This window comes from Pseudomonas sp. PLB05 (genome assembly GCF_021106615.1).
Lineage (GTDB): Bacteria > Pseudomonadota > Gammaproteobacteria > Pseudomonadales > Pseudomonadaceae > Chryseomonas > Chryseomonas benzopyrenica.
In genome coordinates this window covers 1,354,510-1,412,180 of record NZ_JAJOHO010000001.1, presented here as the reverse complement: position 1 = coordinate 1,412,180, position 57,671 = coordinate 1,354,510, and the positions used below count along the sequence as shown (strand labels likewise).

The following is a 57,671-nucleotide window of genomic DNA, read 5'->3' as shown; positions in this document are numbered from 1 at the left end:
CCGGCGTAGTGCCCATAAGCGTGATCTTCCCTATACCCCTTTCTAATTAATTCAAGGGGTTAGGACGTTTTATAAAGGTTTTTTCTGACGTCCGTTCCTGAGTATTGCCCGCCTTTCAGCCTGCGGCCCGGTATTTCCCAGCGAATACCGGGACACAGGCTTATTCTTTTATAAATCACTTTATATTCCTGTCATAAGCAGATGATATTTAGGGATTTTATCCATTTTTCAGAAGCTATCGGTCATTGCCGTTTGGCTGAACTTTTGCGCGCCCTCGGTGCTCAGACTCTTTCAGACACACCCGCGTGAGTGCTTCCGGTTGCAGTAGGGCCGCGGCTGTCTGGAGTGGTGTCCTCCTGGGCGTCGCTACGGGTTACCGATCCCTCTGCGAGGGGTTGGCCAGCCGGGCCTCTTTGGCGGCAAGCCAAGCAGTAGTGGGTTCATGACCTAGGTCGCAACGCTTGGGCGCTGCGACCTTTCACGCGTCTCTAGATGGAGTCAGGCTCGATGTCGAACACCGATCTCCCCGGTTCTTTTTCCACGCTTTCCCTCGATCCCGCCACTGCTGCCCAGACCCCGCGCATCGCCATCGAATCGGTAACGCCGGCCGTGGACAATGGCCAGTTTGCCGCCAAAGGTATCGCCGGTCGGGTCGTCGAGGTGACTGCCAAGATCTTCGCCGATGGCCACGACAAGCTGGCTGCCAGCGTGCTCTGGCGTCAGGAGGGCGAGGAGAACTGGCAACAGGCTCCGCTGACCCTGGAAACCAACGATCTCTGGCGCGGCCGCTTCACACCGCCGGCCGTGGGTCGTTACGAATTCGTGGTCCAGGCCTGGTGGGACGTCTGGGGCACCTATCGCTACGAGATCGAGAAGAAGTACGCTGCGGGTGTCGGCCTGAACCTGGAGTTGCAGGAAGGCCGCATCCATGTGGAACAAGCGCTGTCTCGCGCTGAAGGCGAGCAGCGCGGTCCGCTGGAGGCGCTACTGCAGCGCCTCGATCAGGCGGGCAGTGAGGGTGACAAGGTCGCCGTGCTGCTGGCGGGTGATGCCAGCCAGGCCATGGCGCCTGTGGACGCCTATGTGCATCTGACCCACAGCATCGAATACCCGCTGGACATCGAGCGCCTGCGCGCCGAATTCGCCAGCTGGTACGAACTCTTCCCACGCTCGATCACCGATGACCCCCAGCGCCACGGCACCTTCCGTAACGTGATCGGCGAATTGCCGCGTGTCCGCGACATGGGTTTCGATGTCCTGTACTTCCCGCCGATCCACCCGATCGGCCTGGCCCACCGCAAGGGCAAGAACAATACCCTGGGGGCGGGCGCGGATCAGCCGGGCAGTCCCTATGCCATCGGCAGCCCCGACGGCGGCCACGATGCCGTGCATCCCGAGCTGGGTACCCTGGAGGACTTCCGCGCCCTGGTGGCCGCGGCCGCCGACCACGGCCTGGAGATCGCCCTGGACTTCGCCATCCAGTGTTCGCCCGACCATCCATGGCTCAAGGAACATCCGGGCTGGTTCTCCTGGCGGCCGGATGGGTCCATGCGTTATGCGGAGAACCCGCCGAAGAAGTACCAGGACATCGTCAACGTCGACTTCTATGCCAAGGATGCCGTGCCGGATCTGTGGCTGGCGCTGCGTGACGTGGTCTGGCACTGGGTGGAGCAGGGCGTGAAGATCTTCCGCGTCGACAACCCCCACACCAAGCCGCTGCCGTTCTGGGAATGGCTGATCGCGGACATCCGTGGGCGCGACGCCGATGTCATGTTCCTCGCCGAGGCCTTCACCAAGCCAGCGATGATGGCGCGCCTGGGCAAGGTGGGTTACAGCCAGAGCTACACCTACTTCACCTGGCGCAACACCAAGGCCGAGCTGACCGAGTATTTCACCCAGCTCAACGAAGCGCCGTTGCGCAATTGCTACCGGCCGAATTTCTTCGTCAACACGCCGGACATCAATCCGGGCTTCCTGCAGACCAGTGGCCGTCCCGGCTTCCTGATCCGCGCGGCCCTGGCCACCATGGGTTCCGGTCTGTGGGGCATGTACGCCGGCTTCGAACTCTGCGAGGGCGCGCCCCTCACGCCCGGCAAGGAGGAATACCTGGATTCGGAGAAGTACGAGCTGCGCCCGCGCGACTTCTATGCGCCGGGCAACATCATGGGCGAGATCGCCCAGCTCAACCGTATCCGCCGGCAGAACCCGGCCTTGCAAACCCATCTCGGGCTCAAGGTCTACACCTGCTGGAACGACCAGATCCTCTATTTCGGCAAACGCACCGACGACCTGGGCAACTTCATCCTGGTGGCGATCAACCTGGATCCCTTCAACGGCCAGGAAGGCCATTTCGAACTGCCGTTGTGGGAGCTGGGCCTCGACGATCACGCCACCACCTATGGCGAAGACCTGATGACCGGGCACCGCTGGGCCTGGCACGGCAAGACCCAATGGACACGGCTGGAGCCGTCGATGCCCTTCGGCATCTGGCGCATCCAGGCGGGCCACTAGCGACCTCTCAGACGGGTCGACCAGGCAGCGGGAGACATCCCGGCGTGCCTGGTCCGATCCGTCCCCATCGCCGGGCGGCATGGACGACCGGCGCACGCATCTGATTCAGACGCCCTGTTAAGGACCTGACGACATGGCAAAACCCAATAAAGCTCGTTCCCGCAAACCTGCCGCCTTCATCGACGATCCGCTGTGGTACAAGGACGCGATCATTTACCAGGTGCACGTGAAGTCGTTCTTCGACTCCAACAACGATGGCATTGGCGACTTCCCCGGCCTGATCGACAAGTTGGACTACATCGCCAGCCTGGGCGTCAATACCATCTGGCTGCTACCGTTCTATCCCTCGCCGCGCCGCGACGACGGCTACGACATCGCCGAGTACCGTGGCATCCACCCCGACTACGGCACCATGGCCGATGCCAAGCGATTCATCGCCGAAGCCCATGCCCGTGGCCTGCGGGTGATTACCGAGCTGGTCATCAACCACACGTCCGACCAGCACCCCTGGTTCCAGCGCGCCCGCCGCGCCAAGAAGGGCTCGGCGGCGCGCAATTTCTACGTCTGGTCCGACGATGACCAGAAGTACGATGGCACCCGCATCATCTTCCTCGACACCGAGAAGTCCAACTGGACCTGGGACCCGGTCGCCGGCCAGTACTTCTGGCACCGCTTCTATTCCCACCAGCCGGACCTCAACTTCGACAATCCCCAGGTCATGAAGGCCGTCATCTCCATCATGAGATACTGGCTGGATCTAGGTGTCGACGGTCTGCGTCTGGACGCCATTCCCTACTTGGTGGAGCGCGACGGCACCAATAACGAGAACCTGCCCGAGACCCACGTGGTGCTCAAGGAGATTCGCGCCGAGATCGACGCCAACTATCCGGACCGTATGCTGCTGGCCGAGGCCAACCAGTGGCCGGAAGACACCCAGCTGTATTTCGGCGATGGCGACGAATGCCACATGGCCTTTCACTTCCCGCTGATGCCGCGCATGTACATGGCCATCGCCCAGGAAGACCGCTTCCCCATCACCGATATCCTGCGCCAGACCCCGGAGATCCCGGCCAATTGCCAGTGGTCGATCTTCCTGCGCAACCACGATGAACTGACCCTGGAGATGGTGACCGACCGCGAGCGGGACTATCTCTGGAACTACTACGCCTCGGATCGCCGCGCGCGCATCAACCTCGGCATCCGTCGTCGTCTGGCGCCGCTGCTGGAGCGAGACCGTCGCCGTATCGAGCTGCTCAACAGCCTGTTGCTGTCGATGCCCGGTACCCCAACGATGTACTACGGCGACGAAATCGGCATGGGTGACAACATTCACCTGGGCGACCGCGATGGCGTACGGACCCCGATGCAGTGGTCGGTCGACCGCAACGGCGGCTTCTCCCGCGCCGACCCAGCCAGCCTGGTGCTGCCGTCGATCATGGACCCGCTCTACGGCTACCAGGCGATCAACGTCGAGGCCCAGTCCCGCGATCCCCATTCGCTGCTCAACTGGACGCGGCGCATGCTGGCCGTGCGCAAGCAGCAGAAGGCGTTCGGCCGCGGCACCCTGAAGATGCTGTCGCCCACCAACAGACGCATCCTGGCCTACCTGCGCGATTTTACCAACGCCCAGGGTGAGCACGAGACCATCCTCTGCGTGGCTAACGTTTCCCGTGCCGCCCAGGCGGTGGAGCTGGACCTGTCCAGCTTCGCCGGTCAAGTGCCGGTGGAAATGATCGGCGGCAGCGCCTTCCCGCCCATCGGCCAGCTGCCCTACATGCTGACCCTGCCGCCCTATGGCTTCTACTGGTTCTACCTGGCTGGCAACGAGCAAATGCCCGCCTGGCACACCGAGCCGCCGGCGCCGATGCCCGACTACCAGACGGTGGTCATCAAGCGCAATCTGCAGGAGCTGCTCGACGGTGAACCGCGCCGCATCTTCGAAGAGGTGCTGCCGGTCTATCTGCCCAAGCGCCGCTGGTTCGGTTCCAAGGACGAGGCCATCACCGGCGTGCGTCTGGACTATGCCGCCCAGATCAATACCCCCAAGCTGCCGGTGATGTTCAGCGAAGTGGTGGTGACCAACGCCAAGGGCGAGGAGCGTTATGCGCTGCCCCTGGGTTTCCTTGCCGAGGAAGACCAGCACTGCAGCCCGCTGGCGACCCAACTGGCCATTTCCCGCATCCGTCACGTGCGCCGCGTGGGCCTGGTGACCGACGCCTTCGCCCTGACCAGCTTCGTGCATGGCGTGTTCGACGCCTTCCACAAGGGCGCCAAGCTTGCCGTGCCCGCGGGTGAACTGCGCTTCGAGGTCTACGATCAGGCCGAGGACTTCGCCCTGGATCCGGACATCGAGATCAAGCACCTGGGCGTGGAGCAATCCAACAGTTCGCTGATCGTCGGCGATCACCTGATGCTCAAGCTGATCCGCAAGGTGGCGCCGGGTATCCATCCGGAAGTGGAGATGGGCCGCTATCTGGCCCAGGCCGGATTCGCCAACATCGCGGCGACCCACGCCGTGGCCCAGCGCGTCGCCGCGGATGGCACGCCGCACGTACTGATGCTGGTCCAGCAGCACATCCACAACCAGGGTGATGCCTGGACCTGGAGCCTGGACGGGCTGGATCGCGTCACCCGCGATCTGCTCAGTGGCGGCATCTCCGATGTGGAGAACGAATTCACCGCCATGGGCGATCTGACGGCCTTCGCTGGCGTACTGGGCAAGCGCCTGGGTGAGATGCATCTGGTGCTGGCGCAGCCCACCGAGGATGCGGCCTTCGCCCCCGAGACCGTGGACGCCCAGGCGGCCAAGGAGCTTGCGCATCGCGTGCGCGTCCAGGTCGATGGCGCTCTGGATACCCTGCAGGGCATGGGCGACCAGCTCGATGCTACCGGCAAGGAGCTGTTGCAGCGTCTGGTCGGCAAGCGCGAAGCCCTGGCCAAGCGGATCGAGGCCCTGGCCGCCGACGTCGAGGGTGGTCTGCGTATCCGTGTCCACGGCGATCTGCACCTGGGTCAGGTGCTGGTGGCCCAGGACGATGCCATCCTCATCGACTTCGAAGGCGAGCCGGCGCGGTCGCTGGAAGAACGCCGCGGCAAGTACGGTCCGCACAAGGACGTCGCCGGGGTGCTGCGCTCCTTCGACTACGCGGCGGCCATGGTCACCCAGTCGAGCAACGCCGGCGCGGATACCTCGGAAGAGCACCTGCAACTGCGTGCCAAGGCGGCAGAGACCTACCGCAATGCGTCCTACGCAGCCTTCCTGGAAGGCTATCGCACTGCGGCGGCCGACATCGGCCACCAGTGGAGCGAGCGGGGCGAGCAGGCGGCGCTGGATCTCTACAGCCTGGAGAAGGCGGTCTATGAGATAGGCTACGAGGCTGCCAATCGACCCACCTGGATCAACATCCCGCTACGTGGCGTCGCCGCCATCGTCGAGACCCTCTTGTCCGGAGCCCGCGCATGACCGATCACAACACCGCTTCCGTCGCTCCCCTGGACGACGCCCGGCTCTCGGCTGCCGAAGCCGAGTCGCTGGCCCGCGGCGAGCACGGCAATCCCTTCGCCGTGCTCGGTCCTCATCCCGATGGCGAGGGCGTGATCGTCCGCGCCTTCCTGCCCAGTGCCCTGGGTGTCGAGCTGGTCGATCGCGTCAGCGGTCGGCCCCTGGCCCAGATGCAGCCCGGGCGGGTGCCTGGCCTGTTCGTCGCGCGGCTGGAGTACGCCGCGCCCTACAAGCTGATCATCCGCTGGCCCAGCGGCGTGCAGGAAACCGAGGATCCCTATTCCTTCGATCTGCTGTTGGGGGAAACTGATCTCTACCTGTTCAACGAAGGCCGCCACCGCAATCTCGGCGAGACCTTTGGCGCCCAACGCTGCCAGGTCGACGGCATCGAGGGCGTGCGCTTCGCGGTCTGGGCACCCAATGCCCGGCGCGTCTCGGTGGTGGGCGACTTCAACAGCTGGGATGGTCGCCGCCTGCCCATGCGCCTGCGTGCCAACAGTGGTGTCTGGGAGCTGTTCGTGCCGCGCCTGCCGGTCGGCACGGCCTACAAGTACGAGATCCTCGGCCAGCACGGCGTGTTGCCGCTCAAGGCCGACCCCATTGCCCTGGCGGCGGAGTTGCCACCGCGCACAGCTTCGGTGGTGGCCGACAACAAGCCTTTCACCTGGCACGATCAGGACTGGATGGCTCGCCGTCGCGAGTTGCAAGGCGTGGAAGCGCCTATCTCGGTCTACGAATTGCACGCCGGTTCCTGGCGCCGCGAAGGGGGTGACGAGGGGCGACAGTACAACTGGCGCGAGCTGGCGGAGCGCTTGATTCCCTACGTCCGCGAGATGGGCTTCACCCATATCGAGCTGCTGCCGATCATGGAGCATCCCTTCAGCGGTTCCTGGGGCTACCAACCGCTGGGCCAGTTTGCGCCCACCTCGCGCTTCGGCACCCCGGCAGACTTCGCTGCCTTCGTCGATGCCTGTCACCAGGCGGACATCGGTGTCATCCTCGATTGGGTCCCGGCGCATTTCCCCACCGACGAACACGGTCTGGCCCGTTTCGACGGTACCGCCCTGTACGAGTACGAGCACCCCTTCGAAGGCTTCCACCAGGACTGGAACACCTACATCTACAACCTGGGGCGCCACGAGGTGCATGGCTTTATGCTGGCCTCGGCCATGCATTGGCTCAAGCACTTCCACATCGACGGCCTGCGGGTGGATGCCGTGGCCTCCATGCTCTACCGCGATTATTCGCGCAAGCACGGTGAGTGGATCCCCAACATCCACGGCGGTCGCGAGAACCTGGAAACCATTGCCTTCCTGCGTCACCTCAACGAGGTGGTCCACGAAGAGGCGCCAGGCGCGCTGGTGATCGCCGAGGAATCCACATCCTGGCCGGGCGTCAGCGCACCGGTGAGCGAAGGGGGGTTGGGTTTCGACTTCAAGTGGAACATGGGCTGGATGAACGACACCCTCCACTATGTGGAAGAGGATCCGGTTTATCGCCAGTACCATCACCACCAGATGACCTTTGGCCTGGTGTACGCCTGGTCCGAACGCTTCATGCTGCCCATTTCCCACGATGAGGTGGTGCACGGCAAGGGCTCGATGATCGAGAAGATGCCGGGCGACGTCTGGCAGAAGTTCGCCAACCTGCGTACCTACCTCAGCTTCATGTGGACCCATCCGGGTAAGAAGCTGCTGTTCATGGGCTGCGAATTCGGTCAGTGGCGCGAGTGGAGTCATGACCGCGAGCTGGACTGGTTCCTGCTGGAGCACGGCACCCACCGGGGCGTGCAGCAGCTGCTGGCCGATCTCAACCACCTCTATCGTCATGAGCCGGCTCTGCACGAGCGCGATCACCTGCCCGAAGGTTTCGACTGGGTGGTAGGGGACGACAATGGCAACAGCGTCTTCGCCTGGCTGCGCAAGGACGCCCAGCAGCGACCGCTGTTGGTCATCGCCAACTTCACCCCAGTGCCGCGTCACGACTATCGAGTGGGCGTGCCTGCATTGGGCCACTGGCAGGAGATCTTCAATAGCGATGCCGAGCGCTATGGTGGTTCTAATCTGGGCAATGGTGGCGGCGTGACGGCCGAGGAAATCGGCGCCCACGGCCAGCCGGCCTCGCTGAATCTGCAAGTGCCACCGCTGGGTCTGCTGGTGTTCAAGCCGCAGGGCTGATCCGGGAGCGCCCCATACGGGGCGCGTTCCGCTGACAGGCATCCCCGTTCTGGGCGATGCTTGTCAGGCATCTGGCCACCGAGAACCCCATGATCGATCTCGCCGAATGGAATCTAACGGTTCCCGTACCCATGCCCGTGGCCCAGGTACAGACCGCCGAACTCAACAGCAGCGCCTTTCGCAGCCCCTACCTCACGCGCGGCGAGGGGGGATCGCTGGTGTTCTGGGTCCCGGTGACCGGCACCCCGCAGCCCTTCAACAGCTATCCCGCCACCGAGCTCCGCGAGACGCGTCCGGACGGCAGTGCCTATGCCTGGAAGTACCGCGAGGCGGACGCCCTGCTACAGGCCGAGGCGGCGGTGCAGCAGGTGCCGTCACGCCCTGAGGTCATCATCAGCCAGATTGAGGATCAAACCCCGATACCGGCTGCGCCTCAGGCGCTGTTGCAACTGGTCTATCGGGTGGAGAGTCCGGCCACGGGCAATGGGCAGGTCGCCCAGGGTCAACTGATCGCCCGGTTGCGAGAGAGCCCCAGCGACAGCCCCAAGGACGTCATCCTGCTGGAGCACCTGCCGCTCAACAGTCGCTTCAGCTACGACATCAAGCTGACGCGCAGTGGCGTGCTCACCATACGTGCCCATGGTGCCGGTTCACGAAACGGGGATCTGGGTCTGCAACTGGACAACGCCTGGAGCAACCATCACCTGTATTTCAAGGCGGGCGCCCACTTACGTGACGGGGAAGGACCCGCCACCGAGGGCGGACGGGTACTCTTCTACCGGCTGATTTCCATGCACCAGCCCAATAATCGGTAGGCCCGTCTCAGGTGGCGTGCTTTTCCTGCTGCTTGCGCTCTTCGCGCCGATCATTGCTCACCTTGAGCTTCTTGGCACGACCTTCCAAGGCGAAATAGAGCACCGCAGCGATCAGCAGCGGGATGATGAAATACAGTGTCCGGTAACCAAGCAGGGCGGCGATGATCTTGCCCTGGCTGAGGCCGTCATTGGCCAGCAGGGCGATGAAGACCGTCTCCAGTACGCCGACACCAGCCGGGATATGCACGATGACCATGGCGATGCTTGAGAGCAGCAGTACGCCGAGCACATGCAGATAGTCCACCTGGCGGCCCAGGAAGAGATAGACGATGGCGGCCATGGCCATCCAGTTGACCGAAGACACCAGCAGTTGCAGGCAAGCCATGCGTAGCGAGGGCAGGGCGAGCCGCTGCTTGCGCACCGTCCATTCGCGCTGTTTGGCGAAGGCGCAGACACCCAGGTAGAAGACGATGAAGGCCAGCAAGCCAAAGCCGATCAGCCGCAGCGTGGTGTCCCCGACGAACCAGTTAGGTGGCATGTCCACCACACCGCTGACGAAGATGCCACCGGCGAGCAGCACGTAGCCCAGCCAGTTGGTGGCGATGCTCAGGGAGAAGATGCGGGTGATGGTGCCGCTGGAAAGACCCAGCCGCGAGTACAGGCGATACCTCATGCCGATGCCGCCGACCCAGGTGCTCAGGGTGAGGGTAAAGGCGTAGCAGATGAAGGACACCAGGAACACCTGGCGCTTGACCAGCTTGTGCCCGCAATAGGCCCGACCGATGAGGTCGTAGCAGCCGTACATGATGTAGGACAGCACCACCAAGCCACCGGCCATGGCCAGCGTCGTCCACTTGTAGCCGGTAAAGACCTTCCAGACCTCGCCCCAGTCGACCTTGCGGGCGTAGATCACCAGCAGCACCACGACCGCGATCAAAAACACCCAGGTCAGGATCTTCTTGGCCAGGACCCAGCGGCCGTTCTGCGGCTTGGCGGCAGTCTGCCCGTCTTCCTGGTCGTCGGCGTGATCCAGGGTGTCGCTGTGGCTGCTCATCGTTGGGGATACCTTGAAATCGGGGAATCGACCCGGTCCTGGGTTTCCAGCTCGGGCTGCACCGGTGGACTCACCAGTTCGATCTTGGGGGTATGACCGGGCAGCCAGCCGACCCAGGCGGGGAAGTGGCGCAAAAAGTGGAAGACCAACATCGTCTTGGCCAGGTGCCAATAGGTGCGCTTGGGCACTTTGCTGCTGTCGACGTGCTCGCAGTGATGCTGGATCAGGGTCTCCAGGCGACCGCGCAATTCACGGTTGAAGGCGTGGTCATGGAAGATCAGGTTGCATTCAAGATTGAGCGAAAGACTCAAGGGGTCCAGGTTGCTCGAACCCACAGTGGACCAGTGCTCGTCCATGGTCGCCACCTTGCCGTGCAAGGGGCGCAGACAGTATTCGTAGATCTCCACCCCGGCCTTAACCAGGTAGTTGTAGAGCATCTGGGCGCCGACCTTGACGATGGCCATGTCCGGCTCGCCCTGCACGATCAGCACCACCCGGACGCCGCGCTGCGCCGCGTTGCGCATCTCCCGCAGCAGGCGATAGCCCGGGAAGAAGTAGGCGTTGGCGATCACCACCTCGCGTTTGGCGTTGCGCAACATCTCCAGGTAGTGCTTTTCGATGTCGGCGCGATGTTCGTCGTTGTCGCGGTACACCAGCAGGGCCTGGGCATTGCCCGGGTTGCGGTTGTTGGCCGGTTTCTGCGAACGCTTACCCCACCAGCGGTGGGTTTCCTCAGGCGAGTTGATGGCGTCGCGCGCGAAGCGATGGATATCGTCGACGATAGGGCCTTCCACCTCGACGGCGTAGTCCTGCTTGGCTTCCGGCCCGAAGTCACCCAGGTGCTCGGCGGAGTAATTGATGCCACCGATGAAGCCCAGGCGGCCATCCACCACCACGATCTTGCGATGCAGGCGGCGGAAGAGGTTGGTCCTCATGCCCATGACCAGCGGGCGCGGATCGTAGTAGCGGAAGCGCACGCCGGCATGGACCATCTCATCGATGAAATCACGCGGCAGATCGGGCGAGCCATAGGCATCCACGGTGATGTCCACCTGGACACCACGCTTGGCCGCCGCCACCAATTCTTGCTGCAGGCCCTGACCGACCTTGTCGTAGAACAGGATGAAGGTCTCGATGATGACTTCGCGCTCCGCCTCGCGGATCGCCTCGAAGACCCGGGGAAAGAAGTCCTCGCCGTTTTCCAGCAAGGCGATGCGGTTTCCGTCCCGCCACTCGAAGTTCATAGGTGAAAGTCCGCAGCCAGAGGTGCGTGGTCGGAGAGGTGCGACCACGGCTGATTGCCCAGCACCTGTGGGCGACCGACGCTGACGTTACGGGTATAGATGCGATCCAGGCAGAGCAGGGGACGCTTCGCCGGGAAGGTCTTGGGCAGCCGCCCTGCGGTCTTCATGAACACCTCTTCGAGTCCCGCGCCCTGGCCAAGGATGTCGTTGGCCTTCTGGCGCCAGTCGTTGAAGTCCCCCGCCACCACGACGGGCGCGTCGCTGGGCAGGGAATTGATGTGTTCGCAGATCAGCTTCATCTGCATCTGGCGATGCTTTTCCCGCAACCCCAGATGGACGCAGATGACATGCAGATCCACCCCTTGATCCGGTACGCGCAGGACGCAATGCAGCATCCCGCGCTTTTCCGGACCGGCGATGGAAATGTCGAAGTTGTCGTAACTGACGATGGGAAACTTCGACAGCACCGCATTACCGTGATGGCCGTCCGGGTAGACCGCATTGCGCCCGTAGGCGAAGTCGGTCCACATCGAATCGGCCAGGAACTCGTACTGCGGCGCCGCCGGCCAGTTCTCGAAGCGCAACGGGTGCTTTTCGTGGGTGCCCAATACCTCCTGCAAGAAGACAATGTCCGCTGACACCGTCCGCACCGCCTCGCGCAATTCCGGCAAGATGAACTTGCGGTTAAAGGACGTGAAGCCCTTGTGCGTGTTGATGGTCAGGACCTTGAACGAAAAACCCTGTTGCGCGTTCGTCATGCCTGGCGCTTCCTCCGCTTGGTCTGGGTAAGCTCGAACAGCAATACCGAGCGTCCGGTGACCTGATAGGTGTCTCCGAAATTGAAGACGTCGCCGGCATCCAGGTCAGGCTGATTGGTATCCAGTTGCAGGGACCAATGCTCGCCCATGGGGACTTCCGGCAGGGTGAAATCCACCACGTCATAATGAGCATTGACCAGAATCAGCAGCGAGGTATCCGCACCCTTGCGGCGAATACCGGTCGGCTGGGCCCGGCCGTCGAGCAGGATGCCCATGCACTTGTTGCTGCCGTCCTGCCACTGCTCGTCGCCCATCTCGGTGCCGCCGGGCTGCAGCCAGGTGACATCCTTGACGCCCAGCTCCTCGTTGTAGGCGCCGGTGAAGAAGCGGCTGCGACGCAGCAGCGGATAGCGACGGCGCAGGTCGATCAGGTTGCGCACGTATTCCTGGAGCTCGGCGCTCTTTTCGCTGATCTCCCAGTTGACCCAGCCGATCTCGCTGTCCTGGCAGTAACCGTTGTTGTTACCGCCCTGGGTACGGGCGAATTCGTCACCGGCCAGCAGCATCGGCGTGCCCTGGGACAGGAAGAGGGTGGCCAGCAGGTTGCGCATCTGGCGATAGCGCAGTTCGATGATTTCCGGATCGTCGGTCTCGCCTTCGACGCCACAGTTCCACGACAGGTTGTGGGAATGGCCGTCGTTGTTGCCTTCGCCGTTGGCCTCGTTGTGCTTGTCGTTGTACGACACGGTGTCGGCCAGGGTGAAGCCATCGTGGGCGGTCACGAAGTTCACGGACGAGTAGGGCTTGCGACCGCGACGGTTGAACTTGTCGCCGGAGCCCAGGAGGATCTTCGCGAAATCGCCGATCTTGTCTTCGTCACCCTTCCAGAAGGCCCGCGCGGTATCACGGAAGGTATCGTTCCACTCCATCCAGCCGGGTGGGAAGTTGCCAACCTGGTAGCCGCCGGGACCGCAGTCCCAGGGCTCGGCGATGAGCTTGGTCTCGGCCAGGATCGGATCCTGACGGCAGGCGTGCAGGAAACCGCCGCCTTCGTCGAAGCCGTCCGGCTCACGGCCCAGGATGGTGGCCAGGTCGAAGCGGAAGCCGTCCACGCCCATCTCGGTCGCCCAGTAGCGCAGCGAGTCGGTGACCATTTGCAGCACGCAGGGGTGGCTCATGTTCAGGGTGTTGCCGGTACCGGTGTCGTTGATGTAGTAACGCGCATCATCGGGCATCAGGCGGTAGTAGTTGGCGTTGTCGATGCCCTTCAGCGAGAGGGTCGGGCCCATCTCGTTGCCTTCGGCGGTGTGGTTGTAGACCACGTCGAGGATGACCTCGAGGCCGGCATTGTGCATGCGCGCGACCATCACCTTGAATTCGCCGATGGACTGGCTGGCCATGTAGCGCGAGTGCGGGGCGAAGAAGGCCAGGGTGTTGTAGCCCCAGAAGTTTCTCAGGCCCTTTTCCAGCAGGTGGTTGTCATCGAGGAAGTAGTGGATCGGCATCAGCTCGACGGAGGTCACGCCGAGCGACTTGATGTAGTCGATGACTTCGCTTTCCTGCAGGCCGGAGAAGGTACCGCGGGCACTTTCCGGGACCGCCGGGTGCTGCATGGTGTAACCCCGGACGTGGGTCTCGTAGAACACGGTGCGATCACGCGGGACCCGCGGGTGGGTGGTGTTGCCCCAGGTGAAGGCGGGATCGATGACCCGGCAGCGCGGCATGAAGGGCGCGCTGTCACGCTCGTCAAAGGACAGGTCGCCATCGGCGTGGCCGATGGTGTAGCCGAACAGGGCGTCGTTCCACTCCAGCTCGCCGACGATCTGCTTGGCATAGGGATCGATCAGCAGCTTGTTGTGATTGAAGCGGTGGCCGTTCTGCGGCTCGTACGGGCCGTGCACCCGGTAGCCGTAGAGGGTGCCGGGACGGGCATCGGGCAGGTAGCCGTGCCAGATCTCATTGGTGAATTCCGGCAGTTCGATGCGCTCGATTTCTTCCTTGCCTTCATCGTCGAAGAGGCAGAGTTCGACCTTGGTGGCGTTGGCGGAAAAGATGGCGAAGTTCACGCCGGAGCCGTCCCAGGTGGCGCCCAGGGGATAGGGCAGGCCTTCACGAACACGAGACTTGGACTTACTGATGAAAGTGGTTGCTTCGGTTAACGGCTTGTTGGACTCAGTTGAAGTCATTTCGACGCTCTCGGGATAGCTAGGAAGGAAGTAGCTCTGACTCGGCTCTCAATACCTGCCGGTGGCTGAATCGATACAGATCCGGCTACCTGCATATGAAAGGCCCGGCGCAGCGCAGTTCCGAGCTCCCATGGCGAGCCGACAAAGCGTTGTTTTTGCAGGAAAAATAAGAAAACAAGGGATAACGCAGACGCCGCAGCGAGGCGGCAGAGAGAAGGCCTGGCCGAGTGGCCAGGCCGGAATATCACATCACTCGCTGGCGGCGGGCTTGGCCGTCGTCGCCTTGCCCCGGGAAGCACGCGGCTTCTTCGGCGTAGCCGGTGCCACACCTACGCCGGTAGCCTCGACGTTGGCATCGGCCTTGGCTTTGTTGGCCGTGGTCTTGCTAGCGGTGGTTTTGCTGGCACTGGGCTTGACCGCCTGCTTGACCTTGGAGGCGACCTTCTTGGCAGCCGACTCGACCTTCTCGGTCACGGACTCACCGGTAGCTTCCGCCTCGGTGGCCGCCTTTTCGCTGCCACTCTTGGTCTTGCCGGCGGTGCGGGCCTTGCTCGCCACGGGCGTGTCCGCGCCCGCAGTGGTCTTGGTTGCACGAGGCTTCTTGGTCGCGGTCTTCTTGGCCACGCCTTCCTGTTCGGCTTCGTACAGGCGGGTCGCCATTTCCCAATGGCGATCGTGTTCGTGGGCCGGCCGTCCTTCGGACTCCCAGATCTGATAGGCGAGCTGCTGAATGCGTTCGTCTTTTTGGGTCATTGCGGTACGGCTCCTTGAGTGATGTCTTGTGTGCTGAGCAATCCAAGCGGAAAACGTGCCAGAACCTCGCCGACAGAAAGCTCTTTCTTCTGGTCATGGACAGACGAAGGGGCGAAAGTTTCCCCAAAACGGTACATGGACAAGGTTTCCGGGAGTTTTATCCGGGTATCACCCCAGGCTGCTGCAGAAAAGCGCAATGTTTCGCTGTTCTCCAGCAGGTCGGAGGCATGCACCGGCACGATGACGATCACCGCCTGCTGCTCCCAGGTACGGGCGAAGGCCAGTACCTGATCGGCGTGGGTGCCCGCAACGGACAGCGGCAGGTAGCTACCTTCGGTGAACAGCTGTGGCTGCAGCTTGCGCAGTTGCAGCACGCTGGCCAGCACCTGTTGTTTGATCTCGCCGTTCTGCCAGGTATCCAGAGCCGTGTCGGCAGCGGTGTGCTTGGCCAGGGCCTGCTGCCGCGGGGCGTAATCCACGGCGCGGCGATTGTCGGGCTCCACCAGGCTGAAATCCCAGAATTCACCACCCTGGTAAAGGTCGGGCACGCCGGGCGCGGTATTGCGCAGCAACATCTGCACCAGGCCGTTCAGGGCACCGGCTGGAGCCAGTTCACGGACGGCGGCAACGATCTCGCGGCGTAGGGCAAGATACTTGTCGTCGGTGAGGAGGCCTTCCAAGAAGGCCTTGCAGGCCGCTTCGTAGTCGCCATTCGGCGCCCACCAGTCGGACTCCAGCTTCTCTTCGCGCAGGGCCTTTTCCTGCCACTGCAGCAGGCGCTCCAGATAGGCCTGCAGGCCCTGCGGGTCATCGGCCTGCAGCTGTAGCGGCCAGCTGGCGAGCAGGGTCTGGTAGAGCATCAGCTCATCACCTGGGGTCGGTGCGGGTGCATCGTTCCACTGGCCGCGCAGAGGAGCAGCCTGTTCCATCCAGCCACTGACCTGGGCGATATAGGCTTCCGGACGTTCCGAGACCACCGCCAGGCGGGCGCGGGTGTCTTCGCCACGCTTGTGGTCGTGGGTTGCGGTGGTCAGCATGTTGCGCGGGAAGTGCTCGGCACGCCAGCCGCTGGCCTGGTGGAAGGCGCTGACCGGCTGGGCGAAATGCTGCGGATCGAAGCCCACGTCGTTACGCGACAGCAGCGGTGCGGAGCGATAGCAGGCGGTGTCTTCCACGGCCTTGGCGGCGATGGGCGAGGTGAGTTGCTGGAATTTGGTGATGGCGCGGCGCTGTTCGCGTCGGGCCACGCTGCCCACCGGCTTGTGGCGCGGCGCATCGCCACCCAGCCAGGCGCGTAGTTGCTCCAGCAGCGGCTGCTCCGCTTCGCTGACATGGGGGCGGGCGGCCTCCAGCGCGGTATCGAACCACTGGGCATCGGCGCCGACGAAACCCGCCGCGCCAGCATAGGTGCGATAGACCTTGAACTGCACGATCAGCTCCAGCAGCACCCGGCGGATGGCGCCTTGGCTGGTGTCGCGGGTACGCCAGTCCTGTTGTGCCAGCAGGTGCAGGGTGTGCACGGCCGATTCGAATTCGCTGGACAGTGCGCCGGTGAGCACCAGGCGCCGTGCTTCCCGTACCTCTTCGAGGAAGTCCTCGGTACGACCGGTCTGCTCGGCCCAGAACCGGCGCAGCGGCGCTTCACCGCTGGCCGCATGCTGCACCGCCGAGACCTCGTTCATGAACTCGTAGCCGGTGGTGCCATCGATGCCCCAGCCTTCGCGCAGTTGCTCGCCTTTGGCCAGGATCTTCTCGATATAGATGGGGAAGCCATCATCCGGCGCACCGCCGGTACGACTGGCACAGAGGTCGTCCACCCGGCGGCGCAACTTGCGGCAATAGGCGCGCGGATTGGCCAGGCCGTCGATGTGATCCAGGCGCAGGCCATCGAGCAGGCCTTCGCTGATCAGGCGGAAGATCAGCGAATGGGTTTCCTCGAACACCTCGTGGCGTTCCATGCGCAGGCCGCCCAGTTCGGTAATGTCGAAGAAGCGCCGCCAGTTGATGTCGTCCGAGGCAGTGCGCCAGCTGGCCAGGCGATAGTGCTGGCTCTCCAGCAGGGCGTGCAAGCGTTCCTGATTGGCCGGCTGGCTACCGTCGAAGGCGGCGACCGCCTTGTCGATGGCGGCTGCCACGGTCGGGTCCTTGGCGGCGTCCGCCAGCTGGCGCTGGGCGCCGCGGGCTTCTTCAAGGTCCTTGGCACGCGCCGAGAAGGCATCGGCGAACAGGCTCAGCTGGGGCAGGTCGCTCTCGCGCAGGATCTGGCCGTAGGTACCCGGGTTGATGGGGAAGTGGTGGGCGTAGTATTCCACGCGGAAGGCGCCTTGCTCGGCGTCGAACACCAGCTTTAGCTCACCGGCCTGCAACACGTTGCCGTAGGCGTCACCCAGGAAGGGCAGCAGCACCTGGCCCTGTAGATCCGGGTCCGGTCCGTACCAGTTGATGTCGTAGAAGCCGGCATAGCGGCTCTGCCGGCCCCATTCGAGGATGTCCAGCCACCAGGCGTTCTCCGAGCCGCCCACGTTGGTGTGGTTGGGCACGAAGTCGGCGATCAGGCCCATGCCGTGCTCGCGCAGGCGGGCCACCAGGCGACGCAACGCCTCTTCGCCGCCCAGCTCCGGGTTGACCCGGGTGGGGTCGACCACGTCGTAACCGTGCACGGACCCGGCGCGCGCGGTGGTGATGGGGGATGCATAAACATGGCTGATGCCCAGCTTGGCGTAATAATCGACCAGGGGCAGGGCATCGTCGAAGGTGAAATCCTTGTGGAACTGCAGGCGTACGGTAGCGCGCAAGCGACTCATCGAGTGTTCTCCGGATTGTTACGGGCAGTGCTCAGCACGCTTAGGCGTCGTTCAGGGGTGGCGGCGTCCAGCAGGCGCTCTGCGGGAGCGTCCCAGCGGCGCAGCCAGTTGGGATGTTCGTTGGTGGTGCCGGGCAGGTTGGCCTGTTCCAGCTGACCCAGAGCGTCTTCCACCGGCAGGATGATCAGGGGCGCCGGCGTGCGACCGATGAAATCGATGGCGGCATCGACGGCTTGTTCGACATTGCTTTCACGGGTGTCGTCCAGTTCCAGTACCTTGGCCAGGTATTGGCGATCCTCGGCGCGTTCGTCGAGCCGGTCCTGGCGCGAGGTGCCGTCGGGCAGCAGGCCGAGCTCTTCCTGCCAGTCGGCGTCGCGACCCTGCCACCAGCCGGTGAGCGTCGGCAGGTCGTGGGTGGTGGGCATGCCCATGGCCGTGTCCGACCACTGCGCGGCCTGCTTGAACGCCTTGTCGTCGCGCTCGAACAGCAGTACCTGCATGCCCATGATGGCGCGTTCGGCCAGGCGTTCACGGAAGCCCTCGGGCACCGTACCCAGGTCTTCGCCCATGACCACGCAGCGATGCCGCCAGGACTCCAGGGCGACCAGGCGCAGCAGGTCGTCGATGGGGTAGGAGAGATAGGCGCCGTCGGCCGGGGAGGCACCCTCGGGCACCAGCCAGAGCCGTTGCAGACCCATCACATGGTCGATGCGCACACCGCCGGCGTGCGCGAAGTTCGCCTTGAGCATCTCGATGAAGGCGCGGAAGCCATGCTGGATCATGCCGGTGGGCGAGAAGGCGGATATGCCCCAGCCCTGGCCTTTCTGATTGAGCAGGTCCGGCGGACAACCGACGGTGACCGAGGCCAGCAGCTCTTCCTGACGACTCCAGGCCTGGCTGCCACCCCCATCCGCGCCCACGGCGATGTCGGCGATCAGGCCGATTTTCATGCCGGCTTCGCGGCACTGCGTCTGGGCGGCGGACAGCCCTTCGCTGGCCAGCCATTGGGTAAAGGCATAGAACTCCACGTCCTGGGCGTGGCGTTCGGCGAATTCGGCCACGGCAGGATTCTTGGGATCGCGATACTGCTGCGGCCAATGCTGCCAGCTGGGCGAGGCATCGCCCTGGGTGAAGGAGGCATGCAGCGCCTCGAAGCGGCAGTGGTTCTCCAGCGCTTCGCCACCGTCGCGGCGGAAGGCCTCGAAGCGCTCGCGCAGATCGCCACTGGCGGTACGGAAGTCCAGGTGCAGGGTACGTAATAGGCGCAGGCGCAGCTTGGCCAGGGCCGGCCAGTCGATCAGCTCTAGCTGTTCGAGGCGCTCGGCTTCCGCCTGCAGGCCGGCGCGCTGCATGGCCTGACGCACGGGCTCGGCGCCCAGCACCAGCTCTGGCGCGGCATAGAGCACATTGAAGAACACCCGACTCGACGGCGAATAGGGGCTATAGCGACTGCCATCGGCGCTGAACATGGCGTGCAGCGGGCTGATGGCCAGAGCATCGGCGCCCTTGCCGGCAGCTGCCTTGGCGAGCTGCACCAGACCCTGCAAATCGCCCGCACCGCTGCCACCGTCGCGTCTGAGGCTGTAGAGCTGCACAGCCAGGCCCCAGAGGCGGGCCTGTTCGTCGCCTGTGGCGTCGGCGATGGTAAAGCAGCGCTCCGGCGCAACGGCCAGGGTCAGGGCTTCACCACCGATTTCCGCCTGGTGATAACCGACGGCACTGATGGGTGCGAGCTGGCCCTGGTCATCTACCTGACCCTCCAGACGCCCGCCGTCTTCCAACTGCACCTCATAGCGGACGCCACGCTTGAACTGGTCAGGTGTCCCGACGGGTTTGCCGACCACGGCCGTGAGGAGGGGGGGCAGATGATCCTTGTCGCCGACCTCGGCCAGCTTGCGCAGGCTGGCGTCGATGTCAGCATCACTGTCCGCGGGCAGCTCGATGGCCTTGAGCAGATTGCGCAGCGCCTCGGGAGTCACCCGTTGGCGCTTACCGTCGTAGGCGGTCCATTCGATGGCGATACCGGCGGCCTTGGCCAGCTGTTCCAAACGATCTCCACTCATGCCTGTTCCTCCAGCCAGACCAGGGCGGAATGGGCGGCCAACTGCCCGTCCTGGCGGACCGGTGTGGCGGCGGCGTCACTGCTGTGCAACAACCGGCCTTGGGGTACTTCAGCCACCGACACGGCCTTCTCGCTCAGGTTGAGTTCGATGGTCAGGCGGCTGCCATCGGCCAGGCGCCAACGTGCCCGCACGGCGCGCTCGGCCAGAGCTTCGGCGCCCTCGGCACGGGCGCCTTCCAGACGCGGAAAGAGTTCCCGGTGCCGGATCTCCAACAGTTCGCGATACAGGCCGACCCAGGCCGCATGATCGGGCTGATCGGCCTCGCCGAAGTTTGGCTTGGAGTCTTCGAAGGTCTTGGGCGCGTTCGGATCGGGGATCTGCTGGCGATGCTCTTCGCTGGTGAAGAAATCGAAGTCCTTGAATTCGTTACGGCGACCGTCGCGGACCAGTTCGGCCAGCTCGTCGTTGTGGCTGGTGAAGAACAGGAAGGGTTGGCGGCTGCCCCATTCCTCGCCGATGAACAGCAGCGGAATCATCGGGCTGAGCAGCAGCAGGGCAGTAGCGGCCTTCAGCGCGGGCTCCGGCGCCAATCGGGTCAGGCGTTCACCGAAGGCACGGTTGCCGACCTGGTCATGGTTCTGCAGGAAGATGACGAAGGCCGAGGCCGGCAGGTCCTTGCTGGGTTCACCCCGGGTCTTGCCATGGCGGGTCTGCTCGCCCTGGTAGATGAAACCCTCGCCCAGGCAGCGCACCAGCTTGGCCGTGGCGTCCTCGGTGAAGTCCTGGTAGTAGCCTTCGTTCTCGTCGGTGAGCATGGGGTGGATGACGTTGTGCCAGTCGTCCGCCCACTGCGCGTTGTAGTGCTTGCCGCCGAGCAGGGTCGCGGTGTTGTCTTCGTTTTCCAGCATCAGGTGGATGTGGCGACCCGGTTCGACGGTGCTGCGGATCTCCTCGGCCATCTCTTCGAGGAAACCCTTGTCGTTGATGGCATGGACCGCGTCGAAGCGCAGGCCGTCGAAGCGATACTCCATCAGCCACAGCAGGGCGTTGTCGATGAAGTAGCGGCGCACGGCGTCCTGGCGGAAATCGATGGCGGCGCCCCAGGGGGTATGGATGTCCTCGCGGAAGAAGCGCTCGGCGTAGGCGTGCAGGTAATTGCCGTCAGGGCCGAAGTGGTTGTAGACCACGTCCAGATAGACCATGACGCCATGGGTGTGGGCGGTATCGATCAGCGACTTGAGATCGTCCGGGGTGCCGTAGGAGGCCTCCACCGCATAGGGCAGCACGCCGTCATAGCCCCAGTTGCGGCCACCAGGAAATTCCGACAGCGGCATCAGCTCGATGGCGGTGACGCCCAGCGCGGCCAGACGCGGCACCAGCTTCTCGACGCCGGAGAACCCACCCAGGGTGCCGACGTGCAATTCATAGATGACGCTTTCGTGCCAAGGACGGCCTTGCCACTCGACGCTGCGCCAGTGGTAGGTGGTCGGGTCGATGACGATGCTCGGCTCGTGCACGTCGCCAGCCTGGGCCCGGGAGGCCGGATCCGGGACCAGCAGGTCCTCGATCTGGTAGCGATAGCGGGTACCGGCGCCGCATTGGGCTTCTACCGCGAACCAGCCGTCTTGCTCGGCTTCCATGGGAAGGGTCATGCCACCTTCCAGGACCACCGACACGGCGTCGGCGCTGGGCGCCCAGAAGTGAAAGAGGGTGCGGTCCTTGCTCACCAGGGTGGCACCGGCACGGGTCTGCCAGGCATAGCCCCCGGTCACCGCGGCTGCATCGCGCGAAATATCAGTCATGGATAGAGAACTCCCGAAACCGGACGGCAGAAAAGACACTGCGGCCCAGTTGGCCGCAGTTGCTGTTATGACCGGTGAGAGCTGCTCAAAGTTGGGCGGGGGAAGCGCTTTTCGTCGGCCTTTTGCCGAAGGAAAAGCGCTTGGTAGCCATATCGAGCCTCAGGCGCCGACGTGACGCTCCTGGTGAGCGGTGGTGTGGAGCAGATCGAGGTACAGCGAGGCATAGGGCTTGGCGCATTCGGACCAGAAAAATGGTCCCTGCATCGCCCGGTGACGCATGGCCAGCAGCAGGCCCTGACGTTCGAACACACCCAGGGCGCGGTCGATGGCGCCAAGGTAGTTTTCCAGCGACAGCGGGGCGAACAGGAAGCCGGTGGTACCGTCCTCGATGCTGTCGGCCAGGCCGCCAGTGCGGGTGGCGATCGGTAGGGAAGCGAAGCGCTGGGCGTACATCTGGCTCAGGCCGCAAGGCTCGAAACGCGAAGGCATCAACAGGAAGTCGCTGCCGGCGTACATCCGCCGGGCTTCGGTTTCGCAGAAGCCGATGTGGGCACTGACGCGACCCGGATAGCGCAGGGCCAGGGCACGCACCTGGCGCTCGATATGCGGCTCGCCGCACCCGATGATCATCAACTGGCCACCGCGGGCGACGATGTGATCGGCGGCCTGGATGGTCAGATCGATGCCTTTCTGCTGGACCAGACGCGAGACCACGGCGAACAGTGGGCCATTGGACGGCTCGAGGCCGAATTCTTCGCGGATGCGGGCGGCGTTGACCGCCTTGCCGTCCCAGTCGGATTCGTGGAACTGCTGGCAGAGGTGCGGATCGCTGCAAGCGCTCCAGCCATCGTCGATGCCGTTGAGCAGGCCGGTCAGCTTGCCGTCCCGCGCCTTGACCTGCAGCAGGCCTTCCAGGCCACAGCCGAATTCCGGCGTGGTGATTTCCTGGGCGTAGGTGTGACTGACCGTGGTGATATGGTCGGCATAGACCAGACCGGCCTTGAGAAAGGAGACCTTGCCCCAGAACTCCAGACCTTCCATCTGGAAGGCGTGGGCCGGAATGTCCAGGTCGGCCATGACCGAGGCCGGGAACAGGCCCTGATAGGCAAGGTTATGGATGGTGGTCAGACAGGGAGTGCTGGCACCCTTCCAGCGCAGGTAGCCGGCGGCGAAGCCGGTCTGCCAGTCGTTGAGGTGCAGCAGATCCGGTATCCAGCGAATCGAGGCGTCGCCCAGGGCGAAGTCAGCGGCAGCGCTGGCCAGACGACCGAAACGGATGTGGTTGTCAGCCCAGTCGGCGCCGTTCAGGTCGCCGTACGGGTTGCCCGAGCGCTCGTACAGCTCGGGACAGATCAATACATAGACGACCAGCCCGTCGTCCAGATTGACGCGACCAATGTCACAGGCGGGCATGGCGGCACGGGCAGCGATGCGGCCGACCATCTGCACACGGTCCTTGATCGCAGCCATCACCTGACGGTAACCGGGGATCAACACCCGGACGTCATGGGAGGCCGCGAGGGCGCGCGGCAGGGCGCCCGAAACCTCGCCCAGGCCACCGGCCTTGACGAAATCGGAAATCTCCGGGGTCACGAAAAGAATGCGCTTGCGGCTTTCGACAACGGAGCTCAGCGTCAGCTGAGGCTCTTCGACACGCTTGCGAGGAGAGCTGGATGTGGTGGTGCGAGTGGCAGTTTCTACGGGCTCCAGAGCCCCAAATTTCCCCACGACGGCATTTGCCATGGTGCGCTCCCAATGCAGCAAGTTCGAGACTGAGGTTTACCTGATTGCTTCTTCCTGAAGCTCGATGCTCCTGGTTCAAAAACGCCTACAGCCGAGCTGCTACAGCCTTTTTGCCGGTCACCTCTTCTGAGATGTCTGGATTTGGGCGAGAACTGCTTCGCGGATTTCCAGATTGCTCTCGCACTGACTCACGGACGACGTCACAAGTTTCCCGCGGGAATGTTGCGGTCTTGCTTCGCGTTGCCAAATACATGCCCAAAAGGTGACGCTCATTCTTGGTGCGCTAAGAAATAAGGGCCAGGTGAACCGCTTTATGGGCGCCTGATCGCTGCAATTTGCCGAAAAATCAGACTTCTGGCTGGCGTACGACTGGCTCCTGCCTTTCGTCGGATCGCGGCGTGGGAAGGGCATCGCGGCGTCCCAGTTCGGTCCGTAGCTTGGGCAGACAGAGGGGGAATTCGCGATTGATGTAGGTGATCAGCCGTTCCCGCACAAAGCAGCGCAGGTCCCAGTTCTTCGAGGAATCGCCCGAGCTCACCAGCACCCGGATCTGGATGGAATCATGGGACGCATCGGTCACCTGCAGCACGCAGACACGCTCGTCCCATAAATGGGGCACCTCGGCACAGGCGCGTTCCAATTCGGTGCGGATCGGCGCCAACGGCAGGGAATAGTCAACCCATATGAAGACTGAGCCAATGAGACTGGACGACGAGCGTGTCCAGTTCTGGAAGGGGGTTTCGATGAAATATTGCAGGGGTACCACCAGGCGGCGGTCGTCCCAGATGCGTACCACCACATAGGTACCGGTGATCTCTTCCACGCGCCCCCATTCACCCTCGACGATGACCACGTCATCCAGCCGGATCGGTTGGGTCACGGCGATCTGCAGGCCGGCGATGAGATTGCCCAGGACCGGGCGCGCGGCGATGCCCGCCACCAGGCCGGCGACACCGGCGGAGGCGAGCAGGCTCGCACCTACTTGGCGCACCGCCGGAAAGGTCATCAGCATCAAGGCGATACCCACCAGCAGCACGATAAAACTGAGGCTGCGTACCAGCACCCGGTTCTGCGTCTGAATCCGGCGGGCCCGCAGGTTGTCCACCACATCCACCGGATTGCGCAGGGCGATGGTGGCCCCGACGGCCTTGACCGCCCGGAGGCCCAGCCAGGTAAAGGCAGCGATGCTCAGTAGACCAGTGACGTGCTGTACGGCGCGCAACAGTGGCAGGGCATCGGGTGCGGAATTCCAGACACCTTGGAGCACCACCAAGGGTACGGCGAGGCGTGCGGGTTTTTCTGCGTACTTGACCAGGTTGCGAGCGAGCAGGAAGGGACTGGCCAGGCGGCGGACGGCGGCGAATGCCAGCGTCAGGGCGATGATACTGATCAGCAGGGCGACCGCCGCCGCAATCAGCGTGGTGATCCAGGGGGCGTTGAGCCAACCCGTCCAATCGATGGCCGTCATGCGCATTTTCCTCCGGCAGACGGCTCCCCGTGATCCTGAAAAGCTGACACGCCGGAATCGCGAGGGAGCCTTTCGAGATACCTGTTTTCCGACTTAGGGGCTCCGGTACGGTTCCCTGGAGGAACCAGGCTTTATAGTAATACCACCCCTCAAATAAAAGGCTTTGGTTACCGGACAATTTTTTTGTAATCAGTGAGGCAGGATGTCGCACCACACGGCTAAGCTCAGGGGAGACTGCGCAGCTGACGCGAGATAGGAGTAGAATTCGCGCCCCAACGAGATACGTCCAGTCAGATGGCGGACCTGCGGAGATCGAGCGGATTTATGAAACCAGTGGTAGTGGTCGTCGAAGACGAGAACATGTTGCTCGGGCTGATGGAAGAGGTGCTCGAAGGTGAAGGCTTTCAGGTGCGCACCTTCGGTACCGCGGATCAAGCCTGGGAGTACCTGTCGAGTGCGCGTCCGACGCCGGATCTGCTGATCACCGATGTCCGCATGCCAGGTGCCATCGATGGTCTGGAGCTGGCGCGCCGCGTCAAGCAGCAGCTGCCGGGTCTGCCCATAATCGTCTCTTCGGGTTATTTCGAAGAACTCCAGCCCGAACGCGCCCCCGATATCTACTATCTGCCCAAGCCCTGGCGCTTCGACGATCTGCTGGCTGGCTGCTTCCGCTTCCTCAATCAGCGCAAAGGCTGATCCCTGTCTCTTGCGGCCTGGTTCCAGGCCGCGGCTCGCTGTTCGGGACGGTTACCTTGCCAGCCTGTAGATGACCTTCCGGCTCTCTGCCTAAGCTGATTCCATATAGTTATTTATCAAGCGATCTTTAGATCGTTTAGCTTGGCCTCCAACAGGCATCGCGTTGATGCCGAGGACGCGCTTTGGCGCGTCTGCCGACAAGGAGGCCTTTGTGAATTCGCTGATCAAATCCCTGGTTCTGGCTGTAGGCATGGCAGCGCTCGCGGGGCAGGCGTCCGCGGTCGATCTGGTGGTGGGCTATCAGACCGGTGTCGATCCATCCAAGGTCGCCCAGGCCGATGGCCTCTACGACAAGGCGGTCGGTCACAAGATCGACTGGCGTCGTTTCAACAATGGTCCCGAGGTCGTCGCCGCGCTGGCTTCGGGGGATGTGCAGATCGGCAATCTAGGTTCCAGCCCCCTGGCAGCGGCCACCTCGCGCAAGCTGCCGCTGGTGACCTTCCTTGTGGCCGCACAAATCGATTCCGCCGAAGCCCTGGTGGTGCGCAATGGCAGCGGTATCGACCAACCGGAGCAACTGGTTGGCAAGACCATCGCCACCCCCTTCGTCTCCACCTCGCACTACAGCCTGCTCGGCGCGCTCAAGCACTGGGGCGTGGACCCGACCAAGGTCAAGATCGTCAATCTCAATCCCACCGAGATCGCCGCCGCCTGGCGCCGGGGCGATATCGATGGCGCCTTTGTCTGGTCACCGGCATTGGGCGAGATCAAGAAGAACGGCAAGGTCCTCGCCGATGCGGCCCAGGTAGGCAGCTGGGGGGCACCGACCTTCGAGGTCTGGGTGGCGCGCAAGGACTTCGCTGAAAAGCATCCCGAAATCCTCGCCCAGTACGCCAAGGTCACCTTGCAGGCCTTCGCCGACTATCAGGCCCACGGCAAGGACTGGAACGCCGGGTCCGAGCAGGCCAAGAAGATCGCTCGCCTGACCGGCGCGGACGCCGCTGATGTGCCTGAGCTCCTCGCCGGGTCCCGTTATCCGGACGCCGAGGCCCAACTGAGCCCTGAGCTGCTCGGTGGTGGCACGGCCAAGGCCATCGCTCGTACCGCCGAATTCCTCAAGGAACAGAAGCGCATTCCCACGGTGCTCGACGACTACTCGCCCTATGTCAGCGCCGAATACGTCCGCGCGGCCCAGTAACGACCCTTCTTCAAGCCACGACTCGCCCCTCTTTGGAGGGGCTTTTTTTCCCTGCCGTCAGGAGCCAGTCATGAGTCGACTCACCCTGGAACAGGCCAGTCTCGGATTCGTCCGCGGTGGTCGCCGTCAACCGATCTTGCAGCAGCTCGACCTCGCGGTGGAGAAGGGCGCTTCCCTGGTGGTACTGGGGCCGTCCGGCTGCGGCAAATCCAGCCTGCTCAACGTCCTCGCCGGGTTCCAATCGCTGGACGCGGGGCGTGTGCAGCTCGATGGTCGTACCTTGGCGGGACCGGGCGGCGAGCGCGGCGTGGTGTTCCAGGACGATGCCCTGATGCCTTGGCTCAATGCCCTCGACAATGTCGCGCTCGGCTTGCGCCTGCGGGGGTTGAGCCGGCGTGAACGCGAGGACAAGGCCCGCGGGATGCTCGACCTGGTCGGGCTGGCGCACCATGCCGGCCATGGCATCGGCGAATTGTCCGGGGGGCAGCGCCAGCGCCTGGGGCTCGCCCGCGCCCTGGCGGTGGATCCGGATTTCCTGCTGCTGGACGAACCCTTCGGCGCCCTCGACGCCCTGACCCGGGAACGGATGCAGGTGCTGCTGCTGGAGGTATGGAAGCGCACCGGCAAGGGCCTGTTCCTCATCACCCACAGCGTCGATGAGGCGCTGTTTCTGGCCACCGAACTGCTGGTGCTGGACGGGCCGCCGGCGCGCATCGTGCGGCGCCTGGACGTGCCTTTCGCCCGCCGTTATCTGGCAGGGGAGCCCGTTCGCCAGATCAAGGCCGATCCCCGTTTCGCCGAGCTGCGCCAGGAGTTGCTCGACCTCTTTCTGCAGGAGTCGCCCGATCATGTCCTCTGACACCCTCGTTTCCACTCTGCAAGACTCCCGAGAGCGCCGTCGATTGCGCCTGGATCGCCGTCGCGTGGCGGCGCTAGGCACCTTGGCCGGCGTGGCGGCGCTCTGGTGGAGCGCGACCCATCTGGGCTGGGTGGACACCCTGTTCCTGCCGTCGCCCGAGCAACTGCTGGTCGCCCTGCAGGGGCTGCTCGCCGAGGGCTACCTGGATGCCAGCCTCTGGCAACACCTGGGCACAAGCCTCCTGCGAGTCCTGGCTGCGCTACTGGCAGCCGTGTTGACCGCGGTGCCCCTGGGTATCGCCATGGGCCTCAATCCCACGCTGAATGCCGCACTGGATCCGCTGGTGGAGTTCTATCGACCGATCCCGCCGCTGGCCTATCTGCCGCTGATGGTGATCTGGTTCGGTATCGGCGAGTTGTCCAAGGTGCTGCTGATCTATCTGGCGCTGTTCGCACCGTTGCTGATCGCCACCGTGGGCGGGGTGCGGCGGGTCGATCGAGCGCGTCTCCAGGCAGTGCGCTGCCTGGGCGCGTCGCGAGGGCAGGTGGTGCGTCACGTCATCCTCCCCAGCGCCTTGTCGGACATTCTCACCGGTCTGCGTATCGCCCTGGGCGTGGGCTGGTCAACCCTGGTGGCGGCCGAGCTGATCGCCGCCAATCGCGGCCTGGGCTTCATGGTGCAATCGGCGGCGCAATTCATGGCCACCGATGTGGTGGTGGGCATCCTGCTGATCGCCAGCATCGCGCTGTCCATCGAGCTCGGCTTGCGCGCCTTGCAGCGACGCTATGCCGGTTGGCGCTGAGGAGCTCATGATGGCCATCACCTTCGAACGTCTCGGCTCTGCCTTGGGTGCGCGCGTCCATGGCCTGGATCTGCGCGAGGCCCTGGATCCTGCCAGCCATGTCGCACTGCATCGGGGATTGCTGGAGCACCAGGTGCTGATCCTCCGTGACCAGTTGCTCACGCCTCGCCAGCAACGGGACGTAGCCGCCCACTTCGGCGATCTGCACATCCATCCGATCTATCCCAAGCATCCCGAGCAGCAGGAAATCCTGGTGCTGGATACCGAGTTGAACGATCTGCGGGACAATGCGCTCTGGCATACCGACGTCACCTTCATCCAGACGCCGCCCCTGGGATCGCTGCTGAGCGCACGCCAGGTGCCGGCGTACGGCGGCGACACCCTCTGGGCGAGCAATTCGGCGGCCTATGCGGCCTTGTCCGCGCCGCTGCACGAATGGCTCGACGGCCTGAGCGCCTGGCACGACCTGAGCAAGTCCTTTCCACTGGAACGCTTCGGCCATACCGTGGAAGGCCTGCAAAGCTTCAACGCGGCACGCGCCGCCAATCCGCCGGTACGCCATCCGGTGGTACGGGTACATCCGGAAACCGGGGTCAAGGGATTGTTCGTCAGCGCCGGCTTCACCACTCGGATCCACGAGCTGGAAGAGGCCGAAAGCGATGCGCTGCTGCAGCTGCTGTTCGCCCACGCCGCCCGACCGGAGTTCCAGGTGCGCTGGCAATGGCGGGCGGGCGACCTGGCCTTCTGGGACAATCGCATCACCCAGCACTATGCCTGTGACGACTATCGTCCTCAGCGCCGCGTGATGCACCGGGCGACCATTCTGGGTGACCGTCCGCGTGGCCCTGGCGAGGCGCGGTGATGGCGCGTGCCGCGACCGGGAGCGGCGGGATCAGTTGCCCAGGACGTCGACCAGCCCCAGGACGAAGAACAGCACGATGCACACCGCCGCCACGACGACAGGGATGAAGCGCGGATCCTTGATAGCCTTCCACATGGCCTGACGATTGCTGCGCGACCTTTCCGTGACACCGCTCCTGGGAGAAAGCCGGCGAGCTTAAAGCATCGCCGGGGGCGGCGAACAGCGGGGCAGGGCCGCTCTCGTCGGCGTTTCCGGCTGCTTCGGCAGCCTAGGCGACGCCGATCTTCCATTGCGGCGGTGGCGGAGTGCCGTTGACCGCGAAGTCACCGACGATACGATCCTTGTAGATGCGCGGATTGTGGGAGGCGAGGGTGCGGGCATTGCGCCAGAAGCGATCCAGTCCCAAGGGTCGCAGCGTGGCCGAGGCGCCCAAGGCATCGAACAGGCGGCCGGAGGCGTCGATGATCAGGTCCGTGACCACATTGAGCGATTGGCAGACCTCCAGTTCGGCCAGTGCCACGGCGCTGTCCTCAGCAGCCTGGTCGTCCGCTTGCCGGAGGTCATGCACGCGCTGCAATGCCTCGGCATTCTTCAGCGCGATCACCCCGGCGCAATAGGCGGCGCTGCGTACCTGGCCCACCACGGCCAGCACCTGCGGATCCTGGCTGACACGGTCGGCGTTGCCGATGGTGAAGGTGCGGGTACGGGCCGCGACCGCGGCGGCCACCTCGCTGCTCATGGCCCGGCCCAGGCCCGCCAGATTGGCGAGATGAAAGACCTGGAAGAAGCCGGGCGAATAGCGGAAGCGCTCGCCCACGGTGACCACATCGGTGGGTTCCACCCGCACATTGGTGAAGGTCGCCGTGCCACTGGCGGTCAGGGTCTGGCCGAAACCGTTCCAGTCGTCCACCACCTCGACGCCGGGCGTCTCGCGGCGGACAGTGGCCATTACGCGGTCGCCAGCGTCGTCGGTGGCACCCACGTCGATCCAGTCGGCATAGAGCGAACCGGTGGTGTAGAACTTGGTGCCGGAGAGCAGCAGGGCGTCTCCCTCCTGGCGCAAGCGGGTGCTGAATTCGGCCCGCCGGGCATCGCCGACTTCGCTGGACGCCGGACCCAGGGTTTCACCGGCGGCAATACGGGCGAACCAGCGTGTGCGGCGTGCCTGGTCATCGCTGTTGAGCAACCCTTCGACAAAGCCCATGTGACCGCGCAGCGCCTGGACCAGATTGGAATCCGCCTCGCCGAGCTCGATGAGCAGGGCGAACAACTCTGGCAGCGTGACACCGGCGCCACCGTGCTCGATCGGTACCCGCAACGCGGTGAAGCCGGCCGCCTTCAGCCAGTCCAGTTCTTCGACCGGCAGCCGCCGCTGCACCTCGCGCTCGATGGCGCCTGCGCGAATGCGCTGGAACAGCGGCTGGAAGCGCGCTGAGAGTTCGGCATGGCGCTCGGAAGGGCCGGCGCCCCAGCCTGCGGAGAGGGTGCTCATGGGATAGGAGATCCTTGTGGTCGTGTCGGGCGGGATTCAGGGCAGGCGAGGCCAAGACGGGCCATTTCGGTGTGGGCGGCGTTGGTGCGACCGATCAGCAGGATCGTCGCGACCAGGCGATGAACCAGGTCGTTCAGCGCCGGTAGCCTCGTTACCGGGCGACAGCCAGGGGATATGGCCCGTTCGTGAGCGGCTGCCCGCCGCACCTTGACCCGGCGCGGGTGGAAGGCCCGCTGGCTCGCAGGGCCTTTCGCCGCGAAAAAGCGCGCGGTCTTAGTGCTAGGGAAAATATCGATAAAGAAGCGCATGGCCACTTCTGGCAGAACGAAAGTCCAACGAGTCTAGAAGACTCGGTAAGAGCGCTGCCAATCTTCAAAGCTGCTAAGGATATGCCCTTAGTTTTCTCGCCAGATAACTGTCTTTCCGGCAACACCTGAACTCAGTTAATGGGTTTTTTCTAAGCTTAGGCTTTTAAAGCCAGGGGTATAAAACAGTGAGTGGATGGAAAGTTGGTGTCGGAACCCGTTTGGGATAGCGCTGGAGTTGTCTAGACCGAATGCCCGAGAGCAACTTCTTCATGAGGTAATGCTTTAACGATATTTGGCTTCTCGACTGATTGTCCCTAGGGTCACCACTGTTATCCGCCATCAGGACCCCGTGGTGACTGTCTATCTGGATGCGCGGCATCGCCGCCTGGTCAAATTACTCCTCAATACCTTTGCCGCCCGCAGCGAGTGGCCTACCTGGGGGCTGGTGGTTGGCGTTTACGCCAGCTGGCTGACGCTCATCTGGGCCTGGCCATTGCTCGGCTACTGGACACTGCCGCCGCTGATACTGGTCGTGGTGCTGCACCAGTCCCTGCAACACGAGCTGATCCATGGTCACCCCACGCGCTGGTCACGCGTGAATGCGCTGTTGGCCTATCCGCCGCTCGGCCTCTGGTTTCCCTTTCCGCTCTACCGCGACAGCCACCTGGCCCACCATCGCCGCGAGACCCTTACCGACCCCGCGCTGGATCCCGAGAGCCGCTATGTCGATGGGGAGCTATGGGAGCGGCGAGGACAGACCGGGCATGCCTTGCTCTGGCTGGACAAGACCCTGATCGGGCGAATCCTGGTGGGACCGGTCCTGTCGCTGCACGGCATGCTGGATCACGAACGCGGTCGCTGGCGGCGTGGCGAGCAGGGCGTACTGCGCGTCTGGCTGGAGCATCTGGCGCTGTGCGCGGGACTGCTTCTGACGATCCAAGGGCTGTCTGGAATGCCCATCGCCGTCTATGTGCTAGGGGTCGCCTGGCCGGCGCTGGCGTTGGCACTGGTCAGATCCTTCTACGAGCATCGCCCGGCCGTGGATCCTGCCCAGCGCTGCGTGCTCAACGAAAGCGGCGGGGCCATGCGCTGGCTGTTTCTCAACAATACCCTGCACCTGGTTCACCACGATCTTCCGGGCTTGCCCTGGTATCTCATCCCGCGGGTCTACCGCGCCCGGCGCGGTGCCTACCGGATGCGCAGCGGTGATTTCGTGTTCTCCGGTTATCGCGAACTGGGTCGGCGTTTTGGCTGGCGCGCCGTGGATGCACCGTTACACCCTACGGCGCCCCTTTCAGCGCGCCCGCTAGGGACCGAGGATCGCCCTTGCGTTTCCAGTCTTCCCTGGTAATACCACCCCTTTGTAAAAGATCCCTGCGTGTCTCGTACCGTGCCAAATGGAAAACAGGGTGGTGCAGTGCCCCTTGCGACCTTGGCAGCTCTGCTAGAGTGCCCACTCTGCCAGGATGCCCAGGAGATAGGCGTGCAAGACTCGACCTTTGACGTGATCGTGCTGGGGCTGGGCGCCATGGGTTCGGCCACGCTCTACCACTTGGCCAAGCGTGGCGTGAAGGTCGCGGGTATCGATCGCCATTCGCCACCCCACGACCTGGGTTCCAGTCACGGCGCAACGCGCATTACCCGCCAGGCGGTGGGCGAGGGCGCAGCCTACGTGCCCCTGGCGCTCCGCTCGCAGCAGCTCTGGCGCGAGCTGGAAGCGGAGCGGGGCGTCAGCCTCTTCGAGCAATGTGGCGTGCTGATCATGACCGCCACGGCGACAGCCACCTCCCATCACGGTCGCCCGGATTTCACCCGGGCGACGCTGGAACTGGCTCGCCAATACGGCATCCCCCACGAAGCCTGGGAGGGCACCGCCATTCGCCAGCGTTTCCCGCAATTTCGCGTGGCAGACGATGCCCTCGGCTATTTCGAGCCGGGAGGCGGCTATCTGTATCCGGAAGCCTGTATCCAGGCGCAGCTGGACGGGGCTCTGGAGCGGGGTGCGCGGATCCAAACCGATACGGTCATCGAACGCCTGGAAGCGGACGGGCAGCGCGTGCGACTGCATTCTGCCCAAGGCAGCTGGCGAGCGAAGCGGGTCATCGTCGCCGCCGGCATGTGGAGCGCTGAACTGCTGGGAGCGCCTTTCGATCGGTTGCTGCGCGTTTGCCGCCAGAGCCTGCATTGGTTCGAGGTAGCCGACCCCACGCTGTTTCCCAGCGATTCGCCCAGCTTCATCCTGGCCCACGGCAGTGGCGACAGCGATCTCTTCTACGGCTTTCCACCGCTGCCCGGCGAGAACGCCGTAAAGGTCGCCACCGAACAGTATACGGATAATACCACCCCTATAAGCATTGATCGAAATCTACACCCGGAAGAATCGCACCAGCTGTTCAGTGATCAAGTGGGGAGGTGGGTCGGCGGTCTTTCAGAGCGCACGGTGCGCAGCGCCGTCTGCGCCTACACCGTCACGCCCGATTTCGGTTTCATCGTCGACGAGCATCCCGCGCTGCCGGGCGTGACCGTGGTCAGCGCCTGTTCGGGACATGGCTTCAAGCATTCGGCCGCGCTGGGCGAGGCGCTTGCCCAGCGCGTGACCACCGGGAACAGCGACATCGATCTGGACAGCTTCAGCCTGGCGAGATTTGGCTAGCGGTTGCGCACCGTCAGGGTGACCAACCGGGTCACTACCAGGGCGATGTACATGACTCCGGAGAACTGACCGAGCATGACCAGCGAGCGCGCCATCGGCTTGATCGGGTAGATGTCGCTCAGGCCGACACCCGACAGGATGGCGAAGCTGACGTAGAGCAGCTCCGTCCAGGTGCGGGCGGCGAGAGGATCGTTGGCGGCGGTGAAACTGTTGGGCTGCAGGATCTGACAGGCCGAATAGGCGTGAGCGAAGGCCCAGGCCAGCAGGGTGAAGGTCGCGCCCACCGCGAAGAGTTCGTCGGTGGTGGCCCGCTGATCCTCCATCATGTAGGCGATGAGGCTGCCGGCGGCATAGAAATAGAAGATCGCATCGAGGATGGCCAGGGACACCACCAGGTGCGGATCGCCATGCCATTCCACCAGTACCGTGAGCACCAGGATGCAGCCGGCGAGGATGAAGCCCAGCCACTGGATGGTCGGGCTGCGTCGGACCATGCGCAGGGCGGTGGCTAGGACGATGATGCCAAAGGCACCGATGATGGCGCGACCATGCTCTTCCTGTTCCACGAAGGGATAGAGCAGCAGGCCGAGCAACTGGATGAACAGCAGGTTGGCGGAAGGATAACGGACTAGGTAGTGCAGCGGACTCTTCATCGCGACTCGGCGAAAGCTCAGGGGGCGGCCAGCGTAGCGGGTGGCGCAGCGCTTCGCCACGGGAGTCTCGCGCTCCCGTGGCTCGGGCCTCAGACCGCCTTGCGGCGGTTGGAGGGCAGCAGGATGGTGAGGATGCCCAGCAGCGGCATGTAGGAGCACAGCTGGTAGACGTATTCGATGCCGCGATGGTCTGCCAGATTGCCCAGGCCGGCGGCGGCGATGGCGCTGAAGCCGAACATCAGGCCAAAGAAGATTCCGGCGATCATGCCGACGTTGCCCGGCACCAGTTCCTGGGCGTAGACCACGATGGCCGAAAAGGCCGAAGCCAGGATGAAGCCAATGATGACGCTGAGCACACTGGTCCAGAACAGATCGACGTAGGGCAGGGCGAGGGTGAAGGGCGACGCACCCAGGATCGAGAACCAGATGACGGCCTTGCGACCGATGCGATCGCCGATGGGGCCACCTAAGAAGGTCCCCGCCGCGACTGCACCCAGGAAGAGAAAGAGGTGCAGCTGGGAGCTGGCCACCGAGAGACCGAATCTTTCGATCAGGTAGAAGGTGAAGTAGCTGGTGATGCTGGCCATGTAGATGTACTTGGAGAACACCAGCAAGGCCAGCACGATCAAGGCGAAGGTCACTCGCCCGCGCGACAGGCCGTGGCTGACCGCGGCCGCTTTACGACCCTTGACGCTGCGCAGGTGATTGCGATACCAGTGCGATAGCCCGTATTGCACGCCGATGGCGAACAGCGCGAAGAGCGCGAACCAGGCGACGTGGGTCTGGCCGTAGGGGATGACGATGGCTGCGGCCAGCAGCGGGCCGATGGCCGTGCCGGCGTTGCCGCCGACCTGGAAGGTGGATTGCGCCAGACCGAAGCGACCGCCCGACGCCAGGCGAGCCACTCGCGAAGTTTCGGGATGGAAGGTCGAGGAGCCGACACCGATCAGCGCCGACGCAGCCAGGATTGCCGGAAAGCTGCCGACAAAGGCGAGCAGCAGTACGCCAATCAGAGTGCAGACCATGCCAGCCGGCAGCAGATAGGGTTTAGGATGGCGGTCGGTGTGGAAACCGATCCAGGGTTGCAGGAGGGAGGCAGTGATCTGGAAGGCCAGGGTGATCAGACCGATCTGGGTAAACGTCAGACCATAGCTGTCCTTGAGCATCGGATAGATCGATGGCAGTACGGACTGGATCAGGTCGTTGATCAGATGGGCAAGGGCACAGGAGGCCAAGATTCCTGCTACCAGCGGCGAAGCGCCTGCGGCAACGGCGGTTGGAGTTTCGCCAGCGGTGGCTGGCGTGGCAGGGGAAACGGCCATGCAGGTATTACCCTTATTATTTATGTCCAGCCGCTCACTGTGGCATCCTGTGGCATCGGAATCCAGTGCCAGTTACCGGATGTTTCCGGCAACCGACCCCTTATCATCTGGGCTATTGACCTAGATTGGGATCGATCGCACCTTCCACTCTTTCACGCTTTTTGTAATGGCAAATCCCATGACAGCCAAAGATCCACTGCTCCTCGATCAGCAATTGTGCTTCTCCCTGTATTCGGCTTCACTGGCGATGACGCAGCTCTACAAGCCCCTGCTGGAGAGCATGGGCCTGACCTTTCCACAATATCTGATCATGCTGGTGCTCTGGGAGCACGACGGCCTCACCCTCAAGGAGCTGTCCAACCGTCTGCGACAGGATTTCGGCGCCCTGACCCCGGTGGTCAAGCGTCTCGAGGCGGGCGGACTGGTCACGCGCCGACGCAGTGCGGAAGACGAGCGCAATCTGTCGATCGAACTGACGCCGGCAGGTCGCACGCTGCGGGAGCAGGCCAATGGCGTAAACGGCCGGGTTCGGGAAGTGTGCGCTCTGGGCGACGCCGGATTGGATGACTTGCGCGAGACGCTGGTAATGCTGCGCAATCGTCTGGACGAGGAAGGCAATCCGACTTCCTGAACCAACCGGGGACGCACGGTTCCCATGGCTACAGCCGCCGGGGAATTCGCATGACCTTCACCTACCAGCCCGATCAAGATTACCTGCTCGTGGACCTCACCAGCGGTCGCACTGCGGGCAAGTTGCTGCAGGGTGAGCTGCACATCGCCAAGAGCTGCCAGGAAGAGGATCCCCGGACCTATGCGCAGCTGCTCGACGAAACGCTGCGCAGCACCCTGGGTGACGAGGTCGGCCAACGCGAGGGGGATATCCTTACCCTGCGTCGTACCGGTATCAAACTGCGCCTGGTCCCTCTGGAAATCGCCTGTGACTAGGCGGCGCTACGGCCAAGGAGCGTCCTGAACAACCAGGCGACCAGCGCCACGTTGATCAGCGCGAGCAGGCAGAGCAATCCCAGCACTGCCTGCGGACCCTGGTGCTCCAGCACATAACCGCAAAGCAGGGGCGTGGCCGCCTGGCCCAAGAGCGCCGGGCGCGCCATGCGTCCCAGGACCGTGGCGTATTCGGCTGGACTCCACAGCGCCAGGGGCAGGGCGCCACGAATGATCGCCCTGAGGCCATTGCCCGCGCCAAAGATCACCAGACCCACCACCGTCACCCAGACGAGGCTCGGCCCCAGGGTCACCAGCAGCAGACCGACTGCCGTGCAGATCACCGAGGCGAGGGCCGTCCACAGGGGGTGGCCATTGCGATTGAGCAGGTCGATGATCCGCGAGGCCACCTGGCTCGGCCCCAGGCAGGCGCTCAGGGCCACCGCGCTCGCCAGGCTGTAGCCAAGGCCTTGCAGCAGGGTGATCAGCTGGATGGAAATGGCCGTCATCAGCACGGCGCCCAGGGTGAAGAGCGCCGTGAGCACGGTATAGAGCAGACGGTTTACCGGTACCTCCGGTGCCACCTGGCTTGGCCGTGGTGCCTGGGCGGCGAGGGCTGGCGCGGGCAGGGCGCGCCGGTACAGCGGCCAGATCGTCAGCAAGAGAACGGCCGCATAGGCCAGGCAGGCACCGCGCCAGCCAAGGTGACTGACCATGAAGGCCGCGATGGGCCAGGTGATGGCGGTACAGAAGCCGGATACCAGGGTGATGCCGCTGATCGCCGAGCGAGCCTGGGCGCCGTAGCAGGTACCCAGGGTGGCGAACAGTGCATCGTAGAGACCGGCGGCCATGCCGATGCCCATCACCACCCAGGCCAGCAGGAACACCGGCAGATGTTGGGCGCAGGCCATCAGCGTCAGCCCGGCGGCGACGCCCAGTCCGCTCAGCGACAGCAGCGTGCGGCCACCCTGGCGGGCGATCAGGCGTCCGCAAGCGGGTGCCAGCAACCCGGACACCAGGACCCCGAGCGAGAGACCCCCATAGACCCATTGGCGAGACCAGCCGGTCTCCTGAACCACTGGATCGGCGAGCACGGCCAGAATGAAGAAGGAACCACCCCAGACGAGGATCTGAGCGACGCCGAGCAGCAGGATGTGGGACGTGGAGGCCTTGGCGGAAACGACGGACATGGCGGACTGCACCGACCGGAAAGGAGGATGCGGACCTTAGCGGCGACCCTTCTTCACCGCAATCGTCTGATTTGTTTTTTGGCGCCAGTATTTTGCAATCAATCCGACATCTCCCTTGCCTAGACTGCTGACTCGAACGTCTTTTTGCAGTGACCTTCCATGCGCCGTATCCTCGCTCCATTTCGTCGTCTGTCGCGTCGTTCCTGGCTGAGAGCCTTAAAGACCGGTCCGCGGATGCTGTGTTCCTTTACCTTCGCCGCCGTCCTGCTCGCCGGGCTGGGCAGCTTTTCGCTATGGGAAATGCAGCAGCTGCGTCGTCAGGCCCTGAGCATGGAACAGGACTGGTTGCCAAGCATCGCCATCGCCGACTCCCTGGCGATCAACCTCGGCAAGTTGCGCAACCAGGCCTCGGTGGTCCTGCTCAACGCCGAAGACCCGGGCGCCGTGGCCATGAGCCGAGTGACCCTGGAGCAGCTGGTCAACGAGACCGACCAACTGTTCCGCGACTATGAGCCGGTCATCACCGATGCGACCGAGCGGGATTCGGTCAAAGCCCTGCACGAGGCCTACCTGCCTTTCGTGGAAGGACTGCGCGAGGAGGTGCGTTTGATCGAGCAGCAGCAGCTTCCGGCCGCGCGGATGCAGCTGGATACCGTGGTTGGCCTCAAGGGCGATCTGATGGACATGCAGGTGCAGCTCCTGCGCGAATTGAACAAGCAGGGCGCCGCCCAGGCCAAGGAGGTGGCCAATGCCCAGTTCCTCCAGGCCCGCGCCATCGTCTGGTCGGTCATTGGCGGCGCCATTCTCCTCTTGCTGCTGCTGGCCTGGCGGCTGACCCGGAGCGTGGTGCAACCGCTGCGGCAGGCACTGGATATCTCCGCCGGCATCGCCGCGGGTGACCTGCGGCAGCAGATCCAGCCACAAGGACGCGACGAGGCGGCCATGCTGCTGCTGGCACTGGAGCGCATGCAAGGCAATCTGCGCGAGGTGCTGGCCCATACCGGCAATGCCTCCGAGCAGTTGGCCTCGGCCTCGACCCAGATGAGCGCGGTAATGGATGAGAGCAGCCGCAACCTGGAGCAGCAGACGACCGATATCCAGCACGCGGCGGATGCGGTCAATCTGCTCAACCAGGCGGTGCAGTCGGTGTGTGAGCACGCCACATCCACCTCCGCCGAATCGCGGCGCTGCGTCGATCAGGCCAAGCAGGGGCAGACGCAGGTGCAGCAGACCCTGGTCGCCATCACTCAATTGGTGGGTAACGTGGATGAAGCCGCTACCCACGCCGATCACCTGGCCGAGCAGTCCAAGGGTATAAGCAAGATGCTCGACGTCATCCGCAACGTCGCGGAGCAGACCAACCTGCTGGCGCTCAATGCCGCCATCGAGGCCGCCCGTGCGGGTGATGCCGGGCGGGGCTTCGCCGTGGTGGCCGACGAGGTGCGTGGCTTGGCGCGGCGTACCGGCGAGTCCACCCGGGAGATCGAGGGCCTGATCGACGGTGTGCAGCAGGTCAGCGAGAAGACCGTGGTCGCCCTCGACCAGAGCCGGATCCAGGCCAGCCACACCCGCGAGCAGGCGCAGGCGACCTGGCAGGTGCTGGAGGGCATCACCCAGGCCATCACCGCCATTGGCCAGCGCAACGACGCCATCGCCGCGGCCACCGAAGAGCAGACCGCCACCACCGCGGCGGTCGATCGCAATCTGACGCTGATCCGCGACGCGGCGACCCAGACGTCCGCCGGCGCTCAGCAGACCAGCGCCAGCAGCCAGCAACTTTCCGCCCTGGCTGCCGATCTGCACACTGCCTTGCAGCGTTTCGTGGTCTAGGTTCTGTACGAAACGTCGCCGAGCGCAGGTACTTCTCGTACTGAGCCTAGGGCGAGCCTGAATTCAGGCCGCCAGCATCACCCGGTCGCGGCCTTCCTGCTTGCCACGGTAGAGCGCCTGGTCGGCACGCTCCAGGGCGCTGGCGAAGGCTTCGCAGTCGCGGATCTCGCACACGGCCAGGGTCGCCGTAACGCGCGCGGGACCGCGCTCCAGGGACTGGGTCACCTCGCTCAGTCGCTGGCGGATCCGCTCCGCCACGCCCCAGGCCACCTCGCTCTGGGCCTTGGGCAGCAGTACCAGGAATTCCTCGCCACCCCAGCGCGCGGCCAGATCCGACTGGCGAGCCTCACGGCGGATGACGTCGGCGATGCGTTGCAGCACCAGGTCGCCACAGTCGTGGCCGAAGCGATCGTTGATGTGCTTGAAGTGATCGACGTCGAAGAGGATGAGGCTGCCACTCACGCCGCTGCGCTTCTCGGCCTGGTCGAGAATGCGCCGCCGGTTGTAGAGGTTGGTGAGGCTGTCGTGGCTGGCGGAATGCAGCAGGTCCAATTGCATCTTGGTGCTGTGATGAAAGGAGGCACCGGTGCCGTAGAGCAGCAACAACAGGGCACTGATGATGTTGAGGGTGCCGAACAGCTTCATCGTCAGCGGGGCGAGGGTCGCCGGTGTGTGCAGCAGATAGCCACCCGCCAGGGTCACCAGAATGCCGATGACCAGCAGCAGATGCCGCAGAGGGGCGGTGCGGTAGTTGTAGATGACGATGGGCAGGATGCACAGCACGTAGTAATGAAAATTGCTGTCCCAGCCGAGTTGCCAGGTGGCGATCCAGGCGTGGGCGACGATCTCGCAGCTCATCGTCAGGCTGGCGATGCGATAGCGACGCTGTCGCAGGGCGATCAGGCAGCCCACATAGGCCGCTACGCTGATCACGTTGGTCCAGGCCATCAGCATCTGGTCGAGCAGGACGAAAATGACCAGTAACGCTACATGAATCACCATGGCCGCCTGGACCACGGGTTTGGCGACTTGCCAGAATTTGTCCAGGGAGTCGTTGAGAGCCTGGTTGCGATCGCGGTAGGAAAGAGCACTCATGAAGGGGTCACCATAAAGCAGTGCGCCAATAATAAACGCGCTAACAGTAAGCTTAATGGCAAACGGCCATTCTGGGTCATCCTTTAGCCGAATGGAGTATAGAAAGGATCAGGCGGAGGGTCGCGCCCGCTGGCGGCGCTCAAGGCAGGGTCCGGTTGGTTGAGATTGTCTGTCTTATCCGCCCAGACGCCTGCTGATGGCCTGGGCAGCGGCGTGGAGGCGGAGCGCGGCAGGACCTTCCGCCTCGGCCTTGAAGCCTGGTGCGGCCCCGACCACGGTCAGCACCCCAGCCAGCCGGCCACCGGCACCCAGCAAGGGCGCGGAGAGCGCGTTGACGCCGGCCATCAGCAGGCCGTGTACCGGTTGGATTAGGGTTTCCCGCAGCTGGCGTGCGGTTTCTTCCAGCGTCGCTGCAGCGGGCGCATCCGGTTGGCGCAGCTCCTCTTCACGCAACGCCGCGGTCTCGGCATCTGGCAGAAAGGTGTTGAACACCAGGCCGGTGGAGGAGCCCAGCAACGGCAGCACCGAACCGACCTGGGTCACCAGGGTGACGGCGCGCACCGCCTGCTCCACCAGCACCACGGTCGGCCCCTTGTTACCCCAGACCGCCAGAAAGCAGGTTTCGCCCACCTCATCGCGCAGCTCGGCCAGTACCGGCGCCGCCAGCTTCACCACATCCAGGCGACCCAAGGCCGCCAGACCGACGAAAAGCGCCGCCTGGCCAAGGCCGTAATGGTTGGTACGCGGATCCTGTTCGGCGAAACCACTGGCGATCAGGGCCTGCAGATAGCGGTGCACCTTGCTGGCGGGCATGTCCAGATGGCTGGCCAAGCGCGACAAGGAGGTAGCGGGTGCCAGCTCGGCGAGGGCCTTGAGGATGTCGGTACCGACCTCGGCTGCCTGCACCTTCTGCCGCCGTGGGGGGGCTTCTTCTGGGATGTTCGTCATCTGCTCGATCGCATGGGGAAAGGCAGCGTTATAGCTTGACGCTCCCCTAGGTTCAATTTACTTTTTGCGTAAACCGATTACGCATAATGGGTACTCAGTTGAACAGACAAGAACAAGCAGCAACGCCCGTGACCTATCAGTCCGGCTTCGGCAATCACTTCAGTACCGAAGCGCTGCCCGGTGCGCTGCCAATCGGGCAGAATTCGCCGCAAAGGGCTCCCTTCGGGCTCTATGCCGAGCAACTGTCCGGGACGGCCTTCACCGTGCCGCGCCACGAGGCGCGGCGCTCCTGGCTGTATCGACTCAGGCCGTCGGCCGCCCACGGCCGTTTTCAGCGCAGCGTCGCCCAGTTGACCGGCGCCGAGCTGGGTGGCCCAACGCCCAATCGCCTGCGCTGGAATCCCTTGCCGCTCCCGGAAGCCCCCACCGATTTCCTCGCCGGGCTGGAGCGGATCGTCGCCACTGCCGAGGGCGACCAGGCCGAGGGCGTCAGCCTCTATCGCTATGCCGCCAACGCCGGCATGACCGGGGTGTTCTACGACGCCGATGGCGAATTGCTGATCGTGCCCGAGTGGGGCCGTCTCGATCTGCTCACCGAGCTGGGGTTGCTGCGTATCGAACCCTTGGAGATCGCGGTGATCCCGCGCGGAATGAAATTCCGGGTGGAGCTGGTGGAGGGCGAAGCGGTCCGCGGTTATGTCTGCGAGAACCACGGTCGCTCCCTGCGCCTGCCGGAGTTGGGTCCCATCGGCAGCAACGGCCTGGCCAATCCGCGGGACTTCCAGGCGCCCGTGGCCCGCTTCGAGGAGCTCACGGCGCCGACCCGGTTGGTGCAGAAATTCCTCGGCGAGCTCTGGGAAACCGAGTTGGATCACTCGCCTTTGGACGTGGTCGCCTGGCATGGCAACCATGTGCCCTACAAATACGACCTACGCCGCTTCAATACCCTGGGCACGGTCAGTTTCGATCATCCGGATCCGTCCATCTTTACCGTGCTGACCGCGCCCGGCGCCATCGAGGGCATGGCCAACATCGATTTCGTGATCTTTCCGCCACGCTGGATGGTGGCGGAAAACACCTTCCGTCCGCCCTGGTTCCACCGCAACCTGATGAACGAATTCATGGGGCTGATCCAAGGCGCCTACGACGCCAAGGCCGATGGCTTCGCGCCGGGTGGCGCCTCCCTGCATGGCTGCATGAGCGCCCATGGGCCGGACCACGTCTCTACCCAGAACGCCATAGCCGCCGACCTGCAGCCGCACAAGATCGAGAACACCATGGCCTTCATGTTCGAGACCGGTCGCGTCCTGCGGCCGACCCGTCACGCGTTGGCGTCGCCGCTGCTGCAGCCTGACTACGACGCCTGCTGGGCAGGCCTCGCCAAGACCTTTGTCGCGCCCAACGCGGGAGAACCGGCATGACCCACGAATTGTACAGCTGGGTGGCCTCGGCCAACGGCCATCTGGATTTTTCCCTGCACAACCTGCCCCTGGGCGTATTCAGTCGTGGCGAGGAGACGCCCCGCGGGGGCGTGGCCGTGGGTGATTTCATCCTCGATCTCGGTTTCGCCCTCGAAGCCGGCCTGTTCCAGGGCGAGGCCCAGCGCGCCGCCGAGCTGGCCGGCCAGACGACACTGAATGCCTTCTTCGCCGCCGGCACGCAAGCGCGGGTCGCCCTACGCCAGGCCGTGCAGGCGCTGCTGCGCGCCGATCATCCGCAACGCGAGCACCTGCAGGAATTGGGCGAACACCTGCTGGTGCCCCAGGGTGCCTGCCGGATGTACCTGCCCGCGCGGGTCGGCGACTACACCGATTTCTATGTGGGTATTCACCACGCCACCCAGATCGGCCGACTGTTCCGCCCGGACAATCCGCTGCTGCCCAACTACAAGCACGTGCCCATCGCCTATCACGGTCGCGCCTCGACGCTCGGGGTTTCCGGCGAGGCCTTCAAGCGGCCCAAGGGCCAGACGCTGCCACCCGGGCAGGACGCACCGGTCTTCGGACCCTGCCGCCGGCTGGACTACGAACTGGAGCTGGGCATCTGGATCGGGCCGGGCAATGCCCAGGGCGAGCCCATCGCCATTGGCGACGCGGCAGCGCATATCGCTGGCTTCTGCCTGCTCAACGACTGGTCGGCGCGGGATATCCAGGCCTGGGAATACCAGCCGCTGGGGCCCTTTCTGTCGAAGAGTTTCGCCAGCACCCTGTCGCCCTGGGTGGTCACGGCGGAAGCCCTGGCACCCTATCGCCGGGCGCAACCGGCGCGGCCCGAGGGCGATCCCCAGCCGTTGCCCTATCTGTTCGACGAGCACGACCAAGCCGAGGGCGCCCTGGATATCGAGCTGGAGGTGCTGCTGCGTACGCCGCGCATGGAGGCGCAGGGGCTGCCCGCCCAGCGAATCGCCCTGAGCAACACCCTGAACATGTACTGGACGGTGGCGCAGATGGTGACCCATCACACGGTCAACGGCTGCGCCCTCAAGCCGGGCGACTTCTTTGGGTCGGGCACCCTGTCCGGTCCGGATGCCGACAGCTGCGGTAGCCTGCTGGAAATCACCCAGGGCGGCAAGCAGCCGCTACAGCTGCCCGGTGGTGAGACCCGTACCTTTCTCGAGGACGGCGACGAGGTCATCTTCAGGGCCCGCTGCGAGGCGCCTGGATTGCCCGGCATCGGCTTCGGCGAGTGCCGCGGACGGGTGCTGCCGGCAGGCTAGGGAAGGGCGGGCTTCGACGCGGTCAGCAGGATGGCTCCCGACCTGAGCGCCGTTGACAAGCCCGCCGGACACGCGCAGATTCCTTTCAACGTAACTGACTTACGCATAATAAGAAGCCGACCGGCGACAGCAGGACAGCCCTGATGGACCTCTATACCTACTACCGCTCGACTTCGTCCTACCGGGTGCGTCTTGCCCTGGCGCTGAAGGGGCTGGACTGGCGCGCCGTACCGGTCAATCTGCTGGACGGCGAGCAGCGCCAGCCGGCCTACCGGGCGCTCAACCCCCAGGGCCGGGTGCCCAGCCTGCGCCTCGACAGCGGTGAGGTACTGATCCAGTCACCCGCCATCCTCGAATACCTGGAAGAGCGCTATCCGGCGGTGCCGCTGTTGCCAGCCGAGCCACTGCTGCGTGCTCGTCATCGCGGCATCGCCGCGCTGATCGGCTGCGATATCCATCCGCTGCACAATGCCGCGGTGCTCAACCGCCTGCGCGGTCTGGGCCTGGACGAGCCGGCCATCCTCGACTGGATTTCGCACTGGATGGGTGAAGGTCTGGCCGCGGTGGAGGCGCAGGTCGGTGATAGCGGATTCTGTTTCGGCGAACGGGGGCTGGCGGACGTCTATCTGCTGCCTCAGCTCTATGCCGCGCGGCGTTTCCAGGTGGACCTGTCGGTCTACCCGCGCCTGCTGCGCGTGGAGGGCCTGGCCGCAGCTGACCCCGCCTTTCAACAAGCCCACCCCGCGCTGCAAGCGGATAGCCCGGAACGGGTGACCTCGTGAAGTTCCTCGGTTGCCAGCTCCTGCTCGGTGACTTCCTGGCCCGCAGCGTACGCGGGATTTCCTGCGCGCCACCCTTGACGACACGCTGACCCGCGTCATCGACAACGTCCGCACGTCACCCGTCAAGGAGCCAATCATGGCCGATCTGTTTGAAAATCCCATGGGCCTCATGGGCTTCGAGTTCATCGAATTCGCCTCGCCCACTCCCAATGTCATCGAGCCCGTGCTGGAGAGTCTCGGCTTCAGCCACGTCGCCAACCACCGATCCAAGGATGTGGTGCTGTTCCGCCAGGGCGACATCAACGCCATCGTCAATCGCGAGAAGACCGGCCATGCGGCCTATTTCGCCGTGGAGCACGGCCCGTCCGTGTGCGGCATGGCCTTTCGCTGCCGCGACTCCCACCACGCCTATGCCAAGGCGTTAGAGCTGGGCGCCCAGGCGGTGGACATGCCCACCGGGCCGATGGAATTGCGCCTGCCGGCGATCAAGGGCATCGGCGGCGCGCCCCTGTACCTCATCGATCGCTTCGAGGAGGGCAGCTCCATCTACGACATCGACTTCGTCTTTCTGGAGGGGGTGGAGCGCAAGCCCTTCGGCGCCGGGCTCAAGGTGATCGACCACCTGACCCATAACGTCTATCGCGGGCGCATGGCCTACTGGGCCGACTTCTACGAGCGACTGTTCAACTTCCGCGAGTTGCGCTACTTCGACATCAAGGGCGAATACACCGGCCTCACCTCCAAGGCCATGACCGCGCCGGATGGTCTGGTGCGTATCCCGCTCAACGAGGAATCCTCCCGCGGCGCCGGGCAGATCGAGGAATTCCTCATGCAGTTCAACGGCGAGGGCATCCAGCACGTGGCCTTTCTCACCGATGACCTGATCGCCACCTGGGATCGCCTCAAGGCCTATGGCACCCGCTTCATGACCGCGCCGCCGGAGACCTACTACGAGATGCTCGAAGGTCGCTTGCCGAATCATGGCGAGCCGGTGGACGCGCTGAAATCCCGCGGCATCCTGCTCGATGGCAGTGCCGAGGGCGGCGAGCGCCGGCTGTTGCTGCAGATCTTCTCCCAGACCCTGCTGGGTCCGGTGTTCTTCGAATTCATCCAGCGCAAGGGCGACACCGGTTTCGGCGAGGGCAACTTCAAGGCGCTGTTCGAATCCATCGAGCGCGACCAGGTGCGCCGCGGTGTGCTGAGCACCTCTGAGTAACGGCGCCCGGTCGCTTGGCGGCTTGCCCGGCGGCAGGCGCCGCCTCTAAGGTGACGGCGCGTCGCGAGGGCGCGCCCCAACTTCAGAGGTGGCCATGGAGCTGAGCCAGACCCTGGCGCAGGAAATCGTCGAACGCGCCATGCGTATCCTGCCCGGTAACGTCAATGTCATGGATGCATCCGGGCTGATCATCGGCTCGGGCGATCCGGCGCGGCTGTTCACCCGCCATGCTGGGGCGCGCCAGGTCATCGCCGAAGGCCGCGCGGTGGCGCTGGATGCCACCGCCGCCGCCCGGCTGGCGGGTGCCCAGCCCGGTATCAACCTGCCGCTGTATCGCCAGGGCGAGCTGGTCGGCGTTCTCGGCGTGACCGGGGCTGACGCCGAGCAGCTGCGCCTGCCCGCCGAACTCCTGCGCCTGACCGCGGAAATGCTGATCGAACAGGCGGCCGGACAGCCGCCGGCTACTACCCCCATGACCGCACCCTTGTTGCGTCAGTTGCTCGCACCCGGCGCGGCGCCCGAACTGGGTCGCCACGCCAATCTGCTCGGCCTGCAGCCGGCGCTGCCACGAGACGTGCTACTGCTGGAGTTCACCGCGCCAGCACCAGCTTTTGGCGACTGGGCGCAGCAACGGGTAACCCACAGTTGGTGCCTGCCACGGGAGGAAGGGCAATGGCTCTGGTATAGACCCGGGGCGGAGGCGCCAGAGGCGCTGCTGGAGGAACTGCCGGGGCAGGGCTGGTCATTGGGGCGCAGCGCCTGGATCCCCGCGCCGCGACCCTGGACCGGCCTGGCCGAGACGACCCAGCGGGCCGTGGATCTACTGGCGGTGGCCAGGCGACTGCGACCTGACCTTGTGCGGGTAGCGCTGGACGACTTGGCCTTGCCTACCTGGCTACAGGGGCAGGCTGAGTGCTCGCCCGCTACCTGGCTGCTGGAGCCGCTGCAGCGTCTGCGCCAGGCCGACCGGGATGGCCAGTTGCTGGCGACCCTGCGCAACTGGTTCGCCCAAGACGCCAGCCCCCAGGCCTGTGCCGAGGCGCTGGGGCTGCATCGCAACGGCCTGCGCCATCGACTCGACCGTATCCAGAGGCTGACCGGGCGGGATCCGCGGCGCTTCACCGAGGCTGCCGAACTCTATTGCGCCCTGCTGATGCTGGATCAGCACTGGGCAAGTTCACGATCTTGACCTGTCGATGTTGGGCAATTGTCCTGTTGTTGTGCTGAGCGATCCGCGAAACACTCGGCACATAACAAAGGAGAATCGCCCCCATGAAGATCGTCATCGCCCCTGATTCCTTCAAGGAAAGCCTGTCCGCCGCCGGGGTCGCCCGTGCCCTGGCCCGCGGCCTGCGCCACGCGCTACCGGAGGCCGAACTCATCGAATGCCCGCTGGGCGATGGCGGTGAGGGCACCCTGGACGCCGTGCTGGCCGCGACCGGTGGCGAGGTGCGCCAGACGCAGGTGACCGGTCCCCTCGGCGAGCCCGTGACCGCCCGCTGGGGTTGGCTGGCCGAGCAGCGCACCGCCTTCGTCGAGATGGCCAGCGCCAGCGGTCTGGAACTGGTGCCCAAGGCGCGTCGCGATGTGCGGGTGGCCACCTCGCGGGGGACCGGCGAGCTCCTGCACGCCGCACTGGACGCCGGCGCCGAGCGCCTGGTGCTGGCCATCGGCGGAAGCGCCACCAATGACGGCGGGGCAGGCCTGCTCCAGGCCCTGGGGGTCCGGCTGCTGGATCAGCAGGGCCAGGCGCTGGCGCCGGGCGGTGCGGCCCTGGCCAACCTGACTCGCCTCGACGTGAGCCAGCTGCATCCACGCCTGGCCGAGGTGGAGGTGGTCATCGCAGCCGACGTCGACAATCCCCTCTGCGGTCCCCAGGGCGCCAGCCACATCTTCGGACCGCAAAAGGGCGCCTCGCCCGATCAGGTGCTGGAGCTCGATGGCGCACTGGCGCATTTCGCCACGGTCACCGCCGCGACCCTGGGCCGCGATGTCCGCGAGCAACCCGGTGCCGGCGCTGCCGGAGGGGTGGGTTTCGCGGCGCTGGCCTTTCTCCAGGCGACCTTCCGCCCCGGCATCGAGGTGGTGGCGGAGTTGGTGGGTCTGGAGCACGCGCTGATGGGCGCCGACCTGGCGCTGACCGGGGAAGGGCGGCTGGACGGCCAGACCCTGAGAGGCAAGACCCCAGCGGGCGTGCTGCGCCTGGCCAGGCGTCACGGCGTGTCGGTGGTGGCGGTGGCCGGCTCCCTGGGCGAGGGGTACGACGCCCTCTATGAACAGGGCCTCACCGCCGCCTTCAGCCTGGTGCCGGGACCGCTCAGCCTGGAAGAAGCCTTGGCCCAGGCCGAGGTGCTGCTGGAACGCACCGCGCGCGATATAGGTCGCCTCTGGCGGACGGCGAAAGGCTGAAGCCAGAGCCTTCGATCATGGCTGGCAGGGTGGCGGGATTTGCCTCATGCTGGGCGTCCCGCTCTCGACCAATTACCGCAATGACCTCGTCCCTGATTCTGCGTAGCTGCCTGCTGTCCGCCGCGCTGTTGCTGCCGCTGTGTTCCGCCCAGGCGGCCATTCCCAGTCTCAAGCCGGCCAACACTTGCGTGCGCAGCGCCTTCGTGCTGCGCTGCCAGGACGGGCAGGGCGGCTGGTACGGGGTGGCTGTGCAGGGCAACGATACCCTGATGCGCGGCTACGATCCGGTCTCGGGCCTCTCCTGGTCCCAGACCAGCACCCGCCTGGGGCGGCTGCAGTTCTTCAGCGGCCTGACCAGCGACGGCAACCTCTGGCTGGGTCGTACCCGCCAGCTGGGCTGGAACGTCATCAGCCGCTTCTCCACCTCCCAGGGCGACCGTGCCCGCACCAGCTGCAATCGCGTGGCAGGGTGCGAGTGGCGTTAGCAGGAGGGCTGCGCTTGAGGGGCGCCCGTCACTTGCGTGTGTCCCGCTTGCGGCGTCATTGCCCACAGCCTGAGCGCTACCCGCTGGGAAATCCTGCGGCGGGTAATCCTGCCCGGCGTGCTGGGCCAGGTGCTGACCGGCGTGCGCCTGGCCATCGGCATCCTCTGGATCGTCCTGGTGCCCTGCGAGATGCTCGGCGTCAGCGCCGGTCTGGGCTGCTACATCCTCGACACCCGCGACCGCCTGGCCTATGGCGAGCTGATGGCCCTGGTGCTGCTGATCGGCCTGCCTGAACGTGCTGGCGCGGCAGCTGCACCAACGCTTCCTACCCGGGCGATAGCGGAAAGAATATGGTTAGAGTGAAAGATTATGGCGTCTAACCATTCGATCTATTCATAAAGAATCTGGGTCTTTGGAGTCGTCCGCCACCCTGGGGCAGCATGCCTAGCCGTTCGTACAAGCTGCCAACCAGGACAGGAGCCCTAATGGATCTCGAGCCACTCAGCCGACGCCGCTTCATTCGACAGCTAACCACCGTAACCGCCCTGGGTGCCCTGGGTACCAGCCTGTTCGGCTGCGACGACAAACCCGGTACCCAGGCCGGCGCACCGGCAGTGATCGGCCAGCGCTCGGATCAGGTGGTCCCGTTCCGCTACCCCGACAACCCTACCTTCGATCTGGTCTACGTCGCCGACTCCCTGGGCTACTTCGAGGGTACCCGGGCGCGTCCCCAATACGTCGGCAAGGTCGCCGCGCCGCAGATCATCCCGCTGGTCGGCACCGGTGAGCTGGACCTGGGCACGCGCATGGTGCCGCTGGTGATCTCCGCCATCGCCAGCGGCCTCGACCTCAAGGTGGTGGCCGCCGGGGGCAAGACGTTGCAGGAAGCGCCGCACATGAAGTACTTCGTGCGCGACGACTCGGGTATTCACACGCCCAAGGACCTCGAGGGCAAGACGGTGGGCTTCAACAGCTTCGGCGCCTGCGCCGAGTTCGTCACCAAGAAATACCTGCGCCAGCAGGGCGTGGACGTCGATCGCATCAAATGGGTGGTGGTCCCGGACGTCCAGGCCGAACAGACGCTCGCCACCGGCAACATCGATCTGGCGATCATCCATCCGCCCACCTCCGGCAGCGCCGAGCACAATCCCGCCTTGCGCAAGCTGTGGAGCGATTTCGACCTGGACGAGGGGTTGGGCGGCATGGCGCCCTACAGCGCCCATGGCCGCTTTCTGCGCGACCATCCCGAGGCTGCGCGGGACGTGGTCCAGGCGCTGGCCAAGGCGGCCAACTGGGTCAACGGGCATCCCGACGACGCCCGCAAGATCACCGCCGAGCGCCTGGGCATGAAGCTGGAACTGGTCGAGCGCTTCGCCTACGTCGACGATCTGGTTATCACCGAGCCGCCGATCCAGTACTACATCGACATCCTCGAACACGAAGGCAAGCTCAAGCCCGGCGCGGTGCAGGTCAAGGACGTCTACACCAATGCCTTCAATCCCTTTGTCCGGGGTACCGTCTGATGAGCGCCAAGATTGTCGCCCGGGGCCTGGCGCTGGCCTATGACGGCCGTAGCGAAAGCGGCGCCCAGGAGCGGGTACCGGTGTTGCAGGACTTCGACCTGGAGGTGCGCCAAGGCGAATTCCTGGCGGTGCTGGGGCCATCCGGCTGCGGCAAGTCCACCTTCCTCAACATTCTCGCCGGTTTGGCGCAGAAGAGCGCGGGTGAGCTGACCATCGACGGCCGACCGTTGCAAGGCATCAATCCGCATCAGGGCGTGGTATTCCAGGGCTATGCGCTGCTGCCGTGGCGCTCGGTGCTGGACAATATCGCCATCGGTCTGGAGATTCGCGGGGTGGGGCGTCGCGAGCGGCTCGCAACGGCGCGGGAGTATCTGGCGCTGGTAGGGCTGGAGGGGCAGGGCGCTCGCTATCCCCACGAACTCTCCGGCGGCATGCGCCAGCGGGTGGCCATCGCCCGCGCCCTGGCCTATGCGCCGGACGTGCTGTTGATGGACGAGCCCTTCGCCGCGCTGGACGCCCAGACCCGCGAGCATCTGCAGGACGAGCTGCTGCGCATCTGGGACGGGCAACGCAAGACCATCGTCTTCATCACCCACAGTCTCGACGAGGCGATCTTCCTCGCCGACCGGGTCGCGGTGATGACGCCCCGCCCGGGGCGGGTCCACCGCTTGCTCGACATCGACCTGCCGCGTCCGCGGGCGGCCGAGGTGCGCAACACCCCGGCCTTCGCGGCCTTGCGCCAACAGGCCTGGGAAGCCCTGCGCGGGGCGCCTGCACCCGTGCCGTCAGCGGCACCGCGACGCCAGGAGGTAGGCGCATGAAGCTGATACGCCATTCCCGTCGGCTGCTCGACGGCAGCCTCGGCATCCTGCTGTTCCTGGCGCTCTGGGAGTCCTTGCCGCGGCTGGGGCTGGTCAACCCCGGCTACCTGAGTCCACCCTCGGTGGTGCTGCAGAGCATCCTCGACCTGGCGCGCGATGGCAGCCTGGCGCAGCACCTCGGCGCCAGCCTGCTACGCTCGCTGGCCGGCCTGCTGCTGGCCATAGGCGCAGGGGTGCTCCTGGGCCTGCTGATGGGCTGGTTCATCCGCCTTGAACGGCTGCTCGATCCGCTGCTGCAGCTGTTCCGCCAGACCAGCGCCCTGGCGCTGTTCCCGGTGTTCATCCTGTTCCTAGGCATCGGCGAGGCCTCGAAGATCGCCATCATCTTCTGGGCGTCCTTCTGGCCGATCCTGCTGAGCACCATCAGCGGCGTGAAGCAGGTGGATGCGCTGCTGGTGAATTCGGCGCTGTCCATGGGGGCCAACCGGCGCTTCCTCTTTCTCAAGGTGGTGCTGCCGGCGGCGGCGCCGTCGATCTTCACCGGCATCCGCCTGGCCGGTGCCTATTCCATCACCGCGCTGGTGGCCGCCGAGATGATCGGCGCCCACTCGGGGCTGGGCTTTCTCACCCTCAACTCCCAGGAGGTGTTCCAGATCCCCAGCATGTACGCCGGCATCCTGCTGCTGGCGGTGGTGGGCCTGGCGCTCAATGCGGTGCTGGCCCTGCTGGAAGCACGGCTGCTGCGCTGGCGGCGTGGCTTGTCGGCGCGTGCTTGAGCCCGGCTCGATTTGCGCGGATCAACCCAGCGCCTGGGTCAGCAGCGCGAACTGATCCAGGCCATCGCGGGATACCGGCGCCTCGCCCCTGGCCATCTGCTCCACCTCGTCGACCTGTGGGATGCCCAGCTCGCTGAGCCAGGGATTGAGGCCGCTACGAGCCGTCACGTCGAAGCGCACATAGCGCCCTTCGGCGTGGCGCAGCAGGGCGAGGATCAGCGCCCTGGCCTGGTCGGCGGATTCGGCGATCACCGGACCGACCGACAACCCGCGACCGTAAGGACGCAACAAGGCGAAGCCGCGCAGCTCGCCGCCGCGTTCGAGGCCGGCGATGCGTTCGGCCTGTGGCAGCAGTTCCTGAAGCAAGGTGGTGCGGTCCAGGCCGGTAGCGGCCTGGGCGAGGCGCTGCAGCTGGGGAGCTGCGGCCAGCGTCAGCTCCTGAACCTGGCTTTCCAGCGGGTGGCGCTGGTCGTCCATGGCCGGCAGCGTCGCGACCTGGTGCTGATAGATACGCTCGTAGGAGACGAAGCCCTGGCTGCGATAGAGCGGGGCGCCGCGCAGGGTGGCGACCAGCAACGGCGTGCGGGTGCCGACCAGTCCGATCAGGCCGTCCATGAGGCGGCGACCGTGGCCCTGACCCTGATGGCTGTCGGCGACGATCACCAGGCCGATGGTGGCGTAATCGCCCTGGGGGACGCAGAAGCCGGTCCCGAAAACCCCCTGGTCGTCCTCCAGCGCCAGGCCTTCGCCGGTATGGAACAGGCATTGCCAGTCTTCCGGCCGATGAGGCCAGTGCAGCGCCTGGGACAGGCGGTAGGCGGTGGCGAGGTCGGTTTCGCGCAGGGGTCTCAGGGTGGCGTGGGACACGGCAGGGCTCCGGTTCGGGTCTGGCTGATGCAGACGTCAGCCTAGCAAGCCGCGACGGCAGATTCGGTTGCCGATGCCCGGGTGCAGCGGCGTGAGGCGTCGAAGGTCCGGGCCAGATCGGCAAAAGATGGCGGTCCGCCGGCCTAGCATGGGGCCAAGCCCACAGCCCTAGCGGAGCGCGCCATGGCCTCGTTCGACCCCAGAGAAGTTGCGGTTCGTTGTGCCCATTTCATCGGGGGGCGCACCTGCGACGCCCGCGCCGAGCTGGAGGTGTTCCGGCCCTCCGATGGCGGCTTCCAGAGCGGGCTGCCGTGCGCCTCGGCGGATCTGGTAGATGAGGTGGTGGAAGGCACCTGGCGCGCCTGGAAGGCCAGTGACTGGGCCAGCCGTCCGCCCCGGGAGCGGGCGCGGGTGATGCGCCGCTGGGCCGATCTGGTGGAGGCCGATGGCGCGGTGCTCGGTCCGCTGGAAGCCGTGGGGTCGACCCGTCCGCTGCGCGAGGTGCTGGCCTGGGACATCCCCTATGTGGCCGAGGGTATCCGCTTCTTCGCCGAATTCGCCGACAAGCACGGCGGCGAGGTGGCGGCCACCGCCACCAGTCACCTGGGCCTGCAGATCACCGAGCCCTATGGCGTGGTGGGCGCCATCGCCCCGTGGAATTTTCCGCTGAGCATGGCCGGCTGGAAGATCGCGCCGGCGCTCGCGGCCGGCAATGCGGTGGTGATCAAGCCGTCGGAGCTGACGCCCTTTTCCATCCTGCGCCTGGCCGAGCTGGCCACCCTAGCCGGGCTGCCCGCCGGCATCCTCAGCGTGGTTCAGGGCGATGGCCGGGTGACCGGCGATGCCCTGTGCCGGCATCCGCGCATCGGCAAGGTCACTTTCACCGGCTCCACGGGTACCGGCACCGCCATCATGACCGCCTGCGCCGAGAGCGGCCCCAAGCCGGTGACCCTGGAGCTGGGCGGCAAGAGTCCGCAGCTGGTGTTCGCCGATGCGCCGGATCTGGCACGGACCGCCCGCAGCGTGGCAGCGGCCATCACCGGCAATGCCGGCCAGGTCTGCGTGTCGGGCTCGCGGCTGCTGGTGCAGCGCGCCGCCCTGGAGCCGATGCTGGAAGGCATCCGCGCGGCCTTCGCCGACTTCCGTCCCGGGCCGACCTGGTCGGCAGCAGCGACGCTGTCGCCGATCATTTCCCAGCGCCAGGGGCAGCGTATCCAGGACATCGTCACCCGCAGCCAGGCGGCCGGCGCTGAGATCCTGGTTGGCGGTGCCTTGGAGGAGGGACTGGGCGGCGCCTACTATCAGCCGACGCTGATCACCGGGGTCGGCGCGGACAATCCCGCCGTGGGGGAAGAGATCTTCGGCCCGGTGCTGACCGTGCAGGTGTTCGACGACGAAGCCGAGGCCCTGGCCCTGGCCGATCACCCCACCTACGGCCTGGCCGCCGGGGTGCACACCGCCGACCTCGGCCGGGCGCTGCGCCTGACCCGCGCCCTGGAAGCCGGCACCGTCTGGGTCAATCGCTATGGCCGCAGCCACGACTGGATCATCCCCACCGGCGGCTACAAGCGTTCCGGCATCGGCAAGGATCTGGGTCGCGCCGCCTATGAGGCGACCTTGCGCAGCAAGAGTGTGCTGATCGATCTGGAGCATTCCTGATAAGGCCGCAAACAATGCTGGCTCCTACCGGTAAAACGGTTTTTTCTATCTCCCACGTCGCCTGAAAGCGGACAACTGTCAGGCCCACCGATGCTGTAATGCGTGCCAGGGACGCCAACGGCGTCCCGGCCTTTCACTCCCGACCCTCGTCAAAGGACCCTTGCCATGACCGCCTTTCGGCCCAAGTACATCACCTTCGACTGCTACGGCACCCTGACCCGTTTCCGCATGTCCGACATGGCCCGCGAGATGTTCGCCGACCGCATCCCGGCCGCGGCGATGGATCAGTTCTGCAAGGATTTCAACGGCTATCGCTTCGACGAGGTGCTTGGCGCCTGGAAGCCTTATTCGGAGGTGCTGTACGCGGCGGTGGAGCGCACCTGCAAGCGCTGGGGCATCTCCTTCACCGACGCCGAGGCCAATGCCTACTATGAGGCGGTGCCGAGCTGGGGCCCGCATCCCGATGTGACCGCGGGCCTGGCCAAGATCGCCGACAAGATCCCGCTGGTGATCTATTCCAACGCCGCCGACGAGCAGATCATGTCCAACGTCGACAAGCTGGGCGTGCCGTTCCATCGCGTCTTCACCGCCGAACAGGGCCAGGCCTACAAGCCGCGCCTGCAGGCCTTCGAATACATGCTGGACAACCTCGGCTGCGGTCCGGAAGACGTGCTGCACGTGTCGTCGAGCTTTCGCTACGACCTCATCCCGGCCGACTACATGAACATCCAGAACAAGGTGTTCGTGAATCGCGGCCACGAGCCGAGCACGCCGTTCTACCGCAACACCGAGATCAAAGACATCGGCGGCCTGGCCGCCGTGGTCGGTCTCGAATAACACTCTGAGCTGCCGGAGCGCCCGCCCATGAGTCTTGGCCCAGCATCGTCCGATTCCTACTGGCTGGCGACCGCGCCGGGCTTTACCGGGGCCACCCCGGGGCCGGTGGCGGGCGAGGTGGATGTCGTCGTCATCGGCGGCGGCTTTACCGGGCTCTCGGCGGCGGTGGCCCTACGCCGGCGCGGGGCCAGCGTGGCCGTGCTGGAGGCCGGTCGGGTGATCGGCGAAGCCTCCGGACGCAACGGCGGGCACTGCAACACCGGCGTCGCCCAGGACTACGCGGCCCTGCACGCCAGCCTGGGTGCCGAGCGCGCGCGGGCCTTCTACCAGGCCTATGCCGATGCGGTGGCCAGCGTGGAGGCGGTGATCGCCGAGGAGGGTATCGGCTGCGATTTCCATAAGGCCGGCAAGCTCAAGCTGGCGGCCAAGCCGCAGCACTATGACAACCTGGCACGTACCTGCGAGCTGATCCGCCGGGAGGTGGACCCGGACGTGGAGCTGCTCGACGCCGCCCAGGTGCGGATCGAGGTGGCCTCCGATGGTTTCCACGGTGGTCTGCTACAGCGCAATGGCGCCCAGATGCACATGGGGCGGTTCGGCGTGGGCCTGGCGGAGGCGGCGGTCCGGCGTGGCGCCCAGGTCTACGAAGGCGCAGCGGTCAGCGATCTGCAGCGGTTGCCCGATGGCAGCTTTCGCGTGGTCAGCGCCAAGGGCGAGCTGCGCGCCCGCCAGGTGCTGGTGGCGACGGGCAATGCCCGGGTCGGCCCCTTCCAGTGGTTTCGGCGGCGCATCGCCTCGGTGGGCAGCTTCATCATCGCCACCGCGCCGCTGCCCAAGGCGCAGCTGGACGAGCTGCTGCCCAACCGCCGCACCTATGTCACCAGCCGCATCATCGGCAACTATTTCCGCACCACCCCGGACCACCGGCTGATCTTTGGCGGTCGGGCGCGCTTCGCGCTGTCCGATCCACGGCAGGACGCCAAGAGCGGCGCCGTGTTGCGCGCCGCCCTGGGGCAGCTGTTTCCCAGCCTGGCCCAGACGCCCATCGACTATTGCTGGGGCGGGCTGGTGGACATGACCGCCGACCGCCTGCCCCGCGCCGGCGAGCAGGACGGCCTGTTCTATGCCATGGGCTACAGCGGTCACGGCGTGCAGATGGCGGTGCACATGGGCCGGGTTATGGCCGAGGTGCTGGAAGGACGCAGCCAGGCCAACCCCTGGCGGGTGCTGGACTGGCCGGCCATTCCCGGCCATTTCGGCAAGCCGTGGTTCCTGCCGCTGGTGGGGTTGTACTACCGGGTCCAGGATCGCCTGCACTAGGTTCTGTACGAAAAGTGCCTGCGCTCGGTGATGCTTCGTTGAAAAAGGCCTGGATCGCCAGCCCGGTCGGAATGCTCATTTACCGCTCGTAAACTCCGCTTCCTCAGCATTTTTCGCCTCGCCTGACCTTCGCTCGTCGACTTTTCGTACAGAACCTAGATCCTGATCAACGAACCGCCCGCCCGGACCCTGCCAACCGCAGCGTCAGGGCGGGCGGTTTTGTCGTTTCTGCAGGCCAACGGGCGGTTTGGCATTTTCCCCAGTGCCAGGCAGGTGGGCGGCGTGAAAGCTGCTGCGAGGGTCGGCGTTCGCATCTTGTACCTGGTCGGAAACGCCGCCCCGCTGGCCAGCGAGACGGCCGGCAGCGCGCCAAACCCGGGCATGGGCCGACCCGCTGCGCTGTGGCGACGCACACCGCAAACAATGCTGAGCGGCTTGGCCAAAACGGTCTTTTCTGTCTCGTCGCCTGCTCAATTCGACCGTATTCGACGAAGGGCCGGTGCTGTAATGAACCAGGCCGTGCGACACGG

The 57,671-nt window shown here is 64.9% G+C and carries 45 protein-coding genes and 1 pseudogene (1 of these 46 running past the window's edge); 29 read left to right on the top strand and 17 right to left on the bottom strand.

Translation table 11 applies throughout. The features are described from left to right. The 5 genes from nadE to LRS53_RS06465 all read left to right on the top strand — a co-directional run. Nucleotides 1–46, top strand: the 3' end of a protein-coding gene (gene nadE / locus LRS53_RS06485; RefSeq protein WP_064308797.1) for an ammonia-dependent NAD(+) synthetase. 782 nt of this gene lie to the left of the window's left edge; the window shows 46 of its 828 coding nt (coding positions 783–828); its start codon lies off the left edge, out of view; its stop codon occupies nt 44–46. 461 nt (nt 47–507) lie between these two features. Continuing rightward, complete coding sequence (locus tag LRS53_RS06480) at nt 508–2,511, top strand: alpha-1,4-glucan--maltose-1-phosphate maltosyltransferase (RefSeq protein ID WP_231355368.1); 2,004 nt, start codon at nt 508–510, stop codon at nt 2,509–2,511. A gap of 133 nt (nt 2,512–2,644) precedes the next feature. Beyond that, a complete protein-coding gene (treS, locus tag LRS53_RS06475) occupies nt 2,645–5,974 on the top strand; it encodes a maltose alpha-D-glucosyltransferase (RefSeq protein ID WP_231355367.1) in 3,330 nt (1,109 codons plus the stop codon). Then, nucleotides 5,971–8,190, top strand: coding sequence for a 1,4-alpha-glucan branching protein GlgB (gene glgB, locus LRS53_RS06470; RefSeq protein ID WP_231355366.1), 2,220 nt, complete (start codon nt 5,971–5,973; stop codon nt 8,188–8,190). The genes treS and glgB overlap by 4 nt, the downstream gene beginning before the upstream one ends. 89 nt (nt 8,191–8,279) lie before the next feature. Next, the gene (locus LRS53_RS06465) at nt 8,280–9,005 is read left to right on the top strand and encodes a polysaccharide lyase family 7 protein (RefSeq protein ID WP_231355365.1); all 726 of its coding nucleotides are present in this window, start codon (nt 8,280–8,282) and stop codon (nt 9,003–9,005) included. Nucleotides 9,006–9,012: 7 nt separating this feature from the next. Here the strand turns inward: LRS53_RS06465 and LRS53_RS06460 are convergent, their stop codons facing one another. The 10 genes from LRS53_RS06460 to LRS53_RS06415 all read right to left on the bottom strand — a co-directional run bounded on the left by LRS53_RS06460 (nt 9,013) and on the right by LRS53_RS06415 (nt 24,880). After that, nucleotides 9,013–10,059: a lysylphosphatidylglycerol synthase transmembrane domain-containing protein gene (locus tag LRS53_RS06460; RefSeq protein ID WP_231355364.1), complete on the bottom strand. Its 1,047-nt coding sequence runs from the start codon at nt 10,057–10,059 to the stop codon at nt 9,013–9,015. Continuing rightward, nucleotides 10,056–11,303, bottom strand: a complete 1,248-nt coding sequence (clsB, locus tag LRS53_RS06455) for a cardiolipin synthase ClsB (protein WP_173147330.1) — start codon at nt 11,301–11,303, stop codon at nt 10,056–10,058. The genes LRS53_RS06460 and clsB overlap by 4 nt, the downstream gene beginning before the upstream one ends. Then, on the bottom strand, nt 11,300–12,061 hold the full coding sequence (locus tag LRS53_RS06450; protein ID WP_017639947.1) for an endonuclease/exonuclease/phosphatase family protein: 762 nt from the start codon (nt 12,059–12,061) through the stop codon (nt 11,300–11,302). The genes clsB and LRS53_RS06450 overlap by 4 nt, the downstream gene beginning before the upstream one ends. Continuing rightward, nucleotides 12,058–14,247, bottom strand: coding sequence for a glycogen debranching protein GlgX (gene glgX, locus LRS53_RS06445; RefSeq protein ID WP_231355363.1), 2,190 nt, complete (start codon nt 14,245–14,247; stop codon nt 12,058–12,060). Before glgX ends, LRS53_RS06450 begins: the two co-directional genes overlap by 4 nt. A gap of 249 nt (nt 14,248–14,496) precedes the next feature. Then, nucleotides 14,497–15,000, bottom strand: a complete 504-nt coding sequence (locus LRS53_RS06440) for a DUF2934 domain-containing protein (protein ID WP_231355362.1) — start codon at nt 14,998–15,000, stop codon at nt 14,497–14,499. Next, on the bottom strand, nt 14,997–17,804 hold the full coding sequence (treY, locus tag LRS53_RS06435) for a malto-oligosyltrehalose synthase (protein WP_231355361.1): 2,808 nt from the start codon (nt 17,802–17,804) through the stop codon (nt 14,997–14,999). Before treY ends, LRS53_RS06440 begins: the two co-directional genes overlap by 4 nt. Continuing rightward, nucleotides 17,801–19,867, bottom strand: a complete 2,067-nt coding sequence (gene malQ, locus LRS53_RS06430) for a 4-alpha-glucanotransferase (protein WP_231355360.1) — start codon at nt 19,865–19,867, stop codon at nt 17,801–17,803. The genes treY and malQ overlap by 4 nt, the downstream gene beginning before the upstream one ends. After that, on the bottom strand, nt 19,864–21,669 hold the full coding sequence (treZ, locus tag LRS53_RS06425) for a malto-oligosyltrehalose trehalohydrolase (RefSeq protein WP_231355359.1): 1,806 nt from the start codon (nt 21,667–21,669) through the stop codon (nt 19,864–19,866). Before treZ ends, malQ begins: the two co-directional genes overlap by 4 nt. Before the next feature lie 159 nt (nt 21,670–21,828). After that, nucleotides 21,829–23,412: a glycogen synthase GlgA gene (gene glgA, locus LRS53_RS06420; RefSeq protein ID WP_231355358.1), complete on the bottom strand. Its 1,584-nt coding sequence runs from the start codon at nt 23,410–23,412 to the stop codon at nt 21,829–21,831. Nucleotides 23,413–23,758: 346 nt separating this feature from the next. Continuing rightward, nucleotides 23,759–24,880, bottom strand: a complete 1,122-nt coding sequence (locus LRS53_RS06415) for a mechanosensitive ion channel family protein (protein ID WP_184288476.1) — start codon at nt 24,878–24,880, stop codon at nt 23,759–23,761. A 324-nt stretch (nt 24,881–25,204) separates the two neighbouring features. Here LRS53_RS06415 and LRS53_RS06410 point away from each other — a divergent pair, with 324 nt between their 5' ends. From LRS53_RS06410 to tauD, 5 genes are all read left to right on the top strand, one after another. Beyond that, a complete protein-coding gene (locus tag LRS53_RS06410) occupies nt 25,205–25,576 on the top strand; it encodes a response regulator (RefSeq protein ID WP_017639939.1) in 372 nt (123 codons plus the stop codon). A 250-nt stretch (nt 25,577–25,826) separates the two neighbouring features. Continuing rightward, a complete protein-coding gene (tauA, locus tag LRS53_RS06405; RefSeq protein ID WP_231355415.1) occupies nt 25,827–26,774 on the top strand; it encodes a taurine ABC transporter substrate-binding protein in 948 nt (315 codons plus the stop codon). Nucleotides 26,775–26,844: 70 nt separating this feature from the next. Next, nucleotides 26,845–27,633: a taurine ABC transporter ATP-binding protein gene (locus LRS53_RS06400; protein ID WP_231355357.1), complete on the top strand. Its 789-nt coding sequence runs from the start codon at nt 26,845–26,847 to the stop codon at nt 27,631–27,633. After that, nucleotides 27,623–28,435, top strand: coding sequence for a taurine ABC transporter permease TauC (tauC, locus tag LRS53_RS06395; RefSeq protein ID WP_231355356.1), 813 nt, complete (start codon nt 27,623–27,625; stop codon nt 28,433–28,435). The genes LRS53_RS06400 and tauC overlap by 11 nt, the downstream gene beginning before the upstream one ends. 7 nt (nt 28,436–28,442) lie before the next feature. After that, complete coding sequence (gene tauD / locus LRS53_RS06390) at nt 28,443–29,297, top strand: taurine dioxygenase (protein WP_231355355.1); 855 nt, start codon at nt 28,443–28,445, stop codon at nt 29,295–29,297. 268 nt (nt 29,298–29,565) lie between these two features. Here tauD and LRS53_RS06385 read toward each other — a convergent pair whose 3' ends face one another. Further along, nucleotides 29,566–30,789 (bottom strand): acyl-CoA dehydrogenase family protein, encoded by a 1,224-nt coding sequence (locus LRS53_RS06385; protein WP_231355354.1) that lies wholly within the window; start codon nt 30,787–30,789, stop codon nt 29,566–29,568. Between the two features lie 660 nt (nt 30,790–31,449). Between LRS53_RS06385 and LRS53_RS06380 the strand changes: the two genes are divergently transcribed. After that, nucleotides 31,450–32,448, top strand: a complete 999-nt coding sequence (locus LRS53_RS06380) for a fatty acid desaturase (RefSeq protein WP_231355353.1) — start codon at nt 31,450–31,452, stop codon at nt 32,446–32,448. Nucleotides 32,449–32,580: 132 nt separating this feature from the next. Beyond that, a complete protein-coding gene (gene solA, locus LRS53_RS06375) occupies nt 32,581–33,750 on the top strand; it encodes an N-methyl-L-tryptophan oxidase (RefSeq protein WP_331275293.1) in 1,170 nt (389 codons plus the stop codon). Here the strand turns inward: solA and LRS53_RS06370 are convergent. Beyond that, nucleotides 33,747–34,403: an ion channel gene (locus tag LRS53_RS06370; RefSeq protein WP_231355413.1), complete on the bottom strand. Its 657-nt coding sequence runs from the start codon at nt 34,401–34,403 to the stop codon at nt 33,747–33,749. The two genes, solA and LRS53_RS06370, sit on opposite strands and share 4 nt — an antisense overlap. An 89-nt stretch (nt 34,404–34,492) precedes the next feature. Beyond that, the gene (locus LRS53_RS06365; protein WP_231355352.1) at nt 34,493–35,725 is read right to left on the bottom strand and encodes an MFS transporter; all 1,233 of its coding nucleotides are present in this window, start codon (nt 35,723–35,725) and stop codon (nt 34,493–34,495) included. A gap of 178 nt (nt 35,726–35,903) precedes the next feature. On the opposite strand from LRS53_RS06365, the gene LRS53_RS06360 reads away from it, so the two are divergent. Beyond that, complete coding sequence (locus LRS53_RS06360) at nt 35,904–36,356, top strand: MarR family winged helix-turn-helix transcriptional regulator (RefSeq protein WP_231355351.1); 453 nt, start codon at nt 35,904–35,906, stop codon at nt 36,354–36,356. A 50-nt stretch (nt 36,357–36,406) separates the two neighbouring features. After that, nucleotides 36,407–36,670, top strand: a complete 264-nt coding sequence (locus LRS53_RS06355; protein ID WP_017639928.1) for a hypothetical protein — start codon at nt 36,407–36,409, stop codon at nt 36,668–36,670. Here the strand turns inward: LRS53_RS06355 and LRS53_RS06350 are convergent. Next, on the bottom strand, nt 36,667–37,857 hold the full coding sequence (locus tag LRS53_RS06350) for an MFS transporter (RefSeq protein WP_231355350.1): 1,191 nt from the start codon (nt 37,855–37,857) through the stop codon (nt 36,667–36,669). The two genes, LRS53_RS06355 and LRS53_RS06350, sit on opposite strands and share 4 nt — an antisense overlap. A 159-nt stretch (nt 37,858–38,016) precedes the next feature. Here LRS53_RS06350 and LRS53_RS06345 point away from each other — a divergent pair, with 159 nt between their 5' ends. Further along, nucleotides 38,017–39,687, top strand: a complete 1,671-nt coding sequence (locus LRS53_RS06345) for a methyl-accepting chemotaxis protein (RefSeq protein ID WP_269216626.1) — start codon at nt 38,017–38,019, stop codon at nt 39,685–39,687. A 63-nt stretch (nt 39,688–39,750) separates the two neighbouring features. Here LRS53_RS06345 and LRS53_RS06340 read toward each other — a convergent pair whose 3' ends face one another. Both LRS53_RS06340 and LRS53_RS06335 read right to left on the bottom strand, forming a co-directional pair. Further along, the gene (locus LRS53_RS06340; protein WP_231355348.1) at nt 39,751–40,782 is read right to left on the bottom strand and encodes a GGDEF domain-containing protein; all 1,032 of its coding nucleotides are present in this window, start codon (nt 40,780–40,782) and stop codon (nt 39,751–39,753) included. Between the two features lie 174 nt (nt 40,783–40,956). Beyond that, nucleotides 40,957–41,730 (bottom strand): IclR family transcriptional regulator, encoded by a 774-nt coding sequence (locus tag LRS53_RS06335; RefSeq protein WP_231355347.1) that lies wholly within the window; start codon nt 41,728–41,730, stop codon nt 40,957–40,959. Between the two features lie 86 nt (nt 41,731–41,816). On the opposite strand from LRS53_RS06335, the gene hmgA reads away from it, so the two are divergent. From hmgA to LRS53_RS06280, 11 genes and pseudogenes are all read left to right on the top strand, one after another. Next, entirely contained in the window at nt 41,817–43,151 is a 1,335-nt protein-coding gene (hmgA, locus tag LRS53_RS06330; RefSeq protein ID WP_231355346.1) for a homogentisate 1,2-dioxygenase, read from the top strand. Beyond that, complete coding sequence (fahA, locus tag LRS53_RS06325; protein WP_231355345.1) at nt 43,148–44,446, top strand: fumarylacetoacetase; 1,299 nt, start codon at nt 43,148–43,150, stop codon at nt 44,444–44,446. The genes hmgA and fahA overlap by 4 nt, the downstream gene beginning before the upstream one ends. A gap of 143 nt (nt 44,447–44,589) precedes the next feature. Further along, nucleotides 44,590–45,228 (top strand): maleylacetoacetate isomerase, encoded by a 639-nt coding sequence (maiA, locus tag LRS53_RS06320; protein ID WP_231355344.1) that lies wholly within the window; start codon nt 44,590–44,592, stop codon nt 45,226–45,228. 136 nt (nt 45,229–45,364) lie between these two features. Next, nucleotides 45,365–46,444, top strand: a complete 1,080-nt coding sequence (gene hppD / locus LRS53_RS06315; protein WP_017639920.1) for a 4-hydroxyphenylpyruvate dioxygenase — start codon at nt 45,365–45,367, stop codon at nt 46,442–46,444. Nucleotides 46,445–46,538: 94 nt separating this feature from the next. Beyond that, nucleotides 46,539–47,633, top strand: a complete 1,095-nt coding sequence (locus LRS53_RS06310) for a CdaR family transcriptional regulator (RefSeq protein ID WP_231355343.1) — start codon at nt 46,539–46,541, stop codon at nt 47,631–47,633. An 83-nt stretch (nt 47,634–47,716) separates the two neighbouring features. After that, nucleotides 47,717–48,853, top strand: a complete 1,137-nt coding sequence (locus LRS53_RS06305; protein ID WP_231355342.1) for a glycerate kinase — start codon at nt 47,717–47,719, stop codon at nt 48,851–48,853. Between the two features lie 80 nt (nt 48,854–48,933). Further along, nucleotides 48,934–49,338, top strand: coding sequence for a hypothetical protein (locus LRS53_RS06300; RefSeq protein WP_231355341.1), 405 nt, complete (start codon nt 48,934–48,936; stop codon nt 49,336–49,338). Nucleotides 49,339–49,395: 57 nt separating this feature from the next. Continuing rightward, nucleotides 49,396–49,701, top strand: a pseudogene (locus tag LRS53_RS06295) (ABC transporter permease); the annotation flags it as partial. Between the two features lie 122 nt (nt 49,702–49,823). Then, the gene (locus LRS53_RS06290; RefSeq protein WP_231355340.1) at nt 49,824–50,861 is read left to right on the top strand and encodes an ABC transporter substrate-binding protein; all 1,038 of its coding nucleotides are present in this window, start codon (nt 49,824–49,826) and stop codon (nt 50,859–50,861) included. Further along, nucleotides 50,861–51,682, top strand: a complete 822-nt coding sequence (locus tag LRS53_RS06285) for an ABC transporter ATP-binding protein (RefSeq protein WP_231355339.1) — start codon at nt 50,861–50,863, stop codon at nt 51,680–51,682. The genes LRS53_RS06290 and LRS53_RS06285 overlap by 1 nt, the downstream gene beginning before the upstream one ends. Further along, nucleotides 51,679–52,458, top strand: a complete 780-nt coding sequence (locus tag LRS53_RS06280) for an ABC transporter permease (protein ID WP_231355338.1) — start codon at nt 51,679–51,681, stop codon at nt 52,456–52,458. Before LRS53_RS06285 ends, LRS53_RS06280 begins: the two co-directional genes overlap by 4 nt. A 21-nt stretch (nt 52,459–52,479) precedes the next feature. On the opposite strand, the gene LRS53_RS06275 is transcribed toward LRS53_RS06280, so the two are convergent. Beyond that, nucleotides 52,480–53,325 (bottom strand): GNAT family N-acetyltransferase, encoded by an 846-nt coding sequence (locus LRS53_RS06275; RefSeq protein ID WP_231355337.1) that lies wholly within the window; start codon nt 53,323–53,325, stop codon nt 52,480–52,482. Nucleotides 53,326–53,508: 183 nt separating this feature from the next. On the opposite strand from LRS53_RS06275, the gene LRS53_RS06270 reads away from it, so the two are divergent. The 3 genes from LRS53_RS06270 (at nt 53,509) to LRS53_RS06260 (ending at nt 57,141) form a co-directional block, all read left to right on the top strand. Beyond that, entirely contained in the window at nt 53,509–54,984 is a 1,476-nt protein-coding gene (locus LRS53_RS06270; protein ID WP_231355336.1) for an aldehyde dehydrogenase family protein, read from the top strand. A 165-nt stretch (nt 54,985–55,149) separates the two neighbouring features. Continuing rightward, nucleotides 55,150–55,821, top strand: a complete 672-nt coding sequence (locus tag LRS53_RS06265; RefSeq protein WP_231355335.1) for a haloacid dehalogenase type II — start codon at nt 55,150–55,152, stop codon at nt 55,819–55,821. A 27-nt stretch (nt 55,822–55,848) separates the two neighbouring features. After that, a complete protein-coding gene (locus LRS53_RS06260; protein WP_231355334.1) occupies nt 55,849–57,141 on the top strand; it encodes an NAD(P)/FAD-dependent oxidoreductase in 1,293 nt (430 codons plus the stop codon). Nucleotides 57,142–57,671 lie beyond the last annotated feature (530 nt).

Coding starts and splice junctions, on each gene's coding strand:
- LRS53_RS06290 (WP_231355340.1), top strand. CDS start 49,824: ATGGATCTCGAGCCACTCAGCCGACGCCGCTTCATTCGACAGCTAACC.
- LRS53_RS06350 (WP_231355350.1), bottom strand. CDS start 37,857: ATGTCCGTCGTTTCCGCCAAGGCCTCCACGTCCCACATCCTGCTGCTC.
- glgB (WP_231355366.1), top strand. CDS start 5,971: ATGACCGATCACAACACCGCTTCCGTCGCTCCCCTGGACGACGCCCGG.
- treZ (WP_231355359.1), bottom strand. CDS start 21,669: ATGACTGATATTTCGCGCGATGCAGCCGCGGTGACCGGGGGCTATGCC.
- LRS53_RS06410 (WP_017639939.1), top strand. CDS start 25,205: ATGAAACCAGTGGTAGTGGTCGTCGAAGACGAGAACATGTTGCTCGGG.
- LRS53_RS06345 (WP_269216626.1), top strand. CDS start 38,017: ATGCGCCGTATCCTCGCTCCATTTCGTCGTCTGTCGCGTCGTTCCTGG.
- treS (WP_231355367.1), top strand. CDS start 2,645: ATGGCAAAACCCAATAAAGCTCGTTCCCGCAAACCTGCCGCCTTCATC.
- LRS53_RS06460 (WP_231355364.1), bottom strand. CDS start 10,059: ATGAGCAGCCACAGCGACACCCTGGATCACGCCGACGACCAGGAAGAC.
- clsB (WP_173147330.1), bottom strand. CDS start 11,303: ATGAACTTCGAGTGGCGGGACGGAAACCGCATCGCCTTGCTGGAAAAC.
- treY (WP_231355361.1), bottom strand. CDS start 17,804: ATGAGTCGCTTGCGCGCTACCGTACGCCTGCAGTTCCACAAGGATTTC.
- LRS53_RS06280 (WP_231355338.1), top strand. CDS start 51,679: ATGAAGCTGATACGCCATTCCCGTCGGCTGCTCGACGGCAGCCTCGGC.
- LRS53_RS06260 (WP_231355334.1), top strand. CDS start 55,849: ATGAGTCTTGGCCCAGCATCGTCCGATTCCTACTGGCTGGCGACCGCG.
- LRS53_RS06285 (WP_231355339.1), top strand. CDS start 50,861: ATGAGCGCCAAGATTGTCGCCCGGGGCCTGGCGCTGGCCTATGACGGC.
- LRS53_RS06370 (WP_231355413.1), bottom strand. CDS start 34,403: ATGAAGAGTCCGCTGCACTACCTAGTCCGTTATCCTTCCGCCAACCTG.
- maiA (WP_231355344.1), top strand. CDS start 44,590: ATGGACCTCTATACCTACTACCGCTCGACTTCGTCCTACCGGGTGCGT.
- glgX (WP_231355363.1), bottom strand. CDS start 14,247: ATGACTTCAACTGAGTCCAACAAGCCGTTAACCGAAGCAACCACTTTC.
- fahA (WP_231355345.1), top strand. CDS start 43,148: ATGACCCACGAATTGTACAGCTGGGTGGCCTCGGCCAACGGCCATCTG.
- LRS53_RS06335 (WP_231355347.1), bottom strand. CDS start 41,730: ATGACGAACATCCCAGAAGAAGCCCCCCCACGGCGGCAGAAGGTGCAG.
- LRS53_RS06385 (WP_231355354.1), bottom strand. CDS start 30,789: ATGAGCACCCTCTCCGCAGGCTGGGGCGCCGGCCCTTCCGAGCGCCAT.
- tauA (WP_231355415.1), top strand. CDS start 25,827: ATGGCAGCGCTCGCGGGGCAGGCGTCCGCGGTCGATCTGGTGGTGGGC.
- glgA (WP_231355358.1), bottom strand. CDS start 23,412: ATGGCAAATGCCGTCGTGGGGAAATTTGGGGCTCTGGAGCCCGTAGAA.
- LRS53_RS06270 (WP_231355336.1), top strand. CDS start 53,509: ATGGCCTCGTTCGACCCCAGAGAAGTTGCGGTTCGTTGTGCCCATTTC.
- malQ (WP_231355360.1), bottom strand. CDS start 19,867: ATGAGTGGAGATCGTTTGGAACAGCTGGCCAAGGCCGCCGGTATCGCC.
- LRS53_RS06360 (WP_231355351.1), top strand. CDS start 35,904: ATGACAGCCAAAGATCCACTGCTCCTCGATCAGCAATTGTGCTTCTCC.
- tauC (WP_231355356.1), top strand. CDS start 27,623: ATGTCCTCTGACACCCTCGTTTCCACTCTGCAAGACTCCCGAGAGCGC.
- LRS53_RS06415 (WP_184288476.1), bottom strand. CDS start 24,880: ATGACGGCCATCGATTGGACGGGTTGGCTCAACGCCCCCTGGATCACC.
- LRS53_RS06440 (WP_231355362.1), bottom strand. CDS start 15,000: ATGACCCAAAAAGACGAACGCATTCAGCAGCTCGCCTATCAGATCTGG.
- LRS53_RS06365 (WP_231355352.1), bottom strand. CDS start 35,725: ATGGCCGTTTCCCCTGCCACGCCAGCCACCGCTGGCGAAACTCCAACC.
- hppD (WP_017639920.1), top strand. CDS start 45,365: ATGGCCGATCTGTTTGAAAATCCCATGGGCCTCATGGGCTTCGAGTTC.
- LRS53_RS06300 (WP_231355341.1), top strand. CDS start 48,934: ATGACCTCGTCCCTGATTCTGCGTAGCTGCCTGCTGTCCGCCGCGCTG.
- LRS53_RS06450 (WP_017639947.1), bottom strand. CDS start 12,061: ATGACGAACGCGCAACAGGGTTTTTCGTTCAAGGTCCTGACCATCAAC.
- LRS53_RS06480 (WP_231355368.1), top strand. CDS start 508: ATGTCGAACACCGATCTCCCCGGTTCTTTTTCCACGCTTTCCCTCGAT.
- LRS53_RS06305 (WP_231355342.1), top strand. CDS start 47,717: ATGAAGATCGTCATCGCCCCTGATTCCTTCAAGGAAAGCCTGTCCGCC.
- LRS53_RS06465 (WP_231355365.1), top strand. CDS start 8,280: ATGATCGATCTCGCCGAATGGAATCTAACGGTTCCCGTACCCATGCCC.
- LRS53_RS06310 (WP_231355343.1), top strand. CDS start 46,539: ATGGAGCTGAGCCAGACCCTGGCGCAGGAAATCGTCGAACGCGCCATG.
- LRS53_RS06340 (WP_231355348.1), bottom strand. CDS start 40,782: ATGAGTGCTCTTTCCTACCGCGATCGCAACCAGGCTCTCAACGACTCC.
- hmgA (WP_231355346.1), top strand. CDS start 41,817: ATGGGTACTCAGTTGAACAGACAAGAACAAGCAGCAACGCCCGTGACC.
- LRS53_RS06355 (WP_017639928.1), top strand. CDS start 36,407: ATGACCTTCACCTACCAGCCCGATCAAGATTACCTGCTCGTGGACCTC.
- tauD (WP_231355355.1), top strand. CDS start 28,443: ATGATGGCCATCACCTTCGAACGTCTCGGCTCTGCCTTGGGTGCGCGC.
- LRS53_RS06265 (WP_231355335.1), top strand. CDS start 55,150: ATGACCGCCTTTCGGCCCAAGTACATCACCTTCGACTGCTACGGCACC.
- LRS53_RS06400 (WP_231355357.1), top strand. CDS start 26,845: ATGAGTCGACTCACCCTGGAACAGGCCAGTCTCGGATTCGTCCGCGGT.